Origin of the sequence: Rhizobium sp. WW_1 (assembly GCF_003610155.1) — a bacterium.
Lineage (GTDB): Bacteria > Pseudomonadota > Alphaproteobacteria > Rhizobiales > Rhizobiaceae > Rhizobium > Rhizobium tropici_A.
Genome location: NZ_RAIN01000030.1, coordinates 1 through 40,535, shown reverse-complemented (window position 1 = coordinate 40,535; position 40,535 = coordinate 1). Strand labels below are relative to the sequence as shown.

Annotated in this window: 33 protein-coding genes and 2 pseudogenes; 20 read left to right on the top strand and 15 right to left on the bottom strand. The window is 57.3% G+C overall.

What is annotated here, in order from left to right:
- Together BJ928_RS36480 and BJ928_RS36475 are read left to right on the top strand one after the other, a co-directional pair.
- Window positions 1-96: pseudogene (locus BJ928_RS36480) on the top strand (IS5/IS1182 family transposase); the annotation flags it as partial.
- A 632-nt stretch (window positions 97-728) separates the two neighbouring features.
- Window positions 729-2,453: a penicillin-binding protein 2 gene (locus BJ928_RS36475; RefSeq protein WP_047636437.1), complete on the top strand. Its 1,725-nt coding sequence runs from the start codon at window positions 729-731 to the stop codon at window positions 2,451-2,453.
- 47 nt (window positions 2,454-2,500) lie between these two features.
- On the opposite strand, the gene BJ928_RS36470 is transcribed toward BJ928_RS36475, so the two are convergent.
- On the bottom strand, window positions 2,501-3,181 hold the full coding sequence (locus BJ928_RS36470; RefSeq protein ID WP_063769486.1) for a TetR/AcrR family transcriptional regulator: 681 nt from the start codon (window positions 3,179-3,181) through the stop codon (window positions 2,501-2,503).
- Window positions 3,182-3,559: 378 nt separating this feature from the next.
- Between BJ928_RS36470 and BJ928_RS36465 the strand changes: the two genes are divergently transcribed.
- Both BJ928_RS36465 and BJ928_RS36460 read left to right on the top strand, forming a co-directional pair.
- On the top strand, window positions 3,560-4,597 hold the full coding sequence (locus tag BJ928_RS36465) for an HlyD family secretion protein (RefSeq protein WP_245432767.1): 1,038 nt from the start codon (window positions 3,560-3,562) through the stop codon (window positions 4,595-4,597).
- Window positions 4,594-6,180, top strand: a complete 1,587-nt coding sequence (locus tag BJ928_RS36460; protein ID WP_047636439.1) for a DHA2 family efflux MFS transporter permease subunit — start codon at window positions 4,594-4,596, stop codon at window positions 6,178-6,180. Before BJ928_RS36465 ends, BJ928_RS36460 begins: the two co-directional genes overlap by 4 nt.
- Window positions 6,181-6,265: 85 nt before the next feature.
- Here BJ928_RS36460 and BJ928_RS39145 read toward each other — a convergent pair whose 3' ends face one another.
- The 3 genes from BJ928_RS39145 to BJ928_RS36450 all read right to left on the bottom strand — a co-directional run bounded on the left by BJ928_RS39145 (window position 6,266) and on the right by BJ928_RS36450 (window position 8,427).
- On the bottom strand, window positions 6,266-6,556 hold the full coding sequence (locus tag BJ928_RS39145) for a hypothetical protein (protein ID WP_047636440.1): 291 nt from the start codon (window positions 6,554-6,556) through the stop codon (window positions 6,266-6,268).
- Between the two features lie 119 nt (window positions 6,557-6,675).
- Window positions 6,676-7,590 (bottom strand): proline iminopeptidase-family hydrolase, encoded by a 915-nt coding sequence (locus BJ928_RS36455; RefSeq protein ID WP_047636442.1) that lies wholly within the window; start codon window positions 7,588-7,590, stop codon window positions 6,676-6,678.
- Window positions 7,591-7,644: 54 nt separating this feature from the next.
- A complete protein-coding gene (locus BJ928_RS36450; RefSeq protein ID WP_047636443.1) occupies window positions 7,645-8,427 on the bottom strand; it encodes a LuxR family transcriptional regulator in 783 nt (260 codons plus the stop codon).
- Between the two features lie 131 nt (window positions 8,428-8,558).
- On the opposite strand from BJ928_RS36450, the gene BJ928_RS36445 reads away from it, so the two are divergent.
- From BJ928_RS36445 to BJ928_RS36415, 7 genes and pseudogenes are all read left to right on the top strand, one after another.
- Entirely contained in the window at window positions 8,559-9,449 is an 891-nt protein-coding gene (locus BJ928_RS36445; protein WP_047636445.1) for a proline iminopeptidase-family hydrolase, read from the top strand.
- Window positions 9,450-9,500: 51 nt separating this feature from the next.
- Window positions 9,501-10,439 carry an ABC transporter permease gene (locus BJ928_RS36440; RefSeq protein ID WP_047636447.1) on the top strand — a complete coding sequence of 313 codons (939 nt, stop codon included), beginning with the start codon at window positions 9,501-9,503 and terminating at the stop codon, window positions 10,437-10,439.
- Complete coding sequence (locus tag BJ928_RS36435; protein ID WP_047636448.1) at window positions 10,436-11,287, top strand: ABC transporter permease; 852 nt, start codon at window positions 10,436-10,438, stop codon at window positions 11,285-11,287. Before BJ928_RS36440 ends, BJ928_RS36435 begins: the two co-directional genes overlap by 4 nt.
- Window positions 11,284-12,981, top strand: a complete 1,698-nt coding sequence (locus BJ928_RS36430) for an ABC transporter ATP-binding protein (protein WP_047636449.1) — start codon at window positions 11,284-11,286, stop codon at window positions 12,979-12,981. Before BJ928_RS36435 ends, BJ928_RS36430 begins: the two co-directional genes overlap by 4 nt.
- A gap of 19 nt (window positions 12,982-13,000) precedes the next feature.
- Window positions 13,001-14,515, top strand: a complete 1,515-nt coding sequence (locus BJ928_RS36425; RefSeq protein ID WP_047636450.1) for an ABC transporter substrate-binding protein — start codon at window positions 13,001-13,003, stop codon at window positions 14,513-14,515.
- 193 nt (window positions 14,516-14,708) lie between these two features.
- Window positions 14,709-15,302: pseudogene (locus BJ928_RS36420) on the top strand (Fic family protein); the annotation flags it as partial.
- A 292-nt stretch (window positions 15,303-15,594) separates the two neighbouring features.
- Entirely contained in the window at window positions 15,595-16,512 is a 918-nt protein-coding gene (locus BJ928_RS36415) for a recombinase family protein (RefSeq protein ID WP_047636452.1), read from the top strand.
- 50 nt (window positions 16,513-16,562) lie between these two features.
- Here BJ928_RS36415 and BJ928_RS36410 read toward each other — a convergent pair whose 3' ends face one another.
- Complete coding sequence (locus tag BJ928_RS36410; protein ID WP_245432769.1) at window positions 16,563-16,919, bottom strand: prolyl oligopeptidase family serine peptidase; 357 nt, start codon at window positions 16,917-16,919, stop codon at window positions 16,563-16,565.
- A gap of 469 nt (window positions 16,920-17,388) precedes the next feature.
- Between BJ928_RS36410 and BJ928_RS36405 the strand changes: the two genes are divergently transcribed.
- The 5 genes from BJ928_RS36405 (at window position 17,389) to BJ928_RS39140 (ending at window position 21,437) form a co-directional block, all read left to right on the top strand.
- Complete coding sequence (locus BJ928_RS36405; protein ID WP_047636454.1) at window positions 17,389-17,652, top strand: hypothetical protein; 264 nt, start codon at window positions 17,389-17,391, stop codon at window positions 17,650-17,652.
- 201 nt (window positions 17,653-17,853) lie between these two features.
- Window positions 17,854-18,738: a class A beta-lactamase gene (gene bla / locus BJ928_RS36400; protein ID WP_052228004.1), complete on the top strand. Its 885-nt coding sequence runs from the start codon at window positions 17,854-17,856 to the stop codon at window positions 18,736-18,738.
- A 550-nt stretch (window positions 18,739-19,288) separates the two neighbouring features.
- Window positions 19,289-19,906, top strand: coding sequence for a LysE family translocator (locus tag BJ928_RS36395; protein ID WP_047636456.1), 618 nt, complete (start codon window positions 19,289-19,291; stop codon window positions 19,904-19,906).
- A 145-nt stretch (window positions 19,907-20,051) separates the two neighbouring features.
- Window positions 20,052-20,579, top strand: a complete 528-nt coding sequence (locus tag BJ928_RS36390) for a hydrolase (RefSeq protein WP_052228005.1) — start codon at window positions 20,052-20,054, stop codon at window positions 20,577-20,579.
- 687 nt (window positions 20,580-21,266) lie between these two features.
- A complete protein-coding gene (locus BJ928_RS39140; protein WP_183079512.1) occupies window positions 21,267-21,437 on the top strand; it encodes a hypothetical protein in 171 nt (56 codons plus the stop codon).
- A 171-nt stretch (window positions 21,438-21,608) separates the two neighbouring features.
- On the opposite strand, the gene repC is transcribed toward BJ928_RS39140, so the two are convergent.
- The 6 genes from repC to BJ928_RS36355 all read right to left on the bottom strand — a co-directional run bounded on the left by repC (window position 21,609) and on the right by BJ928_RS36355 (window position 29,929).
- Window positions 21,609-22,832: a plasmid replication protein RepC gene (gene repC / locus BJ928_RS36380; RefSeq protein ID WP_047636457.1), complete on the bottom strand. Its 1,224-nt coding sequence runs from the start codon at window positions 22,830-22,832 to the stop codon at window positions 21,609-21,611.
- 187 nt (window positions 22,833-23,019) lie between these two features.
- The gene (repB, locus tag BJ928_RS36375) at window positions 23,020-24,060 is read right to left on the bottom strand and encodes a plasmid partitioning protein RepB (protein WP_047636459.1); all 1,041 of its coding nucleotides are present in this window, start codon (window positions 24,058-24,060) and stop codon (window positions 23,020-23,022) included.
- On the bottom strand, window positions 24,057-25,280 hold the full coding sequence (repA, locus tag BJ928_RS36370) for a plasmid partitioning protein RepA (protein ID WP_047636461.1): 1,224 nt from the start codon (window positions 25,278-25,280) through the stop codon (window positions 24,057-24,059). The genes repB and repA overlap by 4 nt, the downstream gene beginning before the upstream one ends.
- A gap of 912 nt (window positions 25,281-26,192) precedes the next feature.
- Window positions 26,193-27,677, bottom strand: coding sequence for an MDR family MFS transporter (locus BJ928_RS36365; protein WP_047636463.1), 1,485 nt, complete (start codon window positions 27,675-27,677; stop codon window positions 26,193-26,195).
- Window positions 27,678-28,418: 741 nt separating this feature from the next.
- A complete protein-coding gene (locus BJ928_RS36360) occupies window positions 28,419-29,186 on the bottom strand; it encodes a 4'-phosphopantetheinyl transferase superfamily protein (protein ID WP_052228006.1) in 768 nt (255 codons plus the stop codon).
- Between the two features lie 89 nt (window positions 29,187-29,275).
- On the bottom strand, window positions 29,276-29,929 hold the full coding sequence (locus BJ928_RS36355) for a TetR/AcrR family transcriptional regulator (protein WP_082012023.1): 654 nt from the start codon (window positions 29,927-29,929) through the stop codon (window positions 29,276-29,278).
- 187 nt (window positions 29,930-30,116) lie between these two features.
- On the opposite strand from BJ928_RS36355, the gene BJ928_RS36350 reads away from it, so the two are divergent.
- From BJ928_RS36350 to BJ928_RS36340, 3 genes are read left to right on the top strand one after another with little or no spacing between them, the layout of a single operon-like run.
- Window positions 30,117-32,237 (top strand): TonB-dependent siderophore receptor, encoded by a 2,121-nt coding sequence (locus BJ928_RS36350; protein WP_245432765.1) that lies wholly within the window; start codon window positions 30,117-30,119, stop codon window positions 32,235-32,237.
- A gap of 10 nt (window positions 32,238-32,247) precedes the next feature.
- Window positions 32,248-33,369, top strand: coding sequence for an ABC transporter substrate-binding protein (locus BJ928_RS36345; protein ID WP_047636466.1), 1,122 nt, complete (start codon window positions 32,248-32,250; stop codon window positions 33,367-33,369).
- Window positions 33,370-33,389: 20 nt separating this feature from the next.
- Window positions 33,390-34,520, top strand: coding sequence for a siderophore-interacting protein (locus BJ928_RS36340; protein WP_047636484.1), 1,131 nt, complete (start codon window positions 33,390-33,392; stop codon window positions 34,518-34,520).
- Between the two features lie 249 nt (window positions 34,521-34,769).
- Here BJ928_RS36340 and BJ928_RS36335 read toward each other — a convergent pair whose 3' ends face one another.
- From BJ928_RS36335 to BJ928_RS39135, 4 genes are all read right to left on the bottom strand, one after another.
- The gene (locus BJ928_RS36335) at window positions 34,770-36,125 is read right to left on the bottom strand and encodes a HAMP domain-containing sensor histidine kinase (protein ID WP_047636467.1); all 1,356 of its coding nucleotides are present in this window, start codon (window positions 36,123-36,125) and stop codon (window positions 34,770-34,772) included.
- Window positions 36,122-36,787, bottom strand: a complete 666-nt coding sequence (locus BJ928_RS36330) for a response regulator transcription factor (RefSeq protein ID WP_047636468.1) — start codon at window positions 36,785-36,787, stop codon at window positions 36,122-36,124. The genes BJ928_RS36335 and BJ928_RS36330 overlap by 4 nt, the downstream gene beginning before the upstream one ends.
- A gap of 2 nt (window positions 36,788-36,789) precedes the next feature.
- On the bottom strand, window positions 36,790-37,299 hold the full coding sequence (locus BJ928_RS36325; protein WP_047636469.1) for a hypothetical protein: 510 nt from the start codon (window positions 37,297-37,299) through the stop codon (window positions 36,790-36,792).
- 744 nt (window positions 37,300-38,043) lie between these two features.
- The gene (locus BJ928_RS39135) at window positions 38,044-38,286 is read right to left on the bottom strand and encodes a hypothetical protein (RefSeq protein ID WP_047636472.1); all 243 of its coding nucleotides are present in this window, start codon (window positions 38,284-38,286) and stop codon (window positions 38,044-38,046) included.
- 85 nt (window positions 38,287-38,371) lie between these two features.
- Here BJ928_RS39135 and BJ928_RS36315 point away from each other — a divergent pair, with 85 nt between their 5' ends.
- Entirely contained in the window at window positions 38,372-39,649 is a 1,278-nt protein-coding gene (locus BJ928_RS36315) for a hypothetical protein (protein WP_183079511.1), read from the top strand.
- Window positions 39,650-40,535 lie beyond the last annotated feature (886 nt).

The following is a 40,535-nucleotide window of genomic DNA, read 5'->3' as shown; positions in this document are numbered from 1 at the left end:
GCAACGCGATACGACAAACGCGACGACAATTTCCTCGCAGCCGTTCAGCTCGCATCAATTCGGATTTGGATACGATCTTATGAGTCGGTCACCTAAGGTAAAGCACCGGGATCGAATTGATCAGGACCGACGGGTTGGGAACAGACTGTCCCGACGTCCGCAAGGGCAGCCTTGGCCCTCAGCAAGAGTAGCAATGCGGGCAGATCGTTGTTGGGATCTGTCGGCAGAAGTGTGATCTCGATGGCTCCTCATGTGATCGACACTTCGAGGGGATATGTCGATTTCCGGCAATGGATGGGGCCGCATCGGCCCGAACACAAAATGCGCGCCGGCGGCTTTTAATGGCCTAGATCTGCAGAAGGCGGCTGTTTTAGAAAGAATCGCCTTCGGCCTGGCATTTAAGCAGGTTCTGGTCCGAAGAAGCCACCGGGAAGCAGCATCGGCCCGACCATTTGGCGACCGTCATTCCCCTCAATCAGGCAGATGATCCAGCAAACTGGAGAAAACGGCTCTGGAGCCCGCGTTTCCAGGCGAATCCGCCGATCCAAGAGGACCGCGGACGCGATTATGGCGGCGTCGAACTGCCCTGCTCGCCAGGCGCGAGAGGTGCCTGCAAATGCAACGTTAGTAAGAAAAGCTTATGATTAGGTCCCTGTTAACCATCTTGAGCTTAGAGATTGTTGATCCAGAGGCACGTCCGCCTTCCTAGTTTTTGCGAATAATCGGTCATGTCGATCATCCACGCCCTCAGCGCAAATAGCGGTCGCCTCATCAGGATCACCTTCGGTCCCGGGTGGCGCGAACGACGGCCGGTACTGGCCGCAGGTCAAGCCAAGCTCGCCAAAGCCCGCATCATGATGCTCGCGGGCGGACTGGTCATCTGCTATGTGGCGATTTTTGCCAGGCTCACCTATTTCGATCTGGAGCCGAGGACCGATACCTCCGCTATCCCGCCCGACCATGTGAGTGCCGCACGCCCGGATATCGTCGACAGAAACGGCGAACTGCTTGCGACCGACATTCGCACCGTCTCGATGTTCGCCGAGCCCAACCGCGTGGTCGATCCGGACGAAGCGGTGGAGAAAATCGCCTCGATCTTTCCCGATATCGATCGCAAATCCCTGTACAAGAAGCTCGCCGACCACCGCTCGCACTTTGCCTGGCTGCGCCGGCAGCTGACGCCGAAGGAACAGAGCGAGATCCTGGCGCTCGGCATTCCCGCAATCGGATTTCGGCCGGAGGTCAAGCGCTTCTACCCAGGCGGGCGCACCGCCGCCCATATTCTCGGCTATGTCGATATCGACAACCATGGCGTCGCCGGCATGGAAAAATATCTCGACATGCAGGGCCTGTCGGACCTCGCGTCCACCGGTCTGACGAGCCGCGACCAGCTGGAGCCGGTACGGCTGTCAATCGACCTGCGCGTCCAGAACGTCGTCCACGACGTGGTGTCGGATGCGATCGGCCGCTACCAGAGCCAGGCGGCCGGCGCCGTCATTCTCGACATCCATACCGGCGAAGTGATGGCCATGGCTTCGGCTCCGGATTTCGATCCGAACGATCCGCAGGCCGACGGCGACAAGGGCTGGCTGAACCGCATGTCGAACGGTACGGACGAGATGGGCTCGGTCTTCAAGACCTTCTCGATCGCTATGGCCATCGACACGGGCACGGTCAAGCTCAGCGATACCTTCGACGCCAGCGCGCCGTTGCATTACGGCGGCTTCACCATCCATGACGACCGCGACGTGCCGCGGCGCGTCCTGTCGATCCCGGAAATCTTCCGCTATTCGTCCAACATCGGCACCGCCAGAATGATGGACAAGGTCGGCATGGCCATCCAGAAGACCTACCTGACCCGCTTCGGCCTGCTCTCGAAGATGCAGACGGAACTGCCCGAAGTGAAGGCGCCGAGCCAGCCGAAAGTCTGGAAGAAGATCAACTCGATCACCATAGCTTTCGGCCACGGCGTCGCCACCACGCCGATGCAGACGGCCGTCGCCGGCGCGGCCCTCATCGACGGCGGCAAGCTGATCGAGCCTTCCTTCCTTCCGCGCACGCAGGAAGAGGCGGAAAAGACCGAAACGATGATCGTCAAGAAAAGCACTAGCGATACGATCCGCTACCTCTTCCGGCTGAACGGCGAACAGGGCACCGGCAGAACCGCCGACGTCCCCGGCTACCATGTCGGCGGCAAGACGGGCACCGCAAACAAGGTCATTCACGGCGTCTATTCCCACAAGCTCAGCTTCAATTCGTTCCTGGCGGCTTTTCCGATGAGTGATCCGAAATATGTCGTGCTGGCCTTCATCGATCAGCCGCTGACGGGCGTGCACAATCTGAACCTCGCCGCCGAAACGGCAGCTCCCATGGTTCACGATATCATCAGCCGCGCCGCGCCGATCCTCGGCGTCGAACCTGACTTCGGATCGAACCTACTCGCCGCATTCTGAGGGTTGGGTAAGCTCCGGCGCCGCCGCAAAAGCGGCGGCAGCAACGCTCAGACCGCGCTATAGCCGCAGCCGCGCAGGAAGAAGGAAGCCGCTTCGCGAGCGTGATCCTCCATTTGCGCCTTGATCGGCGCGAGATCGGCGTGAAACAGCGACGAGATCAGCATCGGCAACAGAACCAGATCGATGAAGTATCTGGTCGTGGCTTCGATATTGGCCGGAGCGAAGGCCGGCAGTGATCTTAGTTCCTCGGCCTCCGCCAGTTCCGCCACAAGTTTCATCGAGGTAGCCGTTCCATGCGCTCGCATGGCGTAGTGGATCGTGGTCGCCAGATCTGGATGGCGCGTCGCTTCACCGATCACGCTGCGGACAAGCCCGATAGTCTCAGCCCGGATGGCGCGTTGGACGATCAGCACACCTGCGGACTGGAAACGCTCGAGGATGCTGCCCGACGTGGCGGAGCCCACCATCTCGCCGGATCTTTGCGCCCAGCGCAGGACGACTTCCCGAAACAGGGTCTCCTTGTTGGTGAAGCGCGCATAGATGCTCGGCTTGCCCGCGCTGGCCACCTCAGCGATCTCATCGATGCTGGCCCCCTCATAGCCGCGGTCAATAAAGACCTGGAGGGCTGCCTGCAGGATTCTGTCTTCGACCTCGCCTGCTCTTTCGCGCGGGGGACGACCACGCCGCGTTGTGCCGGCCTTCGCCGTTGTAATTAAGGGTTTTGCCATTTCTTGCGGCATGACGGACCTCACTGTTTTTTGATTGGCTCGGATGCAACTTCACACCCTCCGCACCTCTTGACTAACACCCCGATCGGATCTAGGTCAATATTTAAATTGAACGTTTCGTTTCAATTATTGGCCTTGTGACAAAAGAGGTAAATGATGAGCACGCCTCAGGATGAGACTCTCGGAAAATTGATTGTGTTGGAACCGCGAACAGCCGGCGCAAAAGCAAATGACGAACAAGGCGGCCCCACGGCCAAGCAGGATCGGGCGGAAGTGCCGCAAACCGGCGAGCAAACCCGAATAAACGAAGAAAAGGTTCCGCCCGCCGATGAGACCCAACCGGAAAGCGCCAAAGGTGGGCCTTCCCGGCGCCGGAAGATGCTCTTGATTGGTGGGACGGCGCTCGCAGTCGCGGTGGTGGTGACATATATCTATTGGGACAACGGCTCCCATTATGAGAGTACCGACGACGCCTTCATCGCCGCGCGGCAATATGCGGTCACATCGCGAGTTGCCGGCTATATTTCGTCTGTTCCAGTCACCGACAATCAGCATGTCGGCGCTGGTGACGTGATCGCTCAGATCGACGACCGCGACTATCGGACGGCTCTGGAACAGGCTCAAGCCCAGGTGACGGCCGCAAACGCCAACATCCAGAATACCGAGGCACAGAAGCGGGTGCAGGATGCCAATGTGGACGAGGCAAAGGCCCAGGTCGCACAGGCGCAAGCCAATCTCGTCTTCGCCCAGCAACAGAACGATCGCTATCAGGCGCTGGTAAAGGGGGGCTCGGGCAGCCTTCAGGACGCCCAGCAATATGCATCGCAGTTGCGCCAGCAACAGGCTACCCTGACCACCGACCAGGCCGCGCTCGTGGCTGCACAGCGTCAGCTTGACGCATATGACTTCCAGATCGCCAATGTTCAGGCCACTCTCAAGCAGGATCAGGCCCAGCTCGACCAGGCGAAACTCAACCTTTCCTACACGACAATGACCGCGGCTGAGCCAGGTCGCGTCGTGCAGCTGTCGGCCGGCAAGGGCGAATATGTGCAGACGGGCACGAATCTCGCAATGTTCGTGCCGGACAAGCTCTGGGTCACCGCCAACTTCAAGGAAACGCAGCTCGATCATATGCGGCCGGGCCAACCGGTGACGCTCACCATCGACGCCTATGGCGGCCGCACGATCTATGGTCACGTGGCAAGCGTGCAGCCGGGGTCGGGCACCGCCTTCTCGCTGCTTCCGGCGGAAAACGCCACCGGCAATTATGTGAAGATCGTCCAGCGCGTGCCTGTCAAGATCGATCTTGACGACGTTCCGGGCAATTTAGCCCTGGGCCCGGGCATGTCCGTCGTCCCGACCGTTCGGACCGATGCCAGCCCCTCCCTGTGGGAAAGCCTGAGGAACGTGTTGTGAGCACGAGCGCCGCTGCCGCCAGACCGGCGGTAAATCCTTGGATCATCGCGATCGTTGTTGCGCTTGCCAGCTTCATGGAAGTGCTCGACACGACGATCGCCAACGTCGCCCTGAACTATATTTCCGGCGGCCTCGGTGTCAGCCAGGACGAGGCATCCTGGGTGGTCACCACCTATCTGGTCTCCAATGCCGTGATCGTGACGGCAACGAGCTATCTCGTGCGCATCTTCGGGCGCAGGACCTTCTTCCTAGGTTGCCTGGCGCTCTTCACCATCAGCTCCGTCATGTGCGGCTTTGCTCCCAATCTGCAATTCCTGCTTCTTGCCCGCATCCTGCAGGGCATTGGCGGCGGCGGCATGGTGCCGGTCGCACAATCCATTCTGGCCGACAGCTTTCCGCCCGAGAAGCGCGGACAGGGCTTTGCCATGTTCGGCGTCGCCGTCGTCGTTGCCCCTGTCGTAGGCCCGACCTTGGGAGGCTGGCTTTCCGATAATTTCTCATGGCACTGGTGTTTCCTGATCAACGGCCCCGTTGGCGTCCTGACGCTTGCAGCCGTCGCCATGCTGATCAGGGAGCCAGCCGGCAGCGCTGAAGAGCGCGCCCGCAAGCGTCACAGGGAACCGGGTTTCGACTGGATCGGTTTCGGGCTCGTTGCCACCTTCCTCGGAATGCTGGAGCTGATGCTCGATCGAGGTTTGGAAGACGACTGGTTCGGCTCCACCTTCATCATCACGGCAGCAGTCGTCTGCGCCCTCGCCTTCATCCTGATGATCCCTTGGGAATTGAAACACAAGAGCCCCGCCGTCGACATCCGGATGCTGGTCAGCCGCCAGTTTGGCACCTGCTTCATCGTGATGCTGGCGACCGGGGCGCTGCTGTTGGCGACAACGCAGTATTTACCCCAGCTGGTACAGCAGAATCTCGGCTACACCGCAACCTGGGCCGGTTTGATGTTGTCCCCTGGCGGGTTGGTGACCATGGTCATGATGTTCGTCGTCGGCTTTCTGTCATCGAAAGTACAGCCGAAGTACCTGATCGCAATCGGCGCCGGCTTCGTCACCCTGTCGATGTATCAGGTGACGAATATCTATAGCGGTGTGGGTTTCTGGTATCTTGCCGAGGCCCGCATGTTGCAGGGCATCGGCCTGCCATTCATCTTCCTGGCGATCACATCCGCCTCCTATGACGGCATCCCCGCCACCAAGACAGACCAGGCCTCGGCCCTGCTCAACGCCGCTCGCAACACCGGCGGCTCCTTGGGCGTGTCGCTGATCTCAAACATCATCACTCATCGCGAGCAGTTCCACCAGAGCCGCCTGATAGAACATGTCATCCCTTCTGGCGTCGCCTATCAGAATACATATGCTCAGGTGACCAACTACTTCATGGCCCAGGGAAGCTCGCTCCTGACCGCACAGCAGCAGGCGCTCGCCTGGATCAATAACCAGGTTCAGAGCCAGGCCTCGTTTCTCTCCTATGTTGACGCGTTCTGGGCACTGACGCTGATCTCACTTGCGGCGATCCCACTCGCCCTGACGCTGCGCAATGTCACCCTCGGCAAGAAGGCCTCTATGGGGCACTGACGGCTCTGCTGCAGGAAATCGGTTGATGCCCGAAAGAGCGCTGAAGATTTTCAGCGAGACTTTTGCTGATCGATTTTAGCTGGCGTCAGTTTTGCGTTGAAAGCATCCTTTGGGCAGTCGGCTGGCATTGGCGTCGGCTACAATCGACCTGAAGGTCGAAGAAAATGCAGGTGTAGAAGCGATTTCCGCACTCGCGGCCATGGGTCATGAAATCTCGGCCATCGATGCCCTCAACCCGCTTGGGGGCAAAGTCGGCGTGATCCGAAATGTCTGCATCGAGGAAAATGTCGATCTCCTCGACGTCGCCAGTCCCCACGTTGAAGTGCGCGTGATTGGCGGCCGGAAAGGGCGGCGCAAGAGCTCCGACAACGACCACCCTGTTCTCCACCAAGCAACCTGGAACACCCCATCATTCCATGGAGGAACCGAAACGCTCTACACCCCGGTGGAAGCGAAGCTGACATCACTGTTGGGCTCGTCGTTGAGGCCGAAAGGTCAATCATGCCGCGCCAGGAAGCCTGAAACCGTCTTCAGGCAAAGATCCTTCTCTTCCACATGCGGCATATGGCTCGAATTTTCGAAGAGCACCCATTCGCATCCCTTGACGCGATCGAGATAGGGCTTGACCACCAGCGGCGTCGCCTCGTCATATTTGCCTGAGATCAGCAAGGTCGGTGCCTCGATGAAGGAAAGCCTGTCTTCGATCGTCCAATCTTTCATGGTGCCGATGACATGAAACTCGGTCGGACCGTTCATGTTGCGGTAAACCGTATTGTCCTCGTCCATGGTGGCGAAGGTGCGCGCCACTTCAGCCGGCCACGGCACGACGCGGCAGACATGGCGATCGTAAAAGACGCGAGAGGCGGCGATATAGTCCGGATCGGTGATCGTTCCGGCCTGTTCGTGCCTCAATAGCGTGTCCTGCACCTGCTGCGGCAATTCCTCGCGAAGACGGTTCGCTTCGGCGACCCAGGTGTGCATGTTGGCCGGCGAATTGGCGATCACCAGCGCTTTCAATCCCTTCGGTCGACGCACCGCATGTTCGGCCCCCAGCATGCCGCCCCAGGACTGGCCAAGAAAGGCATAGCGATCCCGGATGCCGAGATGTTGCAGCAGCGTATCCAGCTCATCGAGGAACAAGGCCGGGGTCCAGAAATCAGGGCCTTTCTCCGGCAGTCGCGTCGACTTGCCGTTGCCGACCTGATCGTAGTGGATGACGGCGCGGCCATCGATCTCGGTAATGCCCTTGAAACTGTCGACGTAGTCATGCGTGCAGCCCGGCCCACCGTGGGCGACGACGAGCGGCAGCCTGCCGGAATCGAGTGAGCCGGTGATGCGGTACCAGGTCCGATATTCACGAAAGGGCAGAAAGGCTTCCTGCGTCGGGATTGCGGCCACGTGTCTCTCCATCTCCAAACTTTGGTGGCGGAGACCATAACGCGGCCGAAACGGATGCGGCAGCTATCACAAGTTATAGGATGGCTGTACATCCAGCAGGCGGTAATGCGCGGCGCGGACGACTGCCTGGGTACGGTTCTTGGCGCCGAGCTTCTTTGCAGCAGCATTGAGATGCATGACGACCGTCGGCACAGAGCGATCGATAATGCGGGAAATCTCCTTGGCGGAATAACCCTCAGCGGAATAGCGCAGGCATTCCCTCTCGCGCTCCGTCAGTCGGATCTTGCCAACACTGAGGGCGGAGGTATCGAACAGCGAATAGGCCGTCTCGTGAAAGACATGCGCAAGCAGGTTGAAATCGGCAATGTAGCGCAAGGCATCGCGCTCAAACTCTTTCTTGCCGCCGAAACGAATTCCGGTGACCGTCGCATAATCGCCGCGAGGCATGTGCACCGGCACCGTAACACCCGTCGACATGTCACGCTCGCTCAGATAGCGCGCGACGGGAGCTGTATCTTCGCTCATGAAACGCTTGATCAGCGTGTCGGCATCGGGATCATAATTCCAGAAGAACGGCGCGGAGGTGCGTAGCGCCACTTGCTGCACGGGATCGATGCGGAAATAGCCGCGATCGAACCAATATTCATACATGTCGTCGGAGATGTTCCTGAGCTTCAGAAGCGAAGGGATCATGATCTTGCCGTCGATGTCGTAAGGCACCGGCGAATAATCATAGATCAAGGCCTCGAAACCGATTGCCTTCATGCCTTCGAAGACATGGTCGATGCGGCCGTCCAGCGTCTGATGCGCCGTGAATTGGCGCCTGATGGTTCCGATTTGATCGAACATGCAGCGGTTCCCGTCTGTGCCTGAGACCTCCCAACCTATCACTTCTTATAGCTGGTGCGGAGCGTGGTTTAAGGTAAAAATTTAGCCATGCTCAAATATTGAGCAAGCAAAATCTTTCGCCGGAGTAGTCAATGTGGCGTGAAATTGAGCCTGAGGCGCGGCACGTCGTCGAGGTCGATGGCTACAAGGTGGTTGCCTATAGCTTTGGTAGCGGACCGGAGACGGTCTTCTGCCTGAATGGTGGTCCAGGCTTGCCATGCGATTATCTGCGCGAAGCGCATTCCTGCCTGATCGACAGGGGTTACAGGGTCATTGCCTTCGATCAGCTCGGCACCGGCGCCTCCGACCGGCCGGTCGACAAGAGCCTCTGGACCATCGGTCGCTATGTCGAGGAAACGGAATCCGTCCGCAAGGCGCTTGGCCTCGGCAAGGTGCATATGCTCGGTCACTCCTGGGGCGGTTGGCTCGCGATCGACTATGCGCTGACCTATCCCGAAAACCTGCAGACGCTGATCCTGGAAGACACGGTCGCCGACATGCCGCATCTGATCTCCGAGCTGGAGCGGCTGCGCGCAGCACTCGGTCCGGAAACGGTCGCCATGATGCAAAAGCACGAGGCGCAGGGCACCTATAATCACCCGGAATATCTCGCCGCCGTCACAATCCTCAACTATCGACATGTCTGTCGTCTGCCGGAATGGCCCGCTCCCGTTCGCCGCTCGCTCGACGATTGGAACATGGGTCCCTACGAGACGATGCAGGGGCCGAACGAGTTCCTCTATATCGGCAATCTCAAGGACTGGAACCGCATCGCGGACCTTCCTCGACTTTCCATGCCGGTGCTGATTACGACCGGCGAGCATGACGAGTTGACACCGGCCTGCGCGCTCAGGATGAAGCTTGCCTTGAAGGATGCCGAGCTCAAGGTCTTCGCCCATGCCAGCCACATGCCCTTCTATGAAAACCCGCAGGACTACTATCCCGCGCTCCACGATTTCCTGTCGCGGCATGGGGCAAGCTGATGCAAGGTAAGGTGATCCAATCCCACCGACGACAAGGGGGCGATCGCCGCCATGCATCGCTATAAATTCGTACTGACGCGACCGCTGCAGTTCCTGCCTGTCATCTTCGGCATCAGCGTCATCACCTTCGTCCTGGTCCGCCTCATTCCCGGCGATCCCGCGCGCAATATCCTGGGCACGCGCGCGACGCCTGCCGCACTTGCCAGCATCCGCGCGCAATATGGCCTCGATCAGCCGATGTGGCTGCAATATTTCTATTTCATCAAGAATCTCGGCAATGGCGAGATGGGCAAATCGATCCTCTACAAGATCGACGTTTTGCCGCTGATTTCGACGCGGATCGAGCCGACCATCGCGCTGGTCGTCACAAGCGTCATCCTATCGATCCTGATTGCCGTGCCGATGTCGGCGATTGCCGCGCGCAATGTCGGCCGCGCACCGGATCACATCGTGCGTGTCGTTTCGACCTTCGGTATCGGCTTTCCGCCCTTCTGGCTGGGGCTGATGCTGATCATCCTCTTCAGTGTCGAACTCGGCGTCCTGCCGGTCTCGGGCTATGGCTCGACGATCGGCGAGAAGATTGCCCATCTCATTTTGCCCGCCCTGACGGTGGCGCTGTCGCTTTCGACGGTGCTGACCCGCAGCCTGCGGGCAGCCATGATCGAATCGTTGAAATCGGATGTGGCAACCGCGGCGCGCGCGCGCGGCATGCCGGAGGGCATCGTCTTCTGGCGCCATGTCGTACCGAACTCGCTGGTGCCGACGATCAATCTGCTTGCGGTCAACATCGGCTGGCTGATCGGCGGCACGGTCGTCGTCGAAAGCGTCTTTGCCCTGCCCGGCATGGGTCAGCTGCTGGTGCGTGCCATCTTCTCGCGCGACTACATGGTCGTCCAGGGTGTTGCGATGGTGTTTGCCTGCGCCACCGTACTGGTCAACTTCCTCGCCGATATCGTCACGGTCGCCGTCGATCCGCGGGTGAAGCTATGAGCATCGAGACGACTGCGGCGATCCCAATCGGCTGGAACAGGTTCTTCGGCAAACACCTGACACTGACGCTCGGCGGCGGCATACTGCTGTTCTTCCTTCTTCTGGCGGTTTCAGCACCAATCGTCGCGCCCTATGACCCGATATTCCAGAATGCCGATATGCGCCTGCAGGCGCCGTCGTTCCTGCATCCGTTCGGTACGGACAATTTCGGACGTGACATTCTTTCGCGCGTCATCTGGGGAGTCCGCATCGATCTGCAGATCGCCGTTATCGGCGTAGTTTTCCCGTTTCTGATCGGCACGACGGTCGGCACCGTCGCCGGCTTTTTCGGCGGCATTGTCGACGCCCTCTTCATGCGCATCGTCGATATCATCCTCGCCTTCCCCTTCCTGGTGCTGATGCTGTCGATCATCGCCATCCTCGGACCAGGGCTCAGCAGCTTCTATATCGCCATGGCTCTGGTCGGATGGGTCTCCTATGCGCGTCTTATCCGCGCGCAGATGCTGGTTTTAAAGGGCAGCGACTATGCTGTTGCCGCCGTCAGCCTTGGCTTCAGCCGGCCCCGGATCATGTTCCGCCATCTGCTGCCGAACGCGATTGCCGGCTCCATCGTCTTTTCCATGTCGGATGCCGTGCTCGTGCTGCTGAGCGGCGCGGCCGTCAGCTATCTCGGCCTCGGCGTGCAGCCGCCGCTTGCCGAATGGGGCGTTATGGTCGCAGAAGGCCAGAGTTTCATCACCACGGCCTGGTGGATCACACTTTTTCCTGGCCTTTCCATCGTCTGCCTCGCCTTCGGCTTCAGCATGCTGGGCGATGCGCTCGGCGAACTGCTCGGGGTGCATGAATGAGCGAACCCGTCCTTGCCGTTCGCGACGTTGTGGTCAAAGCCCGTCTCGACGGCGGTGCACGCACGCTGATCGATGGCGTTTCGCTCGATCTCGCCAGGGGAGAGATTCTGGGCCTCGTCGGCGAGAGCGGCTCCGGCAAGAGCCTGCTCTGCCGCTCGCTCGTGCGGCTGATGCCGTCGTCGCTTCTGAACATCGAAAGCGGCTCCATCCGTCTCGAAGGGCGGGAACTTACAGAAATCAGCGACGCCGAGATGCTCGAGGTGCGCGGCAGCGAGATCGGCATGATCTTTCAAAACCCGACGAGCCACCTCGACCCCGTCATGCGCATCGGCGACCAGATTGCCGAAGGCATCCGCTATCATCAGGGTGTCAAGGCCCGCGAGGCCCGCGCGGCCGCGACCGAGATCCTTGCCCAGGTCGGCTTTCCCGATCCCATAAGGCAGTATGACAGCTATCCGCACGAGTTTTCCGGCGGAATGCGGCAGCGTGCGATGATCGGCGTCGCGCTCTCCTGCAACCCAAAGATCCTGATTGCCGACGAACCGACAACGGCCCTCGACGTCACCATCCAGGCGCAGATCCTGCGGCTCCTGATCGACATTCGCGACAAGCGCGGGCTTTCGATCATCCTGATCACCCATGATCTCGGTATCGTCGCCCAGACCTGCGACCGGGTCGCCGTCATGCGCGGCGGCCGATTGCTCGAACAAGGCCCCAAAAGGACGATCCTCGGACAGCCTGAAAATCCCTATACGATCGAACTGATCAGGAGCCACCCCTCCTTGCCAGACGAAACAGCAGTAACGGAGCCGGTTCGGCCTGACATGGCAGCCGGGCCGCTGCTCGAAATCGATGACCTGCATGTACGCTTCAAGGTGGGCGGCGGCCTTTTCAAAGGCAGCGATGCGAAGACGGTCAGCGCCGTTTCCGGCGTCAGCCTGCAAGTCATGCCGGGTGAAACCATCGGCATCGTCGGCGAATCCGGCAGCGGCAAGAGCACGCTTGCCCGCGCCATTCTCGGCCTTACCCCGATCTCTTCCGGCCATGTCACTTTCGATGGTGTGGATCTCACCCAGCACAAGAGCGCCGGCCTTACCAGGTTGCGACGTGAAACTGCCATGGTTTTCCAAGATCCATTCAACGCCCTCAACCCGCGGCTGACGATCGGCCAGACGCTTGCCGAGGTGTTGAAAGTCCAGGGTAAGGTCGCAAGGGCCGACATCCCCGCACGCATAGGCGAGTTACTCGATCTCGTCGGCCTGGAGCGCGAATTCGCCAGCCGCAAGCCACGCAGCATGAGCGGCGGCCAATGCCAGCGCGCCGGCATTGCAAGGGCGCTGGCGGTCGACCCGAAACTCATCATAGCCGACGAATGCGTGGCCGCTCTCGATGTCACCATCCAGGCGCAGATCGTCGATCTATTTCGCGAGTTAACGCGCAGGATGAACCTGACCCTGATCTTCATCGCCCACGATCTCGCCATCGTGCGCAATCTCTGCGAGCGGACCGTCGTGATGTATCGCGGGGAGATCGTCGAGGAAGGCCGCTCGCAGGAGATCTTTTCTCACCCGAAGCATCCCTATACCGCGGCGCTCATTGCCGCCATCCCCGATATCGATCCGGACAGGCCCCTGCATGGCGAACGCGATGCGGCACCGGCCGGGCAGACCCAATCAGCCAAACGCATGCGATAACAACGAAGGGAACAAATTCATGACCAACAAGTGGAAAACAATCGGGCTTGCCGCCATTCTCGCTGGCTTGACGCTGAGCGCGAGCTATGCGGAAGCTGCCGGCGTATTGACCATCGGCCGCCGCGAGGATTCGACGACGTTCGATCCGATCAAGACGGCGCAGAATATCGACAACTGGGTATTCTCCAACGTCTACGACGTGCTGGTGCGTGTCGACAAGACCGGCACGAAGCTGGAACCGGGTCTTGCGGAAAGCTGGACGGCCTCGGAAGACGGTCTCACCTATGTCTTCAAGATCCGTGACGCGAAGTTCTCGGACGGCTCGCCGCTGACAGCGGAAGACGCGGCCTTCAGCCTGCTGCGTATCCGAGACGACAAGGCATCGCTCTGGAGCGATTCCTATAAGGTGATCGATACGGCGGTTGCGACAGATCCACATACCCTCACAATCAAACTCAAGCACGCCTCAGCGCCTTTCCTTTCGACGCTCGCCTTGCCGAACGCGTCGGTGATCTCGAAGGCTGGGATGGAATCGATGGGGCCGGACGCTTATGGCGAAAAGCCGATCGCCTCTGGAGCCTTCTCAGTCGAGGAATGGCGCCGCGGTGACCGCATCATCCTGAAGAAGAACCCGAATTTCTGGCAGGCTGACCGCGTCAAACTCGACGGCGTCGAGTGGATCTCTGTCCCCGACGACAATACCCGCATGCTGAACGTGCAGGCAGGCCAGCTCGACACAGCGATCTTCGTGCCGTTCTCGCGCGTCGAGGAGCTCAAGAAGGATCCGAACCTCAACGTTGTGATCGATCCTTCCACGCGTGAGGATCACCTCTTGATCAACCACGCCCATGGCGACCTCGGCAAGAAGGAAGTCCGTCAGGCGCTCGACATGGCGATCGACAAGAAGGCGATCGTCGACGCCGTTACCTTCCATCAGGGCACGGTTGCAAATTCCTATATCCCCAAGGGCGCCTTGTATTACTACGCCGACAATCTGCAACGCCCCTACGATCCCGAGAGGGCCAAGCAGATGCTTTCAGCTGCCGGCGTTTCCAATCTCACGCTGAATTATCTCATCCGCGCCGGCGACGAAGTGGATGAGCAGACGGCCGTTCTGGTGCAGCAGCAGCTTGCCAAGGCAGGCATCACAGCCAATCTCCAGAAGGTCGACCCCAGCCAGGAATGGGACATGACAGTTGCCGGCGACTACGACATCTCAGTCAACTACTGGACCAACGATATTCTCGATCCGGACCAGAAGACGACATTCGTTCTCGGTCACGATTCCAACAACAACTATATGACCAACTACAAGAATGATGCGGTAAAAGAGCTCGTCGCCAAGGCACGACAGGAGCTGGATCCGAAGAAGCGTGAGCAGATGTATATCGACCTGCAGAAGATGGCAAAGGACGATGTCAACTGGGTCGACCTCTACTACAGCCCCTATATCAACGTCTCACGCAAGAACATCGAGAACTTCCACCAAAACCCGCTCGGCCGCTTCTTCCTGGAGGACACGGTCAAGAACTGAGGCCTTGTTTTACGTCCCATGCTTCGCCGCCCAACAATGGCGGAGCATGGGACCCGCTCGCGGCTCTGTTGCAAATATTCCGGATAGCTGGCGAGGACCAATTCTTTCCGCTGTCGCGCGGGCTGCCCGCAAGATTTTGACCGAGAATTTCATTTCGCGCTAACCCACTTAAGCAGATGTAATACATTGAAAAGATTGGCGGTTCAACAGATCCTCACCAGAAGGCGCAACTCCCCTTCCCGCTCTGACGCGGGCCGCAATTGGTCACCTCTATTTCGAAAGTATCCATCCGTTCGAAGAGGGAAATGGCAGGATCGGCCGAGCGCTGGCGGAAAAGTCGCTCGCGCAAAGTATCGGGCAACCGAGCCTTACCTCGCTTGCATACACAATCGAAAAGAGCCGCAAGGCGTATTACGGGGAACTCGAAAAAAATCAGCGCACGCTCAACGTAACTGAATGGCTCGTCTATTTCTCCCAGACCATATTGGACGCGCAGCAAACCACCCTTGCCCGCATCGCGTTTTATATTCGCAAGGGAAGATTCTATGACCGTTTGCGAGACGCGCTCAATGAGCGTCAACACAAGGTCGTCTCCCGTATGCTCAAAGAAGGGATCGAAGGCTTCAAAGGTGGATTGAGCGCCGAAAACTATATTTCGATCACAGGAACCTCCCGCGCGACTGCAACACGCGACCTTCAGGATATGGTGGAGAAGGGAGCATTGAGCCGGAGCGGCGAGCGCCGCCACACGCGATACACATTGAATATGCCCGAAGCCAAGAAATAGAAAATGTATTCGCCTGCGTCTGGTAAGCGGACACCAGCTTAATTGCACGACCCCAGACCGCGCAGATTGGCGCTGCGTGGCCTATCTCCCCTCGATGCACCTGACTTTTCGTCGTTTTCGTCATGTGAGGCCATCGGCGCGCGTTTAGCGTTCTCGATGAGCAGTTGCCTATCCTTGGTCCAGAATTGCGCTGTATGGCTCTCAATTTTGATGATAAAACACGCTGACAAAATAACCTTTACTGACGCATTCACTGTTTGTACAAGCCCCCGAAAGAACGAGCTAAGATCTAATGACGCAGGTTCCAACTGTTAGGTCCCCTCCCTTGTCACAACGGTTGATCGGCTACGCCCGGGTGTCGACCGACGATCAGCTGAACGACGCCCAGATCGACGAACTGCGCGCCGCCGGCTGCCAGCGCATTCACCAGGAGCATGCATCCGGTTTATCCCGGGCGAGACCGGTGCTCATGAAGCTGCTGAAGGATCTCACGGCCGGCGACGTGCTGGTCGTCGTTCGTCTCGACCGCCTGGCGCAATCAGTCAGCCATCTACTGCAGGTGATTGAGGACCTCGAAGGGCGCGGGGTGCATTTCCGCTCGCTGTGCGATCCGATCGACACATCCACACCGCAGGGGATGTTCTCCCTGCAGGTGCTTGGCGCCGTCGCCCAGCTCGAGCGCGCTCTGATCGCCGAGCGGACCAAAGCTGGCATCAAGGCTGCAAAAGCCAGAGGCAGACTTCCCGGCAACCCCGGTCTGCGCGAGCGCCGGCCGGAAGCGATCAAGGCGGTGTCGCAAGCACGCGAGAAGCTCTACCTCGACGAACTGATTTCGTCGGCACCGACGTGGCTCCCGACCGTGAGGCAGCTCCGGCCGCAGCATAGTTGGGACAATGTCGTCCGCGTCCTTAACCGCCGCGGTCATGATTGGACCATTGAGCGTCTCCGACGCGCTGTTCACCGGATGGTGCGTGAGAAGCTTGCGGAGCCAGAGCTGCTTGCCCGCTCACCACGCCGCTCCCCCGAAGATCATTTGATGAAACTGGTCGCCGCGATCACCATCGCCGATCCCGGTCTGTCGTTACGCGAAATCGCCGCACAGCTGGACCAGATGGGGGTACGACCGGCGCGCGGTGGCCGGAAATGGCAGCCGTCTTCCATCAGGGCACTTCTGGACGAGGCGCATCGCTTTGGTCTCGTTCGCTACTGAGGGCCTCGCTAGTCCTCCAAGCTACCTTTCAGCATCAGGTCGGTTCCAAATTAGGACATATGGCGACGGGATAGCCTTGCCGAAACTCTCCTGCGTGCTTTGTGAATATTCCACACACAAGCTCCGGCAGCCTCGCAGAGATCCGTAATGAGTTTATGTCCCACCAAAAGCCGAATTGATGAACCTGTGAAGTTATCTCCGGCACGTTCATACAAGCCATGCAAGTGCTGAGCTAAGAGTGCCTCGACTACAGCGCAATAAGATCCACGATTCTCCATCCGTTGAATGCTATGGCCTTCCTTGGGATAGAGAAGATACGTCATCGGGATGCCGCACCTTCGGATCGCTGAGACGATTTGCTCCGATTCTGATGGTTTGACGCGAACATCCTTCCCACGCTGAACGATTAGCAGCGGCCGTCTAATGCGATCGACATAGGTCAGGGCGACCGTTCCTCCAGAAAGCGGCGAGCCGCTTCCTTAGTGAAATCGCCCAACCGAGTCTTGTAGACAGATTTCCATATCTTCCGGTATTCGGGGATCGTGCCAAGAGACGTCAGAAGGTTCGAGATCCCGTTTGGGTGGCGTAAACGAAGCGCATTCTGTGGCGCGACGGGTACTTTCGCATTCTCAGGTTTTAAACGTGTGCAGATTTGCGTCGTTCAATCGTTGTGACCCTGCTTCGCGGTCTAACTCAAAAATCTGGATCACAGGCAATGATTTGGTTTGATGCTTTGCTGGAAAAGCCGACGACGAGCTTCTGCGGCGTTGTGTTGCCGTCGTATTAAACGTCGTTGCTCGCGGCATAGACGTGATCGACGATATAGGTCAAATCTCGGATGTGCCGGTAACATGCCTCGTGAGTCGGAGGCTTTGGATGACCATTCTCAGATCATCAGCATCCACCGTTCCAGCGCTCTTTCTTTATGTGCCATCCATTCTCGAAGCTGTGGGTCGACTGGCGCGTCTGCTCCAGAGATCGCTGTTAGTCGCCAACGACGGGACCGCAAATCCATATTCCTTCATTCCGATGTCTGGCCTCGGACACTCCTCGGTCGTCCTGGTGGATCCTGGCGAATTGGATAAGAACAACCGTTATGTCATCGTCAGTGCTACGCCGGTCGCAAACCCAGAAATTTAAAGGCCCGGTCGGCTCCCTTTGATGGGAATAATATGCGGGTCGCGGTAGGCTGAGACCTACGCGCCGGAGCAAACGAGCGCCACAGTGATCGCGATTTTCCAGCTGCAGTCCTGTCTCGCTTCGTTCTTGGTCCTAAATTTGGCGTCATTCGATCGCTCTCGTTCGACTTCCCGCATCCTGCATTCAAGGAGCAGAAACCACATGCCATTAATGATCACGCGTCGCTTTGTGTTGATGACGCCGATGATTGCCCTATCGGGATTGTCCGGCTTGGGCGCTCAAGCCGAGACTAGCCGCAGGGGTATTGAGTTGCGACTTAAGGAGCTTGAAACGCGTAGCGGCGGACGCCTTGGCGTGGCCGTGTCGAATACCGCAACCGGTCAGATAGTCGGTAACCGCCTCGACGAACGTTTTGCCATGTGCAGCACGTTCAAAGCATTGGCCGTTGCATACACGCTCCACCGCGTGGATCGCGGCGACGAGCACCTTGATAGACGCGTCTTTTTCAACGAGCGCGACCTGGTCACACCTTTCAAGGCCACCAAACCCCATCTCGCGGATGGCATGACGATCGAGCAGCTATGCGAGGCGGCGATAATCGTGAGCGACAGCACTGCCGCAAATTTGCTTCTGGCGAGCTTCGGCGGCCCATTAGCGCTTACCACTTATCTACGATCCCTCGGCGATCGTGTGACGCGTCTCGATAAGATTGAGTTGGACTTGAACGTTGTTAAGCAGGGAGAAACCCACGATACCACCTCACCGCGCGCCATGGTCGGCACCCTGCGCCAAGTCGTTCTTGGGGATGCTTTATCAGCTCCGTCCCGCATGAAGCTGACAAACTGGATGACCGAGTCCAAAGACGCAGCGACACAGCGTCTCCGTGCCGGTTTGCCGAAAGGATGGCAGATTGCGAATAAACCTGGAACTTGGAAGGGAATTTCCACCAACGATATCGGAGTGATCTTTCCTCCTGGTCGTGATCCGCTTGTGGTTGCAGCTTATCTTGGAGGCGCGCCTGGGAAGATCAAGGACCAAGAGACTATCTTGGCTGATGTCGCCCGGATTATTGCTGAGGAGATCTAGGTGAACCGCCTCGATCAGTCTCAATCAATCACGTGCGACAGGCCGGGTCCTCTACGGTCACAATTGAAATCTCACGTTCGGCCGCTTGAGAAGCTTGCCCCGTCAGCACGGAACCGAGCCCTCCACCATCAAAAATGAAATCGCTCGGCCATTGCGGCACGTAGGAGCTCCCTCGTCCAAAACCCTGACAGCTGTCAGGGTTTTTGTAAATGTATGACAGGGAGGGTGACCCCTTCAATTCGGCCCCTCGCCTTTCCCGATCGACGACATTCCATTCCAATCTCTCTCTGACGCCAAATCCTTTTGGCAAAACCCTGACAGCTGTCAGGGTTTCAAGTTGAGCACGAAGGCAGATCCGAACAATCATTTCCATCCTCGCCTCGACAGCCCCACCGGCCAATGTTCAAGATAGGCAGGCGCGCGCACCCAGTTCGAGCCCCGCACAAAGGGATTGACCATCCGCCTCCAGCAGGTTCCGCGCCGCACACAAGAAAATCATCATTTGCGGATACTCCCGTTCACGCTACCTTGAGCCGCAGGGAGATCCGAAATGTCGTTCGAATTGTACGCCGCCTTCATAGCAACAACGGTTGCCCTCATGGCATTGCCAGGCCCGAACGCGGCATTGATTACCGCGAACTCCATTGCCTATGGACGCAGATACGGTTTGATCACGGTAGTTGGCACAAGTGCCGCCATGATCCCGCAACTGCTCCTCACTGCTCTCGGAATGAATGGCGCGCTCACTCTGACGGGAGAGTTTTTTGAATGGATACGCTGGGCAGGCGTTGCCTATCTGGTTTATCTTGGCATCCAGGCTTGGCGGGCGCCGGCCGTAGACCTGACGAAAATCAAGGCAGAGCCCCAGTCAGGACGATCCATTTTCCTGCGCGGCTTCCTTGTCTCCTCGTCCAATCCGAAGACGTTGCTATTCTATGGAGCGTTCTTCCCGCAATTCGTCGTGGCAGACGGGAACGTCATGCGACAACTCCTTCTGCTTTCCTTGAGCTTCCTTGCCGTTGCCGTCGTGCTCGATAGCTGTTGGGCCCTGCTTGCGGATAAGCTCCGGCGTGTGCTGGCTGCGCGTGGTGCATTCCGCAATCGCCTGACAGGTACGATCTACTTCGCTGCCGCGGCCGGCCTTGCCGGCGTCAGACGCGCCTCGTGAATAGTAATGGCATTCGTCGCCTGCTCGTCAAAAATATCCGTGATGGACCTGTCTGACATCCACCCGCTCCACTAGACGACACCTCTCCTTGATCTCCGCACGCCATTAAGATAGCCGACGAATAACAGTGTAGATCGGAAACAGAATGGCGCTTGATTCACAGTCTTTCATTGCCGAGACCAGTGGCTGGACCATAAGCCACCGTGTGAGCTCGGCATTGCCCGGCTATCTGATCCTCGGGGCAAAGAGCTCCGCCACCGATCTCTCCGATCTGCCTGAGGGCGCCTTGCACGAACTCGGGCCTCTGCTGGCGCTGACCCAGACGGCTCTGCGACGAGAGCTTGGCGCCCAGCGCGTATACATCGGTCGATATGGCCACATCCGCGGGCTCGCCTTTCACTTTCATATCATCCCAATATACGACTGGGTCGAAGACCTATTCTGGCAGGATGCCCGGTATCGGGCGCTCAGACAATTTGCCGAAAGGGAGGGGGAAACCGAAACGGATGGCGCAGAACTGACATTTTTCGTCTGGCGCGAATTCTGTGAGCGCCAACACCCTCCCCCGATCAAGGGGCCAACCGTTTCGAGTGTCGTCGAAGTCCTGCGTAGAACAGTGCCTCAACATTTGTCGGCCGCCGGGATATCTCATCTTCAAGATTTGGGATCGTAAGCAAGGCTCCATATTCCTGTCCTGAATTGTCCAACTCTTCCATCAACAGCCCTGAGAGACGACGGTGGACAATTTGCTTGACGAATCAGGCTTCATGACGTGCTATATCCATAGAGGCAGACAAAAAAACCTGCTCTTGATGCCCAAATTCGAGGCTCCCTAAATATCGGATTTTAAACGAAAATTTTCCCATCGTGAAGTTAACCGCTCACTAGTTTCCACTAGCTATACAGCGCCTTTTCCCGCTTCTTGAGCGTGAGAAAAGCCGCAATCATTGGGAGCGCTTTCGCGTCCGAAACCGGGGCAAAACGATCAACATCATCTGATTTGAACGGACATTTCGAGATAAATGTCCCGCCCTGGCATCCCAATCAGGAACACATCCTGGATCGATGAATTCCTCACAGCTTTTCCGTTTTATCGCCGTTCGATGGCGACCGTGCTCCTATAGGCTGGAATACTGGTACGACCTACCGCCGGAGAGGAGGGATCGCATTCGATCACCACAGCCCATTCGGCCGGCACAGGTCTTATCGTTAAGGTCTCATTTGCTCGAATGGACAGTTCTCGCCCGGTCGTTGGTTACAAAATTGTAAGGGTGCTATTCATTTTCGGTTAAGTCGAAATCGGGCATCAAAGTCATGCGTAAACACGCAGCATCAACCCCCAATGCTTATGAGGCTCAACATGAAAAACCTGTTTCTCGCTTCCGCTATCGCCCTTGTATCGGTTGTCGCCGTAAGCGCGCCGTCGCAGGCTGCTCCGTTTCATCGTCATCACCATCACTGCGCTGTAAAGACCGTGAAGCACAAGGTTCATGGCCACTGGGTCGTTCGTAAGGAACGCGTCTGCCGTTAATCCCAATCTGCATTTGTACTGTTGGCAAAGTTCGGCAGACAATGAACGGCCATAGCTGAAATCGGCTGTGGCCGTATCATTCCATGAGAGCAGTGCATTATCGTACCCGCGCGAAAGAAGGTTTTCAAAATCTCGTCGGGACGAGGCGTTTCAGGCAGCCGAATCCAAGGATCACGAAACCTCCAATAATGTATGACCACCTCCACTATTTGCTCGGAGCAATGCCATCAGGGCTGGACCGAGCGAAAACTCGCGGCGTCTCGCTTTGGCCGTGAGGTCCTGTAAATAGGCACCGGCAGATTTGATGTTTCCGGATCGCTCCAGGATGCATGCCATCGTCACCGCCGCATTCTCCGGCCCCATTATTTCGCAAGCATGCTGATAGGTGGAAGGGCTGACGCCGAGCATGGAACGTACGACGATGGCAGCAGACATGAGATCTCGCCAACTACCAATGACGGCAGTCGGTCCATATGAACTTATCTCGGGGCAAGCCTTCAGCACCAGGGCTAAGGGAAAGATACGCATCGGTTCTTCACATACCGGGTCTTGTTTCAGGGATGTCACCTTCAGCGTTGTTCGAGACGGCTGTTCAGATTCATGAAGGGATTCGGGATTTGAATTCTGTATGTGGCGCTCACTATGGGCATCATTGGTGCTAAGATTTTCGACTTTTTCCTGCGTTTCCAGGAGGTTGATGATCTCGCCACGGAGAAGCTCCATGCATTCCAGGATGGAATCGATGTCGGACATGGTCGGCGAACGGGAAATACGCGCGGCGAGGGCGGTATAGTTCTCTTCGAACATCGTCCAATTGCCCGGAACACCTTCCATGATTGCCGCGGCAATCAGTTTGCGAACGTCGCGACGGCATATGGTCAGGCTCTCCTTTGCCCGGCGAAAGGCAATCCGATCTGCGACCACCTGCTGGGCGATGATCGCGAGCTCTTCGGCACGGTGCAGAAGCGGCGAAATGTCGAAGCCGAATGCATTTTCGATCTCGCCATCGCGACCCTTTCTCGCATAGCGCTTGCCATTGGCGCTATCGCGTCGAACGATCAGCCCGGCTTCGATCAGAAGCGCCAAATGCCTGCGCAACGTAGCCCCTGCAATGCCGTGGGCACGCAAGGTCAACTGTGCGTTGGAGGGAAAGACGATCAGTTTGGCGTCCTGGCGAAGCTCGTTGTCGGGATAGAAGCTCAGCAATGCGTCGAGCACGGCCAGGCTACGATCCTGCAATCCGAGCTTTTCTCGTGCTTCGGATGCATCGCGGAAGACCTTCCATTTATCGACGGTCTTTTTTGGTTCGATTGTGGTTACGGCAATTTGCTGCCGGATCAGGGCAAGCGTCATCGGCCGCCGCCCGAAAGGCGTCGTCAGACTTCCATTCTGCATTTTCCTCACCTTCAAGAGGCAAAAGAAATACGATCACCAAAAACGGTGCCAAAGACTCTTGACTGGGATTCGAGGAAATGCGATTCTTCAGTTGCTACATTGAAGAGAAGGCTTCCACGACGGCAACGTTTGGGGGCCTTTTTTCTTTTGCTAGGTTTCCTTTCCAATCACAAAACCCTGACAGCTGTCAGGAGTTGCGGTTATTTCTCGCTCGCGTAAAGCGCTCGACCAGGTCGGGCAGCTCATCTTCGACGAATCTTATAAACTCTGTTCCCAATTCGCCCTCTGCCGAGATTCGAACCTCCCGGGGTGAGGTCATGAATGACCCTAGCCTGGTTCCCGACATATCGGAAATCGCGATCTGGGTGTTACGGGAAGCCGTGGCGGGCTTGATCACTTTCAGAGCCACCTGAAACCTTTGGTCCGAAGTTTCAGTGGCCTCATCGACGTCCGCCAAAGCAGCACGCACCAGCTCAAGGGCATTGGGCGCTGCGGATATCGTCTTTGCCAGATCGAGCCAACGCGGTCGCCCGACTTTCGGAGCCCTGCCGATAGCCTCAATGACATCGGCCGGAATTGTGCGATAGACGCTCCGCATTCTGGCGAGTTCCGCATCCTCGATCGAGAGAGCGGCGTAGATATGCCGCGCCTTGATGCCCGCATCATCCATGCGCGAGGCAAACAAGGCGCGCTCGATCCATGTCAGGTCCTGCCTGCCTGCGTTTTCAATGCCCTGCGCCAGAACGAGATCGAGATCGGAAATCTCAACTTCGATGGCACGCACGGCGCGGCCCAGCTCCAGAGCAGCCCGCCATCTGCGATGACCATAAACGACCTGATAGCGGTCGCTTGAGGAAGGATGCCGCCGAACCTGGATCGGAACCTTCTGGCCTTCCTCCTCGATGGAGCGCTTGAATCTCTCGAAATCGTGAGGCTCGTCGTCAGGCAGGCGGTCCGGATAAGGAGATGCTTCGATCACATTAGGATCAAGATCCTGAATCCAGCCTCCGCCGGATTCGACAATGGCCCGCAACCGATCGCGTTCTGCTCGTATGTCGCCGATTGCCCGATGCGCGGCACCAATCACGCCGGCACCGACGCGGCTCGATTGCACGGGAGTAGGGCTGGCGTCGGGCGGCGTCGGATCTGCCGCGGGTTCAGCGCCTTCCAATTCGGCGGAAAGCAGGCCGAAACTGGCAACGATGGATTTCCTCGGGCTTTTGCTCATCCACGCCCCCAGCTTGTGTTGATAAGATGCACGATCGCTTCGTTGACGGCGTCAACAGCCTCTCGGGCACGCTTATGCGTGTCACGGCCGATCTGCCCCATTTCGAGTTCATAAAGGGAGCGCTTGGCAAGCCCGGCAGCTTCGACCGCAGTGCTTTCGATCGCCGTCGGCAAGAGAACATCGCTACCGAAGAGATGGCGCAGCATCGCAACCACTTGCGACTGCGGCGCATCGTTCGGGTCGTGGCGCGTGACCAGATAGCGGATGAAATCCTGATCGAGCTGCGCGCCGCTTTCGTTGAGCACGCTGATAAGGTCACCCATCATGAGCAGGAACTGGCTCATCGATGCCACGTCAAGCATGGCCGGATGTACGGTGATGATCATGCTTGTCGCGGCATAAATGGCACTGAGGGTCAGAAACCCGAGCGATGGCGGCGTGTCGAGGATGACGATATCGTAATCGTCCTCAACCTCGGCAAGTGCCAGCTTCAGGCGCTCGAAGAAGATGACGCCGGAGCCGGATTTCTGGGCGAGCACGCGAGGCGTCTCGTGTTCGTATTCCATAACTTCCAGGTTACCCGGAATAAGGTCTATGCCGTCAAAATAGGTCTTGCGGATGATCTCGCGGATTGGGCGTCTTTCGGCGGCATCGTATCTGAGGGTGGCATAGATGGTTTCGTTGGCGCCGACATCGATTTCTGGCTGGGCACCGAACATGGCTGAAAGCGATGCCTGCGGATCGAGATCAAGGGCAAGGACGCGATAGCCATGCAGAGCCAGATAATGGGCGAGGTGAACGCAGGTGGTCGTCTTGGCACTCCCACCCTTGAAGTTGGCGATTGCCATCACTTGCATATGTTCGCCCGGTCGGCGTCGAGGCAGAAAACGGAGGGCTTCTGCTGGCTTCTGTTTGGCAAACAGCTCCCGCAATTCGTTGATCTGGGCAAGCGTATAGACGCGGTGATTGTTTTCCAGCCGGCTGGGCGCAGGGCCACGGCCCTCGCTCGACATCAGCTTCAAGGTCGAATCCGGGATCGAGGTCAGCTTGGAGACTTCATTGGTCAGGAACTGGCGCAGCATCTTCTCGGACTTCGGCGGATACATCCGTGTCCTGAGCTGTTGGAGCTGGCCAGACAGCACAGTTGCATGCCGCGCGATTTTGCTCGCTGCATTTTCCTTTGATGGAGCTATTGTCTCCGTGCGGTTCGCTATCGCCATCTGTCCCTCTTGGCGGCCTGTCGCCGGTTTGCCGACCTTTGCCCGCCAGAAGATAGAACACGATTCTGTCAGGCCGTCCAGAGATTAACGGTTAATCACCGGTTAGCGTATGACAGGCAAGACTCCCTCTCCGACCGTTTAATACACTGCTTTTCTTGCGTTTTTTGCGGCAGGTCGCCGAAGGTAGTTGCCGCAATGACTCACACCTTTCGATAGCAAGACGTTGTCATTGACGGTCTCTCGACCTCTATCCGGCTAAGATGATCGCTAATTACGGCTGTGAGAATCACCGCGCAGCGACAAGTGAGTCGGCCTCCGTGTGGGTTATCCGGATCCAGATGAGTGCCCGTACTGCCGCCGAGGGTGCCATACTTCGTTGGCTCAAAAAAATGAGAGGTTTGGGAGTTCGGACCGGCTCGGCGTGATTTTCCGAATTCCATTCGCTTGAGAGTACTTATCTTCGCGCTTGGTCATCTAAACGAAATACCTCCGTTTGGAGAGGAGCATGAGATAGCATACACCTAAGCCCCCGCAATTTCTTATGAGCTGCGTTAGCACCGCATATCTGGGCATTACTAGCTGACGGGGGCCGTGCTCAGAGCCGGATCGTCGGCTGGTGGTAAGGGCGGCAGTGTGAAACAAAGTTCGCCGATCACTTGCATCCCAACGCCGAGTACACGGATTGGAGTTTGGACGAGGACCTGAGAAGGGGTTGTCGCGTTAGCTTGGCCTTCCTCGATTGGTGTGCTGATAGATGTTATGGAGTGGTTCGCGACCCGGCCGAACCAGAATCCATTCTGGAGGAAAATCTCAGTGGCAGGTCACAGCTTGTGAATTGCCTCGCCTCAATTTTCGCCTCCTAGGCAGACGATCCTTGGCGGGTCCGCGTCTCGATCCGCGACGTGCATATATTCAGTCGAGGACGACCGGCGCGTCACTCTCCCGACGGCCACGCAACGGCCTTTCCGGCATGAGATAGAACGCGACAAGAGACAATGCCGTCGCCAGGGCGCAGGCGAAGAAGATGTCGGTGAAGGACGTGCCAAACGCCGTAGCGGTACCCACTGCCTGTTGACCTTCTCCGCCAAGCGGCAGACCGTTACCGAGCGCGATGGTTCCGAGAACTGCCACGCCGAGCGCTCCGCCAAGCGACCGCAGGAAGGTCAAGACGCCTGTAGCAACGCCCAGATGGGCCTGATCGACCGCGTTCTGAACGGAAACGGTGGCGACCGGAAATGTCATGCCGGTACCTATCCCCGCTCCCACGGTTAAAAGCTCGATCACAGCCAACGATTTGTACGAGGCCAAAAGCGCCAGGGCCGCAAGGCAAGTCAAGCCGAACAGAGCACCGACGACTGCGAGCAGTTTGTAGTGGGTAATGCGCGGGATCGTGCGCCCGCTTACCATCGCGCCGGCGACTGTGCCCAGCAGGAAACCCAGCAAGGCGATGCCCGAACTGCTGGCGGAGAGGCCGTGAACCGATTGCATATAAACAGGAAGATAGACCGACAGACCGACATTCGCGGATTGGACCATAAACATAGCGAGCGTCCCGTACCGGACGACAGGATTGGCCAGAATCTCCAGGGAAATCAAAGGCTCCGCGGCAAGCCGCAACCGCAGTCCAAACATGGTCCAGAGCACAGCCGAGCACCCCAGCAGTCCGATGACGACCGAAGATAGCCACGAATATTGACTGCCTCCCCAATTAAGAGCAAGCAGCAAGAGCGCCGTCGCAGCGACAAGCAATGTTGCCCCCGCCGCGTCGATGCGATGTGCACGCGATGTAACGGGCAACTTTTTCAACGGATTGCTGATGATCACCAGAGCCACCAATCCGAGCGGGATGTTGATCCAAAAGATCAGAGACCAATGGAGGTGCTCGGCGAAAGTGCCGCCCAACAGCGGTCCGGCGATGCTGGCGACGGCCCACATGCCGGAAATCCAGGCAGCATAGCGGGCACGCTCACGAGGTGGCACAAGGTCGCCGATGACTGTCTGCGCAAGCGCGAACAGGCCGCCGCCGCCCACGCCTTGGACGGCGCGGCCTATGATGAGCACGAGCATATTGGGTGCAAGCGCACTGATCAGGGACCCCGCGAGGAAAATGATGATGGCAGCGAAAATCGTCGGGCGACGACCGTGAATATCGGAAATCTTGCCGTAAAGCGGCGCCATCGCCGTCGCGGTCAGCAGATAGCCGGTGACGAGCCAGGGTAGGTAGTCGGGATGGCCGATCGCCTTGCCAATCGTCGGCATGGCAGGGGCGACGATCGTCTGGTCCAAAGCGGCTAGAAGCATCGAGAGAAGCACGCCGGCGATGATGATATTCTTTTCTGACTCCGATGGAGGGGAGATCGCTACGGCATTCTTGTTCGGAGGAACTGCCTCATTCATTCGCTTTGCCCCTCTCTCCGCTGGTTCTGCAATGTCACAATTGCAATAACGTCCTATGGGCGTCATGGGCGAGCGTCAATGCACCGACGCGAACTTGGAAACTTTCATTGCGGTATTCGACATTCATGGTCATGCTGCCTCATCCTCTCGGTGCGATCGACAGAGTGAAAGCCTACAAGTTCCCCCTCCAGCGGAAATGCGTGACGGGCCGCCAAGGATAAGGGTCAGGAAGGGAAGTCGCATCCGTGAGTTTCAAAAGCTATTCTAGAAATGATTAACCGGCTAATATTATGGATTCTGCCTTAAAGGCGGCAAGCCAATGGTTTCGGCGTATCAAGAGTGAAGATTTTCGCATGCCTGATCCCATCAACGATTGACGCCCGCCGTTGCGGTCCTGTCGGTCGCCGACGTCACCGGGAGCCGCGGCAATCCTGTTACGATAGAATTTGCAATCTGCAGGGACTACACAGAAAGGTCTTTCCGATGAAGCCGGATTTGCTGGTTGTGCCCGCCGCCGGCAGTCCAGTCGTCAGACCAGGCGCGGAACAAAGCCAAGTCATTATCTGTAATGCGCTTCACGGCTCATTCTTAAGTGGTCAGGGTGGGAACGACTTCACTGCAGCCTATATATGCCGGCTGCCGTTGCCAGATATGTGTATCACGCCAAGGTGTACACTTCGATCGAAGAGGGTGGACGGATCGCTAGCACCCTGCGCACGGCGGTCGCGATGGTCTTCGGCATCAGCCCGCCGGCGGCCTAGCGGAAAGCGAACCCTGCATGTCTCGTTCGAGTATAGACCAGGTCTTCACAAATTCCCCATCGATCTCGAATTGAATCGAGATCTCTTTGCCATGAGGAACAGCGTCGTGCAGGGAGTGTGCAATCGATAGTGACGCAATGTTGTTGCCGCGAATGCCGTTGAAGACAGCTGCTTCGAAGCCGAAAAACGTCCGAACCAGAGGGTATAGCGTCTTGTAGACGGTCTCCTTGGCTGAGAAAATCAGGGTCGCAAGCACGGCGGCATCGAACGCCGTTTGCTCAAAAACCCGCTGGCGCTCCTCAAGGTTCAAAGCCTCCTGCAAAATCGCCTCCAAGGAGGCACCAGTCGACACTTTCTCAATATCGATACCAACCAGCTTTGCTTCGTCAGCGACAACGAGACACGCACATTTTCCGTGCGAGTGGCTGATCGAGCCGGATATTCCCCTTGGCCATACAGGATAGCCCCACTCGCCGATAGCTATCGGAACATAGGCACGATGCAATCTTTCCAGTGCGGCGCGAGCCAGAATGCGACCCGCAAGAAACTCGCTCTGACGCTTTGGAACTGCGTTGGTGAGCTTGGGTGGAAAATCGATATCACACGCATCGAATAGAAATCGATCGTAAGCTTCAACGGCGTAGTACGCCTCGAGCTCAATAAGCTCATCTTTCTCCTCTCGCAATATAGCGATCTTGCTGAGGAATTCACTCGGCTGCTCAGTCAAAAACGAAAGGTCATTGCGCATATGAGATCCAAGACAATGATCAGTATCACTGAACAATCACTGATGCCGAGGCAATAAATGACATATTGCCACCCGTTGCATTTGCCAGGCTATCGCGTCTTGCCTCCACTCAGGCCGTTGATAAGCCAATGCCAGGTCCTGTCAAAATGCGCTTCGATGGTCTGGCGCGAGTCAAATTCATTACTGCCCATCATCGCCGCGGTCGTCGGCAACGCGACCATACAGTGAATGAGATGATGCGCAATCGCGGTAGCGTCTCCGGCACTGATCGCGCCAGCCTCTTGCGCTTCAACTACCGCCTCGGTCAGCTTTGCCATGATCGGATCAGGCTGCGGCGGTATCGGCCCCTTCTTCTCAAACACGACGGTCTCACTGAAGGTGATGCGCTTCAGTGCGATCAACTCAGGCTCCATGTTGACGTGGAGCAGCTCGAGAACGAGGGAGTTTAACCGTTCCAGCGGATTCCCGTGGATCAAGGGTAATTTCTCGAGCTTGGCAATTGCCTGCTTGTGGGCACGGCTCACGACCGCTTCAAACAATGCGACCTTGGAAGGGAAGCGTCGATAAACAGTGTCCTTGCCTGCTCCACAGCGCGAGGCGACCTGTTCCATCGAGGTGCCGGCAAATCCTTTGCTCGCAAAGAGTTCCGTGGCGGCCACGATAATTCTTTCCGCTGCCATATCCTGATCTGCCTTCGAAGGACGGCCGATCCTTCCGACCATATTCTTGCTCTCCGCCGCCATTATTTTCTCCATTTCGTCCCCTCGGCCGGCCTTATATCGCTGTCTGGCTTCACCAACATTAAAAGTTGACGAATTTATTCATATTAACTGTACAGGACGTTCCCGTTTGATTAAATCCCCTAGCAAAACCTGAAAGCTTCGACCATGGGGATCGTTCGTGAAGCACAGCATTTCATTAAGACATATTTTGCTCCTATCCACTTTCCTTGTTCCAGTCACGCAGGCGGCAGCCCAGGAGAATGCCACGCAACTTACGCCGATCGTCGTCCAGGGGGCAGGCAACGATAACGATACATCGAGTAAGATCGTAGCCAAATCGGCTCAATCCGCAACCAAGACTGTCACACCGATCGTCGAGGTGCCGCAATCGATCACGACGGTGACCCGCAAGCAGATCGATGAACAGAACCCTCAGACTGTCAGCGAAGCGCTCCGCTATACTGCCGGCGTCCTTTCCGATCGAGACACGAATTCGCGCTACGATTCGGTGTTCCTTCGCGGCTTCGGCGGCTTCGGGACCTCGACCAATTTCGTCAACTATCTCGATGGGTTGAAGTTGCCGCGCGGCCAGGCCTTCGGCACACCCTCCATCGATCCGTTCTTCCTTGATCACATCGATGTTCTGAAAGGCCCTTCCGCACTCCTCTATGGCCAGATCAGCCCCGGCGGTCTCGTCAACCAGGTCAGCCGCGAACCTTCCGCCATGAAATCGAACGAACTGCGTGTCGAGGGCGGCACGAATGGGCGATTCCAGAGTGGTCTCTTCTCGACAGGTCCGATCACCAGCGATGGCACCTGGCAGTATGGTATCTCCGTCGTCGGTCGTACCTCTGGCACGCGCTATGACCATGTCGACGAAAAGCGTTTCGGCGTTGCACCATCACTGAAATGGGAGCCGGACAAGGATACATCACTCGTCATTTCCGGCTACTATCAGCGCGATCCGGAGGGTGGCTACTTCAACTCCGTCTATCCGGCATTCCTTGCTTCAGGAAATCTTGACCGCTTCCTTGGACCGAAATTCAACATCGGCGATCCGTCCTACGATTCCTTCGAACGCACGCAATATGGCGCCGGCTACAGGTTCGAACACAGCTTCAACGATCAGATCACGGTCCGCTCGAACTTCCGTTATTCCGGGCTTGATGTGGATATGCGTTCGTTACAGATGTCAGGTCCGATGTCGGCGGCGGGTGTCATTCCGCGCTACGCCCTCCACTCGATCGAGAACGCCAGAGGATTGTCCTTCGACAACCAGGCCGAGTTCAAGTTCGACACAGGCATTGCCAAGCATACTCTACTCGCCGGTGTTGACCTGCAACACTCCGACAGTAGCTGGGAGTACCTGATGGGCGGCGCGACCTCGATCGACGTCACCAATCCCGTCTATGGCCAGCCGGTCGGTCCGTTCTCGACCGTGATCAAGAACGATCAATCCCTCCGCCAGACCGGCATCTATCTGCAGGACCAGATCGAGCTCGGTCAGTTGCGCGCCGTTTTGGGCGTGCGCCACGATTGGACGGACCAGGATTCAGACAATCTCCTCGCGCATACGTCCTCTGATCAAGCCAGCAACGCGACGAGTTATCGCGCCGGTCTGCTCTATCTGTTCGACAACGGCATTGCGCCCTATGCAAGCTATTCGACCTCGTTCGAACCGGTCATAGGCACCGATGCGAATGGCAATCCATTCATACCTACGAAGGCACGGCAGTATGAGGTCGGCATCAAGTATCAGCCGGCCAGTTTCGACGCACTGTTCACCCTCTCCGCCTTCGACATTCGTCAGAACAATGTGCTCGCTCCCGGCGCCATACCCGGCTTGTCTGTGCAGCAGGGCCAGATCCATTCTCGAGGCATAGAGTTTGAGGCGCGTGGTAACGTATCCAGCAATCTTGAACTCATTGGCGCAATCTCGTTGCTTGATACGGAAGTTTCCGAATCCACCGATACGTCGATTATTGGCAACCGACCGCAGGCGGTGCCGCGCTATTATGGCTCGCTGTGGGCGAACTACAGCTTCGATTACGCAGCGCTTGAGGGCCTGACCGTTGGTGGCGGTGTGCGTTTCGTCGGCTCCAGCTACGCCGACGATTTGAACAAGGTGAAGGCCGACGGATACGCCCTGCTGGATGCGGCCGTGAAATATGATTTTGGCGTCAAGAACCCGAGATTCAAGGGGCTGGAGGCTACGCTGAATGTGACAAACCTGCTGAACAAGGAATACTACTCCAGCTGCAGCTCGAACTATTATTGCCAGTATGGAAACGGCCGTACCGTGATCGCCGGCCTCAGGTACAAGTGGTAAGGCGGCATCGATGATAACGAGACGCCGGCTCTTTACCTCCGTCGCTGCCACGGCACTTCTTTCATGGGTGACGCCAACACTGGCGGATAGATCGTTCAAGGTGATCGATCTGGCGGGGCGCGAGCTCAAGTTCGCTGCTCCGCCGAAAAGGATCATTCTACTCGAGGCGCGTGATCTTTTGACGATGTCCCTCCTGCATCCCGATCCGGCGTCGCTGGTCGTCGGTTGGGCTGCTGTCGACAGGATCGACAGCGAACAGCTTCAGACACGTCTTCTGAACGGCCATTCTGTCAGCGTCGTTGGCAAGCAGACCCCCGATACCGTGTCCCTCGAAGGACTGATCAGTCTTTCGCCCGATCTCGTGGTGACGACTGCCTTCATGACGCCGGATGGCGACAGCAATCCGATGGTCGAGCGGTTGATGCAACTGGGGATCCAGGTCGCCTACAGCGACGCCGCGAGCAATAGCGCCAACAGTGGGGCGGCGAGCGATCCCGCGGCGGAGCTCGAGGCATCCATGCGCATGTGGGGGGCGCTTCTCAACACTACAGCGAAGGCGGAGAGATTCATCGCCTTCTTCGACGGTGAATTGACAAGGATTGTGTCCCTCGTCAAAGACAAGCCGCCGGTCACGACCTATCTGGAAGTCCAGTCCACCGTGGACGACTGCTGCTGGGCTGCTGGACGAAAGGTCTGGGGAGATCTCCTGGCGCTTGCGGGCGGTCAACCTTTGCCTGGCGTGACGGCGCCATGGTTTCAGCAATTGTCTCTCGAATATGTGCTTGCGACACCGCACGATGTCTATATCGCTTCGGGCGGCGGCTGGGCTTCGGGCAGCCGTCCCGCAATCGGGCCGGGCCTCGATCCGAAGCTCGGTCGCGAGGGCCTGCAGCGACTGGTCGAGGGCCGCACCGGCTTCAGCCAGCTTCCAAGCGTTCGCCACAGGCGCGTATACGGCATATGGACCGGGTTGATTTCTAATCTGCCGTTGAATGTCCTGTTCGTGGCGCTCGCTGCCAAATGGCTCCATCCAGCTGAAACCGCCAGCCTCGATCCGGAAGCCATCCTGGATGCCATTAACAAGGACTTCGCCGCATTCCCGATCGAGGCGCCGTTATGGGCCTCGATCTAATCCATGGAGTCGACTGGAAAATGAATTCAGCCAACGCAAGACGATACCGCGCAAGCGCGGATGTTCGTTTCGTAAGAATCGGCGATTATATCGATCCGATTGTCGAGGCCATCGCGACCCACGATATGATCGTCGAAAGGCGCGGAGGAATCCATCATATCCTATCGCCCTTTGGCAACGCCACATTCGAGGTCTGCCAAGGCGGTTTCAAACTGACTGTCGAGGCAACCGATCCCAGAGGAATCAACCATTTGAAGCATGCTCTCGCTGGACCGATCGGATTCATTGCCGCTCGCGAAAGGTTGGAAATTCAGTGGGAGGGTGACGTTACGGAATCGGCCTTGCCCGACGACCTTCGCATTTTGCGTGTGACGTCGATCGAGGACTTATCCCCTCGGTTCCGTCGAATAGCGTTCAAGGGCGAGAATCTCGAGCGGTATGATCGTGCCGACCAATTGCACTGTCGGCTCATCTTCCAGCCGCGCGGAATTGCTGAGCCGCTTTGGCCAATGCTCGACCACCGGGGTTGCATCGTCTGGCCAGAAAATACCGCCGTACCGACACGAGTCTACACGATCCGGCGCATCGATGTTGCTCGGAAGGAAATCGTCATAGACTTTGCTCTTCATGCAAATGCAGGCCCAGCAACTCGATGGGCAATGGATGCGCGCACAGGGGACGTGGTCGGGATTTTGGGACCCGCCGCAAATGGATCAAAACCGGCAAAATTCCAGGTGCTGGCTGGTGACGAAACGGCTTTGCCAGGCATTGCAAGAATTCTGGAGTCCCTTCCGCGTGACGCTGTCGGTCACGCATTTATCGAATTGGACAGTAAGGCAGATGAACTGCCGTTGACTTGTCCTGCCGGCGTGATGGTCCATTGGCTGCATCGAGATGGTGCCGCTGCGGGCACGACGACGTTGCTGCCGGATGCCGTTCGCTCGATAAGATGGCCGGAAAACCTCGATGATGTGTTCTTCTGGGGCGGATGCGAGCATACGGCGTTCAGCGCCATCTACCGTCACCTTAGAAATGGCGTGGCGCTGCCAAGGGATAGCTTTGTATTGTATTCGCATTGGCATAGATCCCTCAGCGAGGAGCAGATCATTGCGCGCGGCGCAGAGGCCTATCTGCCGCATCAAAGTCAGTGAGGAACGACTATTGCCAAATTTGAATATGGGTAGATCAACATGATCCAATCTCATAACCTCCTGATCTCTATCGCAATTTGACATAGATATCTTCTATCGAAGAAAGGCTTCTGACACAGATCTGTCGACCTGGGCCTCCCGGCTCGCGCCGCTCAATAGCGCCTTCAGTATAAACAGTCCAAGAATTCGTCCGCACCTCCCGCGGCTCAATTCTCCACGGAAACCAACATTTAAACCCACGCAGCCGAGCTAGGCGGCACTTGGTAAGCGGATGATGACCTCGAGCCCACCATGCCTGGAATGTTCAAACGCAATCGTTCCGTTGTTAAGGGAGACAATCTCGGAAGCGATCGCCAGACCGAGACCGGTGCCCGCCACAGTCTCGTCCAAACGCCTGTCACGCCGGCCGATCGAACTGAGATCCGAGATCTGAATGCCGGGACCATCGTCGGATATCCGCCATTCGACGTCAACAGCGTCCTGTTTGGCCGTGATGAAGACCTGCGTGTTCGCCCATTGAGCTGCGTTCTCCAGTATCACGCCGACAAGCTCGATAAGATCATTGACGTCGATGTCGACATTCAGGCCACCGGCAATATCAACTACCCAGTCGAGTTGTTCACCTTTGGGTGTCTTTTTCAACACTGCGATCGCACGTGGGACGACGCTGCTCAACGATGCGCTGAGCGCGTGCATGCGAACGCGTTGACGCAGCCGGACCAGACGCAACTGATAGTCTATCCGATCGCGCATCTCGTTCGTCAGGTCGACGATCGAGGCTGCGCTGCGCGTATTGCCGCCCTCTTCGAGCTCATAGGCGATCGTACCGAGCACGGTGAGCGGAATTTTAAGCCCGTGCGCAAGATCCGACGCACGTGATCGCGCAAAGTCCATCGATTTCTGCTGGACGGTGAGGAGGGCGTTTACTTCGCTGACCACGCCCGCGACTTCCAGCGGATAGGCTGCATCGATTGAAGAAGCAACGCCGTTGCGGATACCTTCGATATCCTTGCGCAATCTCTTGAATGGGGAAAGACCAAACTGCACCTGCAGGATGACGGCGAAAACAAGGACGACGCCGAGAACCAGGAGCGCCAGGGCCAGTTCCCACCCAAAGCGGGTGATCGCCTCATCGAGGATCGATCGGTCTTGAGCGACGATGACCTGAAAACGTCGCTCGTCTTTGCCCTTTGCGAAGCGCGCCGTCAGGGAAAGGGCAAGCAATGATTGCCCCACCGGCCCTTGAACGGTCGAGAGCTGTCCGCCTTCATCCGAGGGATCAAGCTTCAGCACATAGTCCCAAAGCGAGCGAGAGCGGATGCTCTGCTGGGTCCCAAGATCTGTGATCTGCCAATAGAGTCCGCTGATCGGCGTCTCATAGCGCGGATCAGGCAATACTCCGGTTAGGACAGGCAGCGCACCGCGCGCGTCCGAATTGATCAAGGCGACAAGACGCGACGTGGTCGCTGATAGATCTGCAGACGCGCTTCGCTCGACGCTGTTGGTGAAGAGATATCCGATCGCCACACCTGCCAGCACGAGGGCCATGGCGATCCAGACACCAGCTCCCAATATGAGGCGAATTCGTAAGGATTGAATTTTCAAGGATCATTTCCGCCGAGAATGTACCCAAAGCCCCGGCGTGTCGCGATGATATCGGCGCCTAGTCTCTTGCGCAGCCGACCGATCAGGACCTCAACAGCGTTCGAGCCACCCTCGAAGTCCTGTGTGTAGAGATGTTCGGCAATTTCGATCTGTGAGACGACACGGCCGCCCTGATGTGCCATGAAGGCAAGCAGCCGGTATTCTTGCGGCGTCAGTACGATCGGAACGCCAGCGCGCGAGACCTGTCTCATCCGAGTGTCGAGAACAAACTCGCCGATTTCGATCTGCGATGATGCAAATCCACCTGCCCGGCGGACGATCGCTCGGATGCGTGCCACGACCTCCTCCATCCGGAAAGGCTTTACCACGTAATCGTCGGCACCGGATTCGATTCCCTCCACGCGTTCGTCCCATTGTCCGCGCGCGGTTAGAATCAATACGGGGACGTTGCGTCCTGCGCGCCGCCAGCGCTTCAAGATCGTCAAGCCGTCCAGTGTTGGAAGGCCAAGATCAAGGATCACCGCATCGAATGTCTCGGTGTCTCCGCGGAACCAGGCGTCCTCTCCGTCTCTGGCATATTCCGCGACGAAACCGGCGGCCGATAGTGCCGTGCCAAGCGACTCGGCGATCCGGCGGTCGTCTTCTGCGACAAGTATCCGCATCTCTACCTCACTCTTATGAGTTTGCCTGTGCGGGCATTGAAAGAATAGCGGCGGACTTCGTTGTTGGTTTCGAGCACCTTCAACTCATATTGGAGAATACCCTTTACAGGGCGCAGCCGCGTATCAATGATCTGACCATCGGTCAGGTGGCGGGCGATGGCGACAATGTCGCCCAATGGGAGTGCGCGATCGGCTTGTACGGCTTTCAGCGCGCCATTTGGTCCATCAAATTTATCGTCGGATCTGTTGCCGCCATGCGCCTCGGAATTAGACTGCTGATCGCCGTCGGAATCATCCGAACCGGCATCGCTATCACTCGAGTCCGAATTCGATTCGCTCGCGCTGCTTCCGTCGTTGGAAGAGCCATCTGAATCACCGCCATCGGCAATTTGGATGACCCGTACATTGTCGAAGTCGCTTGCCCATTCGTGTGCCTGCACCGTGGCGGGAAGATGTAGCGCAACGGCAACCACCGCAAATCGCGGCAAGGCTCTCAGCGACCGAAAACGCACTCACACTCTCCTAAAGCCATCCAATCTCCCTCAAACGGAGAGATTAGCCGAATGAAGCTGACAATTCGCTGACAACGCCCTCATGCGTTTATCAGGCGCGTTGAATTATATCAGCCAGCATTGAAGCAAAACAAGACCATCGAAAGCGAGACCAGAAACCATGCAACCGGGCAGACTTCTGATAATCACGCCTGACGGTAGATCGCTTCGACGTTCGAGGGAATGCCAGATGAGGCTGCTGTTGCGCTATGTGCCAGTCGTCATTTGCGTGGCCGCGCTATCTGCCATGTTCTTGGCCATGTCGATCATGCGGCCGCCGCATGCGTGCGGGCCATTTCAGATCTTCAGACAGTATCGGGCAAGCCAGTCGCCGTTATGCCAAAACAAGAAAACCGGAAGCGAGTCTTCAGTAGGTTCGCCCGAGGCGACTTCATGAGAGCCAGGAGCACGGGGGACCGACCTCGAAGATGGTACCGATCAAAGTCTCACAAATCAGGTGTCTACAATGGCAGATAGCCCTGAAGGAATTCAATATGCAGATGCTATTTCGTTTTATACCAGCCGCCATCTACATAGCGGCACTATTCGCAATCGCTTTGTCGATGTTGATCGTTCGGTCGCCGCATGTGGGTGGACCGCTCGTCCTGCATTGCCAGTATGAGAAATACTCCGATTGCAGGCTGGTGCGGTAAGGTCGAAGGTATGGCGCAGATGGCCGCATCCGATAAGCAACTGTAATATCAATCATATCCGTACTGGCGAAGCCGAGCCATGTCTGAGCTTTCGGCCGGTCTTTTCAAAATCCGTCTCGCAGACATCTTGAACCTTCCGCGTCGGAACGCGGGAATGAGGTTTGCTAGCGTGTTCTGAGGCAAAATATGGATCCTGCAACATGTCGATGAATTCGATGCTGAAGAAAATGGTATCAAGCAGTTTGATATTGGCGGTCTGCGGCCATGCAGCTGCTTCGATGCCGATCGCGGTCATAGCTTACACCTCTCAGGCAGTCTTCGCATCGTCCGCCGCAGCGGCGTCTGAGACCAGACGAAACGCTCAGGGGCTATTGTCCGACATGCGCGTTTCGTTCGGTCTGATCGCGAGGAGCTATAAGGAGAATGCCGGCGTCCGGCACCGAAGTGCCACTGTCGTTCTCGAAGCCGTAACCCGTGCAGCCAAGGCGACCCAGCAACTTGACGCCGCGCTCGCAGCCCATAAAAGCAAGGCTATCGCCGAGGCCACCGGGAACCTATCGAGGGCGATTGGCGAGTTGCAGACGCGATATGCTCTGACGCTGGCGCAGAACGACCAGGCCGCACGAGGCATGCGCTATCTGAACGCTGCCTGGAAGACCTATTCGTCCCGATACATTCTGTCAAAGCCACCGAATGCAACCAGGACAGTAAGCAAAGCGGAGGTTCGAGCCCTGCGCAAAAAGGTAGCTGCCCTGGAAGGGCGCGTAGCGTCGCTGGAGGGTGAGGTTGCCACAAATGCCTCGCTTCGGCGTGAGGTCGTGCGGCTAAGGCAGGATCTCGCCTATTACGATACACGCGCTGACGACTACTGGACCTACCAAAGCATGTTGCTGACACTCACAGTCGTGTCCGGTTCTTTCGACGCACTCGCCTATACAACGCGGACTTATTATCCAACCTATTATGTGTACTTCGAGCCGGTCGGTCCCGATTTCCATGTCTGGCATTCCTATTGGGACGGATACTATGATGGCTATTATGACGGCCGCAGCTCGGTCTGGTACGACGAACAAACTATTGTCGATAGCCCACTGGTCGAGATTACCCAGATAGAGGTCAATCAGGAGATCACCTACCAGGCGATCTACAATGTGACAGACGAGACCCGTATCGAATACGAGGCCCTGCCTCAGGAAACCTTGACCGAGGTAGATATCCCGGTAGCGCCGGAAGACACAGTCTTTTCGACACAAGCTTTGTCGCAGACGGAACCCGATGATGTAGCGCGCCAGGCAGACGAGACAGCGCCTGCCGCCATCGACCGGACTGATGATACAGTTGAACCTGGCGAAGCGCCCGAATCCGCAGTTCGTACGACGCCAGAAGTGATCGCGCCTTTGGACAAAGAAGACCATCCGGATGGTCCGCAGACGTCCGATCAAGGCAATGAGCGAGACGCCATTTCCGACGGTGACCGGGACGATGCCTCAGAGGCCTCGCGAGAGTTGCCGGAGCAAAGTGCTGTCCCGTCTGAGGAAGAGAGGCGCGACCCAAGCGAGATTTCGGCGCCCGATCAAGACCAACAGCAGGAGACCAGGCCGAAATCAGACGAGGACGGCGACGGTGCAAGGTGCCGGGAAGGCGAGGATAGCTGCTGACCCGGAGAATATCGCCTCTGATCGGTGGACACCCCGTAGCGGCACCGATGTGGCAGAATGGAGACGTCGATCACAATTTTATCCGAGGTGTCCATGGAAGAAATCAGTAGTATCGGTCTGGATTGGCGAGGAATGTATTTCAAGTCATTGGTTGCGAAGAAACCAGTATTGTAACCTTGCCCAAGAAACTTCGCCGTGGCCTGCTATCACTCTCCGGGATTCACCTGGACCGGAACCATCAATCAGGCGTCTATATCATTCAAAGTAGCAGTGTTTTTTGAAGCAGTTCAGTCGCAATAGAGGGCCATGCCGTCCTTTTGGACGATCATCTGTCGTTCGTATCGAAGATGTTAATTAGGCTTATCACGCCAACATGTGGAGCAGCTAATCGAGGTGAAGGTTTGCACGAATCGGGATTATTACGAGCCATCGTACGGCATCGAACAGGCTGCGTTTTCGGTGACATCGGCGATCCCTGAGAACAACCCAAGCGGGAGAGTTTCTCAAAGCATTGCCGATTGCCGCAAGACAGAGAAAAACACGGTAGTTCTACTTATTCATCCGTCGAACAGCGTCATGCTAATATCGCACGACGAACCAAACAGCTAGATGATCTTACCTCGGGGAGCTGGGGTGAGCCGCGATTGCGTTGGGATATCGCGAAAGATGTTAGGCCATAATGAGAAAATCAGAGGATTGGTAGCTATCAGCAGTCTATTCGGGAAGCTGAGTTGGTTTCGATTGCTGGTATTCTGGATCGTATTCCAGATTGTGGGAGCAGGTGTTGTTGCGGTGATGTCAGGTTAACTTGGGCTGAAGGGTTTGCGGCTATTTCGCTGTGATGAGCAAGAGCCCGGTCAGTTACAAGCGCCATCGCTTTCCTCCC

Excerpts from the sequence above, each read along its gene's own strand:
- BJ928_RS36475 (WP_047636437.1), top strand. The coding sequence starts at position 729 with ATGTCGATCATCCACGCCCTCAGCGCAAATAGCGGTCGCCTCATCAGG.
- BJ928_RS36470 (WP_063769486.1), bottom strand. The coding sequence starts at position 3,181 with ATGGCAAAACCCTTAATTACAACGGCGAAGGCCGGCACAACGCGGCGT.
- BJ928_RS36465 (WP_245432767.1), top strand. The coding sequence starts at position 3,560 with ATGCTCTTGATTGGTGGGACGGCGCTCGCAGTCGCGGTGGTGGTGACA.
- BJ928_RS36455 (WP_047636442.1), bottom strand. The coding sequence starts at position 7,590 with ATGGAGAGACACGTGGCCGCAATCCCGACGCAGGAAGCCTTTCTGCCC.
- BJ928_RS36450 (WP_047636443.1), bottom strand. The coding sequence starts at position 8,427 with ATGTTCGATCAAATCGGAACCATCAGGCGCCAATTCACGGCGCATCAG.
- BJ928_RS36445 (WP_047636445.1), top strand. The coding sequence starts at position 8,559 with ATGTGGCGTGAAATTGAGCCTGAGGCGCGGCACGTCGTCGAGGTCGAT.
- BJ928_RS36440 (WP_047636447.1), top strand. The coding sequence starts at position 9,501 with ATGCATCGCTATAAATTCGTACTGACGCGACCGCTGCAGTTCCTGCCT.
- BJ928_RS36435 (WP_047636448.1), top strand. The coding sequence starts at position 10,436 with ATGAGCATCGAGACGACTGCGGCGATCCCAATCGGCTGGAACAGGTTC.
- BJ928_RS36430 (WP_047636449.1), top strand. The coding sequence starts at position 11,284 with ATGAGCGAACCCGTCCTTGCCGTTCGCGACGTTGTGGTCAAAGCCCGT.
- BJ928_RS36425 (WP_047636450.1), top strand. The coding sequence starts at position 13,001 with ATGACCAACAAGTGGAAAACAATCGGGCTTGCCGCCATTCTCGCTGGC.
- BJ928_RS36415 (WP_047636452.1), top strand. The coding sequence starts at position 15,595 with ATGACGCAGGTTCCAACTGTTAGGTCCCCTCCCTTGTCACAACGGTTG.
- BJ928_RS36405 (WP_047636454.1), top strand. The coding sequence starts at position 17,389 with ATGACCATTCTCAGATCATCAGCATCCACCGTTCCAGCGCTCTTTCTT.
- bla (WP_052228004.1), top strand. The coding sequence starts at position 17,854 with ATGCCATTAATGATCACGCGTCGCTTTGTGTTGATGACGCCGATGATT.
- BJ928_RS36395 (WP_047636456.1), top strand. The coding sequence starts at position 19,289 with ATGTCGTTCGAATTGTACGCCGCCTTCATAGCAACAACGGTTGCCCTC.
- BJ928_RS36390 (WP_052228005.1), top strand. The coding sequence starts at position 20,052 with ATGGCGCTTGATTCACAGTCTTTCATTGCCGAGACCAGTGGCTGGACC.
- BJ928_RS39140 (WP_183079512.1), top strand. The coding sequence starts at position 21,267 with ATGAAAAACCTGTTTCTCGCTTCCGCTATCGCCCTTGTATCGGTTGTC.
- repC (WP_047636457.1), bottom strand. The coding sequence starts at position 22,832 with ATGCAGAATGGAAGTCTGACGACGCCTTTCGGGCGGCGGCCGATGACG.
- repB (WP_047636459.1), bottom strand. The coding sequence starts at position 24,060 with ATGAGCAAAAGCCCGAGGAAATCCATCGTTGCCAGTTTCGGCCTGCTT.
- repA (WP_047636461.1), bottom strand. The coding sequence starts at position 25,280 with ATGGCGATAGCGAACCGCACGGAGACAATAGCTCCATCAAAGGAAAAT.
- BJ928_RS36365 (WP_047636463.1), bottom strand. The coding sequence starts at position 27,677 with ATGAATGAGGCAGTTCCTCCGAACAAGAATGCCGTAGCGATCTCCCCT.
- BJ928_RS36360 (WP_052228006.1), bottom strand. The coding sequence starts at position 29,186 with ATGCGCAATGACCTTTCGTTTTTGACTGAGCAGCCGAGTGAATTCCTC.
- BJ928_RS36355 (WP_082012023.1), bottom strand. The coding sequence starts at position 29,929 with ATGGCGGCGGAGAGCAAGAATATGGTCGGAAGGATCGGCCGTCCTTCG.
- BJ928_RS36345 (WP_047636466.1), top strand. The coding sequence starts at position 32,248 with ATGATAACGAGACGCCGGCTCTTTACCTCCGTCGCTGCCACGGCACTT.
- BJ928_RS36340 (WP_047636484.1), top strand. The coding sequence starts at position 33,390 with ATGAATTCAGCCAACGCAAGACGATACCGCGCAAGCGCGGATGTTCGT.
- BJ928_RS36330 (WP_047636468.1), bottom strand. The coding sequence starts at position 36,787 with ATGCGGATACTTGTCGCAGAAGACGACCGCCGGATCGCCGAGTCGCTT.
- BJ928_RS39135 (WP_047636472.1), bottom strand. The coding sequence starts at position 38,286 with ATGACCGCGATCGGCATCGAAGCAGCTGCATGGCCGCAGACCGCCAAT.
- BJ928_RS36315 (WP_183079511.1), top strand. The coding sequence starts at position 38,372 with ATGCGCGTTTCGTTCGGTCTGATCGCGAGGAGCTATAAGGAGAATGCC.